57 protein-coding genes (2 of these 57 running past the window's edge) are annotated in these 55,209 nt (G+C 61.1%); 36 read left to right on the forward strand and 21 right to left on the reverse strand.

The features are described 5' to 3' along the window. The 9 genes from rpmD to NE851_RS18810 form a co-directional block, all read left to right on the forward strand. Positions 1 to 180, forward strand: the 3' portion of a protein-coding gene (gene rpmD / locus NE851_RS18770; protein ID WP_003547566.1) for a 50S ribosomal protein L30. The gene continues 30 nt to the left of window position 1, outside the view; only the last 180 of its 210 coding nucleotides appear in the window; its start codon lies off the left edge, out of view; its stop codon occupies positions 178 to 180. A gap of 16 nt (positions 181 to 196) precedes the next feature. Beyond that, positions 197 to 673 (forward strand): 50S ribosomal protein L15, encoded by a 477-nt coding sequence (gene rplO, locus NE851_RS18775; protein WP_029868127.1) that lies wholly within the window; start codon positions 197 to 199, stop codon positions 671 to 673. 233 nt (positions 674 to 906) lie between these two features. After that, positions 907 to 2,247: a preprotein translocase subunit SecY gene (secY, locus tag NE851_RS18780; RefSeq protein ID WP_254962154.1), complete on the forward strand. Its 1,341-nt coding sequence runs from the start codon at positions 907 to 909 to the stop codon at positions 2,245 to 2,247. After that, positions 2,244 to 2,894, forward strand: a complete 651-nt coding sequence (locus NE851_RS18785; RefSeq protein WP_029868130.1) for an adenylate kinase — start codon at positions 2,244 to 2,246, stop codon at positions 2,892 to 2,894. The genes secY and NE851_RS18785 overlap by 4 nt, the downstream gene beginning before the upstream one ends. A gap of 221 nt (positions 2,895 to 3,115) precedes the next feature. Continuing rightward, positions 3,116 to 3,484 (forward strand): 30S ribosomal protein S13, encoded by a 369-nt coding sequence (gene rpsM / locus NE851_RS18790; RefSeq protein ID WP_003573772.1) that lies wholly within the window; start codon positions 3,116 to 3,118, stop codon positions 3,482 to 3,484. A 133-nt stretch (positions 3,485 to 3,617) separates the two neighbouring features. Then, positions 3,618 to 4,007 (forward strand): 30S ribosomal protein S11, encoded by a 390-nt coding sequence (rpsK, locus tag NE851_RS18795; RefSeq protein ID WP_003547577.1) that lies wholly within the window; start codon positions 3,618 to 3,620, stop codon positions 4,005 to 4,007. 97 nt (positions 4,008 to 4,104) lie between these two features. Further along, positions 4,105 to 5,115 carry a DNA-directed RNA polymerase subunit alpha gene (locus NE851_RS18800; RefSeq protein WP_003547579.1) on the forward strand — a complete coding sequence of 337 codons (1,011 nt, stop codon included), beginning with the start codon at positions 4,105 to 4,107 and terminating at the stop codon, positions 5,113 to 5,115. Between the two features lie 123 nt (positions 5,116 to 5,238). Beyond that, positions 5,239 to 5,661: a 50S ribosomal protein L17 gene (gene rplQ / locus NE851_RS18805; protein WP_003573769.1), complete on the forward strand. Its 423-nt coding sequence runs from the start codon at positions 5,239 to 5,241 to the stop codon at positions 5,659 to 5,661. 142 nt (positions 5,662 to 5,803) lie between these two features. After that, a complete protein-coding gene (locus tag NE851_RS18810; RefSeq protein ID WP_097623609.1) occupies positions 5,804 to 6,205 on the forward strand; it encodes a ribosomal maturation YjgA family protein in 402 nt (133 codons plus the stop codon). A gap of 24 nt (positions 6,206 to 6,229) precedes the next feature. Here NE851_RS18810 and msrQ read toward each other — a convergent pair whose 3' ends face one another. After that, positions 6,230 to 6,886 carry a protein-methionine-sulfoxide reductase heme-binding subunit MsrQ gene (msrQ, locus tag NE851_RS18815; RefSeq protein ID WP_097623608.1) on the reverse strand — a complete coding sequence of 219 codons (657 nt, stop codon included), beginning with the start codon at positions 6,884 to 6,886 and terminating at the stop codon, positions 6,230 to 6,232. Then, positions 6,886 to 7,833, reverse strand: coding sequence for a protein-methionine-sulfoxide reductase catalytic subunit MsrP (msrP, locus tag NE851_RS18820; RefSeq protein WP_029868132.1), 948 nt, complete (start codon positions 7,831 to 7,833; stop codon positions 6,886 to 6,888). Before msrP ends, msrQ begins: the two co-directional genes overlap by 1 nt. A 333-nt stretch (positions 7,834 to 8,166) precedes the next feature. Between msrP and ilvD the strand changes: the two genes are divergently transcribed. Continuing rightward, on the forward strand, positions 8,167 to 10,005 hold the full coding sequence (gene ilvD / locus NE851_RS18825) for a dihydroxy-acid dehydratase (RefSeq protein ID WP_029868134.1): 1,839 nt from the start codon (positions 8,167 to 8,169) through the stop codon (positions 10,003 to 10,005). A gap of 58 nt (positions 10,006 to 10,063) precedes the next feature. On the opposite strand, the gene NE851_RS18830 is transcribed toward ilvD, so the two are convergent. After that, positions 10,064 to 10,417: a lysozyme inhibitor LprI family protein gene (locus tag NE851_RS18830; protein ID WP_029868135.1), complete on the reverse strand. Its 354-nt coding sequence runs from the start codon at positions 10,415 to 10,417 to the stop codon at positions 10,064 to 10,066. Positions 10,418 to 10,440: 23 nt separating this feature from the next. Further along, entirely contained in the window at positions 10,441 to 10,821 is a 381-nt protein-coding gene (locus NE851_RS18835) for a YkvA family protein (protein WP_029868136.1), read from the reverse strand. A 256-nt stretch (positions 10,822 to 11,077) separates the two neighbouring features. Here NE851_RS18835 and NE851_RS18840 point away from each other — a divergent pair, with 256 nt between their 5' ends. Together NE851_RS18840 and NE851_RS18845 are read left to right on the forward strand one after the other, a co-directional pair. Then, positions 11,078 to 12,481: a DegQ family serine endoprotease gene (locus NE851_RS18840; protein WP_029868484.1), complete on the forward strand. Its 1,404-nt coding sequence runs from the start codon at positions 11,078 to 11,080 to the stop codon at positions 12,479 to 12,481. After that, positions 12,478 to 13,794, forward strand: coding sequence for a replication-associated recombination protein A (locus tag NE851_RS18845; RefSeq protein WP_063473384.1), 1,317 nt, complete (start codon positions 12,478 to 12,480; stop codon positions 13,792 to 13,794). Before NE851_RS18840 ends, NE851_RS18845 begins: the two co-directional genes overlap by 4 nt. 32 nt (positions 13,795 to 13,826) lie before the next feature. Here NE851_RS18845 and NE851_RS18850 read toward each other — a convergent pair whose 3' ends face one another. The 3 genes from NE851_RS18850 to NE851_RS18860 form a co-directional block, all read right to left on the reverse strand. Then, complete coding sequence (locus tag NE851_RS18850) at positions 13,827 to 14,501, reverse strand: VIT1/CCC1 transporter family protein (RefSeq protein ID WP_097545251.1); 675 nt, start codon at positions 14,499 to 14,501, stop codon at positions 13,827 to 13,829. Between the two features lie 254 nt (positions 14,502 to 14,755). Continuing rightward, entirely contained in the window at positions 14,756 to 15,067 is a 312-nt protein-coding gene (locus tag NE851_RS18855) for a DUF1883 domain-containing protein (protein WP_097545249.1), read from the reverse strand. Positions 15,068 to 15,168: 101 nt separating this feature from the next. Further along, on the reverse strand, positions 15,169 to 15,327 hold the full coding sequence (locus tag NE851_RS18860; RefSeq protein WP_155295777.1) for a hypothetical protein: 159 nt from the start codon (positions 15,325 to 15,327) through the stop codon (positions 15,169 to 15,171). Between the two features lie 185 nt (positions 15,328 to 15,512). On the opposite strand from NE851_RS18860, the gene NE851_RS18865 reads away from it, so the two are divergent. Continuing rightward, complete coding sequence (locus NE851_RS18865; RefSeq protein WP_097623607.1) at positions 15,513 to 16,460, forward strand: alpha/beta fold hydrolase; 948 nt, start codon at positions 15,513 to 15,515, stop codon at positions 16,458 to 16,460. Between the two features lie 44 nt (positions 16,461 to 16,504). On the opposite strand, the gene NE851_RS18870 is transcribed toward NE851_RS18865, so the two are convergent. Continuing rightward, positions 16,505 to 17,509, reverse strand: a complete 1,005-nt coding sequence (locus NE851_RS18870; protein WP_097545248.1) for a ketopantoate reductase family protein — start codon at positions 17,507 to 17,509, stop codon at positions 16,505 to 16,507. Between the two features lie 155 nt (positions 17,510 to 17,664). Next, positions 17,665 to 18,516, reverse strand: coding sequence for an oxidoreductase (locus NE851_RS18875; RefSeq protein WP_097545247.1), 852 nt, complete (start codon positions 18,514 to 18,516; stop codon positions 17,665 to 17,667). A 125-nt stretch (positions 18,517 to 18,641) separates the two neighbouring features. Between NE851_RS18875 and NE851_RS18880 the strand changes: the two genes are divergently transcribed. Together NE851_RS18880 and NE851_RS18885 are read left to right on the forward strand one after the other, a co-directional pair. Continuing rightward, positions 18,642 to 19,529, forward strand: a complete 888-nt coding sequence (locus tag NE851_RS18880; RefSeq protein ID WP_047619884.1) for a LysR family transcriptional regulator — start codon at positions 18,642 to 18,644, stop codon at positions 19,527 to 19,529. Positions 19,530 to 19,621: 92 nt separating this feature from the next. Next, positions 19,622 to 20,665 carry an alpha/beta hydrolase gene (locus NE851_RS18885; protein ID WP_047619886.1) on the forward strand — a complete coding sequence of 348 codons (1,044 nt, stop codon included), beginning with the start codon at positions 19,622 to 19,624 and terminating at the stop codon, positions 20,663 to 20,665. A 50-nt stretch (positions 20,666 to 20,715) separates the two neighbouring features. Here the strand turns inward: NE851_RS18885 and NE851_RS18890 are convergent, their stop codons facing one another. The 3 genes from NE851_RS18890 to NE851_RS18900 form a co-directional block, all read right to left on the reverse strand. Further along, complete coding sequence (locus tag NE851_RS18890; RefSeq protein ID WP_047619888.1) at positions 20,716 to 21,339, reverse strand: carboxymuconolactone decarboxylase family protein; 624 nt, start codon at positions 21,337 to 21,339, stop codon at positions 20,716 to 20,718. Positions 21,340 to 21,402: 63 nt separating this feature from the next. Next, positions 21,403 to 22,935 carry a sensor histidine kinase gene (locus NE851_RS18895; RefSeq protein WP_047619890.1) on the reverse strand — a complete coding sequence of 511 codons (1,533 nt, stop codon included), beginning with the start codon at positions 22,933 to 22,935 and terminating at the stop codon, positions 21,403 to 21,405. 160 nt (positions 22,936 to 23,095) lie between these two features. Next, positions 23,096 to 25,108, reverse strand: a complete 2,013-nt coding sequence (locus NE851_RS18900) for a helix-turn-helix domain-containing protein (protein ID WP_097545246.1) — start codon at positions 25,106 to 25,108, stop codon at positions 23,096 to 23,098. Positions 25,109 to 25,228: 120 nt separating this feature from the next. Here NE851_RS18900 and NE851_RS18905 point away from each other — a divergent pair, with 120 nt between their 5' ends. Together NE851_RS18905 and NE851_RS18910 are read left to right on the forward strand one after the other, a co-directional pair. Then, positions 25,229 to 26,473, forward strand: a complete 1,245-nt coding sequence (locus tag NE851_RS18905) for an MFS transporter (RefSeq protein ID WP_047619894.1) — start codon at positions 25,229 to 25,231, stop codon at positions 26,471 to 26,473. Further along, positions 26,470 to 27,861 (forward strand): amidohydrolase, encoded by a 1,392-nt coding sequence (locus NE851_RS18910; RefSeq protein WP_097545244.1) that lies wholly within the window; start codon positions 26,470 to 26,472, stop codon positions 27,859 to 27,861. Before NE851_RS18905 ends, NE851_RS18910 begins: the two co-directional genes overlap by 4 nt. 64 nt (positions 27,862 to 27,925) lie before the next feature. Here the strand turns inward: NE851_RS18910 and NE851_RS18915 are convergent, their stop codons facing one another. Further along, the gene (locus tag NE851_RS18915; RefSeq protein ID WP_097545243.1) at positions 27,926 to 28,330 is read right to left on the reverse strand and encodes an Imm6 family immunity protein; all 405 of its coding nucleotides are present in this window, start codon (positions 28,328 to 28,330) and stop codon (positions 27,926 to 27,928) included. Between the two features lie 311 nt (positions 28,331 to 28,641). On the opposite strand from NE851_RS18915, the gene NE851_RS18920 reads away from it, so the two are divergent. The 12 genes from NE851_RS18920 to NE851_RS18975 all read left to right on the forward strand — a co-directional run bounded on the left by NE851_RS18920 (position 28,642) and on the right by NE851_RS18975 (position 44,623). Beyond that, the gene (locus NE851_RS18920; protein WP_097545242.1) at positions 28,642 to 29,691 is read left to right on the forward strand and encodes a LacI family DNA-binding transcriptional regulator; all 1,050 of its coding nucleotides are present in this window, start codon (positions 28,642 to 28,644) and stop codon (positions 29,689 to 29,691) included. A 5-nt stretch (positions 29,692 to 29,696) separates the two neighbouring features. Then, on the forward strand, positions 29,697 to 31,310 hold the full coding sequence (locus NE851_RS18925) for an acyl CoA:acetate/3-ketoacid CoA transferase (protein ID WP_254962437.1): 1,614 nt from the start codon (positions 29,697 to 29,699) through the stop codon (positions 31,308 to 31,310). After that, entirely contained in the window at positions 31,303 to 32,082 is a 780-nt protein-coding gene (locus NE851_RS18930) for an enoyl-CoA hydratase/isomerase family protein (protein WP_047619901.1), read from the forward strand. Before NE851_RS18925 ends, NE851_RS18930 begins: the two co-directional genes overlap by 8 nt. Then, a complete protein-coding gene (locus NE851_RS18935) occupies positions 32,082 to 33,602 on the forward strand; it encodes an aldehyde dehydrogenase family protein (protein ID WP_097545240.1) in 1,521 nt (506 codons plus the stop codon). Before NE851_RS18930 ends, NE851_RS18935 begins: the two co-directional genes overlap by 1 nt. A gap of 88 nt (positions 33,603 to 33,690) precedes the next feature. Further along, positions 33,691 to 34,953 carry an ABC transporter substrate-binding protein gene (locus NE851_RS18940; RefSeq protein ID WP_132576205.1) on the forward strand — a complete coding sequence of 421 codons (1,263 nt, stop codon included), beginning with the start codon at positions 33,691 to 33,693 and terminating at the stop codon, positions 34,951 to 34,953. A 128-nt stretch (positions 34,954 to 35,081) separates the two neighbouring features. Then, the gene (locus NE851_RS18945; protein ID WP_028755623.1) at positions 35,082 to 36,035 is read left to right on the forward strand and encodes a carbohydrate ABC transporter permease; all 954 of its coding nucleotides are present in this window, start codon (positions 35,082 to 35,084) and stop codon (positions 36,033 to 36,035) included. After that, positions 36,032 to 37,012, forward strand: a complete 981-nt coding sequence (locus tag NE851_RS18950) for a carbohydrate ABC transporter permease (RefSeq protein ID WP_254962183.1) — start codon at positions 36,032 to 36,034, stop codon at positions 37,010 to 37,012. The genes NE851_RS18945 and NE851_RS18950 overlap by 4 nt, the downstream gene beginning before the upstream one ends. A gap of 3 nt (positions 37,013 to 37,015) precedes the next feature. Next, complete coding sequence (locus NE851_RS18955; protein WP_184389595.1) at positions 37,016 to 38,131, forward strand: ABC transporter ATP-binding protein; 1,116 nt, start codon at positions 37,016 to 37,018, stop codon at positions 38,129 to 38,131. A 15-nt stretch (positions 38,132 to 38,146) separates the two neighbouring features. Continuing rightward, positions 38,147 to 39,697: a GMC oxidoreductase gene (locus NE851_RS18960; protein WP_047614523.1), complete on the forward strand. Its 1,551-nt coding sequence runs from the start codon at positions 38,147 to 38,149 to the stop codon at positions 39,695 to 39,697. A gap of 1 nt (position 39,698) precedes the next feature. Beyond that, positions 39,699 to 41,354, forward strand: coding sequence for a GMC family oxidoreductase (locus tag NE851_RS18965; protein WP_097545171.1), 1,656 nt, complete (start codon positions 39,699 to 39,701; stop codon positions 41,352 to 41,354). Positions 41,355 to 41,378: 24 nt separating this feature from the next. Further along, on the forward strand, positions 41,379 to 42,557 hold the full coding sequence (locus tag NE851_RS18970; protein ID WP_097545172.1) for a Gfo/Idh/MocA family protein: 1,179 nt from the start codon (positions 41,379 to 41,381) through the stop codon (positions 42,555 to 42,557). After that, positions 42,554 to 44,623, forward strand: coding sequence for an FAD-dependent oxidoreductase (locus NE851_RS18975; protein WP_097545173.1), 2,070 nt, complete (start codon positions 42,554 to 42,556; stop codon positions 44,621 to 44,623). The genes NE851_RS18970 and NE851_RS18975 overlap by 4 nt, the downstream gene beginning before the upstream one ends. Positions 44,624 to 44,657: 34 nt before the next feature. Here the strand turns inward: NE851_RS18975 and NE851_RS18980 are convergent, their stop codons facing one another. The 3 genes from NE851_RS18980 to NE851_RS18990 all read right to left on the reverse strand — a co-directional run bounded on the left by NE851_RS18980 (position 44,658) and on the right by NE851_RS18990 (position 46,347). Then, positions 44,658 to 44,840, reverse strand: a complete 183-nt coding sequence (locus NE851_RS18980; RefSeq protein ID WP_097545174.1) for a hypothetical protein — start codon at positions 44,838 to 44,840, stop codon at positions 44,658 to 44,660. A 122-nt stretch (positions 44,841 to 44,962) separates the two neighbouring features. Beyond that, positions 44,963 to 45,757 (reverse strand): exodeoxyribonuclease III, encoded by a 795-nt coding sequence (xth, locus tag NE851_RS18985; RefSeq protein ID WP_097545175.1) that lies wholly within the window; start codon positions 45,755 to 45,757, stop codon positions 44,963 to 44,965. Between the two features lie 92 nt (positions 45,758 to 45,849). Further along, positions 45,850 to 46,347, reverse strand: a complete 498-nt coding sequence (locus NE851_RS18990; RefSeq protein ID WP_097545176.1) for a hypothetical protein — start codon at positions 46,345 to 46,347, stop codon at positions 45,850 to 45,852. 298 nt (positions 46,348 to 46,645) lie between these two features. On the opposite strand from NE851_RS18990, the gene NE851_RS18995 reads away from it, so the two are divergent. Further along, a complete protein-coding gene (locus NE851_RS18995; RefSeq protein WP_097545177.1) occupies positions 46,646 to 47,161 on the forward strand; it encodes a hypothetical protein in 516 nt (171 codons plus the stop codon). A gap of 15 nt (positions 47,162 to 47,176) precedes the next feature. Here NE851_RS18995 and NE851_RS19000 read toward each other — a convergent pair whose 3' ends face one another. Then, complete coding sequence (locus NE851_RS19000) at positions 47,177 to 47,800, reverse strand: response regulator (protein WP_047614536.1); 624 nt, start codon at positions 47,798 to 47,800, stop codon at positions 47,177 to 47,179. 2 nt (positions 47,801 to 47,802) lie between these two features. Beyond that, positions 47,803 to 49,191: a sensor histidine kinase gene (locus NE851_RS19005; RefSeq protein ID WP_097545178.1), complete on the reverse strand. Its 1,389-nt coding sequence runs from the start codon at positions 49,189 to 49,191 to the stop codon at positions 47,803 to 47,805. Between the two features lie 401 nt (positions 49,192 to 49,592). Here NE851_RS19005 and NE851_RS19010 point away from each other — a divergent pair, with 401 nt between their 5' ends. After that, entirely contained in the window at positions 49,593 to 50,435 is an 843-nt protein-coding gene (locus NE851_RS19010) for a class I SAM-dependent methyltransferase (protein WP_097545179.1), read from the forward strand. A 58-nt stretch (positions 50,436 to 50,493) separates the two neighbouring features. Here the strand turns inward: NE851_RS19010 and NE851_RS19015 are convergent, their stop codons facing one another. Continuing rightward, positions 50,494 to 50,787 (reverse strand): hypothetical protein, encoded by a 294-nt coding sequence (locus NE851_RS19015; RefSeq protein WP_047614542.1) that lies wholly within the window; start codon positions 50,785 to 50,787, stop codon positions 50,494 to 50,496. Between the two features lie 197 nt (positions 50,788 to 50,984). Between NE851_RS19015 and NE851_RS19020 the strand changes: the two genes are divergently transcribed. The 4 genes from NE851_RS19020 to NE851_RS19035 all read left to right on the forward strand — a co-directional run bounded on the left by NE851_RS19020 (position 50,985) and on the right by NE851_RS19035 (position 52,710). Next, a complete protein-coding gene (locus tag NE851_RS19020) occupies positions 50,985 to 51,383 on the forward strand; it encodes a DUF1236 domain-containing protein (protein WP_047614544.1) in 399 nt (132 codons plus the stop codon). Between the two features lie 149 nt (positions 51,384 to 51,532). After that, a complete protein-coding gene (locus NE851_RS19025) occupies positions 51,533 to 51,700 on the forward strand; it encodes a hypothetical protein (RefSeq protein ID WP_164735955.1) in 168 nt (55 codons plus the stop codon). After that, the gene (locus NE851_RS19030; protein WP_047614545.1) at positions 51,697 to 52,278 is read left to right on the forward strand and encodes a BA14K family protein; all 582 of its coding nucleotides are present in this window, start codon (positions 51,697 to 51,699) and stop codon (positions 52,276 to 52,278) included. The genes NE851_RS19025 and NE851_RS19030 overlap by 4 nt, the downstream gene beginning before the upstream one ends. A 117-nt stretch (positions 52,279 to 52,395) precedes the next feature. Continuing rightward, entirely contained in the window at positions 52,396 to 52,710 is a 315-nt protein-coding gene (locus NE851_RS19035) for a hypothetical protein (protein ID WP_047614547.1), read from the forward strand. A gap of 26 nt (positions 52,711 to 52,736) precedes the next feature. Here NE851_RS19035 and NE851_RS19040 read toward each other — a convergent pair whose 3' ends face one another. Then, on the reverse strand, positions 52,737 to 53,630 hold the full coding sequence (locus NE851_RS19040) for a LysR family transcriptional regulator (protein ID WP_047614549.1): 894 nt from the start codon (positions 53,628 to 53,630) through the stop codon (positions 52,737 to 52,739). Between the two features lie 149 nt (positions 53,631 to 53,779). Between NE851_RS19040 and NE851_RS19045 the strand changes: the two genes are divergently transcribed. Further along, complete coding sequence (locus tag NE851_RS19045) at positions 53,780 to 54,793, forward strand: L,D-transpeptidase family protein (protein WP_097623493.1); 1,014 nt, start codon at positions 53,780 to 53,782, stop codon at positions 54,791 to 54,793. A gap of 31 nt (positions 54,794 to 54,824) precedes the next feature. Here NE851_RS19045 and NE851_RS19050 read toward each other — a convergent pair whose 3' ends face one another. Then, positions 54,825 to 55,209, reverse strand: partial view of a phenylalanine 4-monooxygenase gene (locus NE851_RS19050; RefSeq protein ID WP_047614550.1) — the end only. The gene runs 407 nt beyond the window's last position; the window shows 385 of its 792 coding nt (coding positions 408–792); the start codon falls outside the window, past its right edge; its stop codon occupies positions 54,825 to 54,827.

Below are 55,209 nucleotides of genomic sequence, written 5' to 3' on the forward strand. Positions count from 1 at the left end.
AAGACTGTCACGATCGAACAGATCGGCAGCCCGATTCGCCGTCCGGATGTTCAGCAGCGCACGCTGATCGGTCTCGGACTGAACAAGATGCACCGTCGCCGCACGCTGGAGGATACTCCTTCGGTTCGTGGCATGATCCGTGCTGTCCAGCATCTCGTTCGCGTCGTCGACGAGAAGTGAGACGGAGGAAACGCTCATGAAACTGAATGAAATCAAGGACAACGAAGGCTCGACCCACAGCCGCAAGCGTCTCGGCCGCGGTATCGGCTCGGGCTCGGGTAAGACCGGTGGTCGCGGCGTGAAGGGTCAGAAGTCCCGCTCGGGCGTCGCCATCAACGGCTTCGAAGGTGGCCAGATGCCGATCTATCGTCGCCTGCCGAAGCGCGGCTTCAACAACATTTTCGCTTCCGATTTTGTTGTCGTGTCGCTCGGCCGTATCCAGGCGGCAATCGACGCCGGCAAGCTCGACGCCAAGGCGACCGTTGATGCCGCTGCCCTCAAGGCCGCTGGCGTCATCCGTCGCCCCAAGGACGGCGTTCGCGTTCTCGCCGATGGCGAGCTCAAGGCCAAGGTGACGATCGTCGTTGCAGGCGCCTCCAAGCCTGCCGTCGAGAAGATCGAAAAGGCCGGCGGCACCGTGACGCTGCTTTCGGCTCCGGCTGCTGCCGAATAATAATCTGATGATATATCGCCCGGGGTGCTTCACACCGGGCGATTTTGCTCCCATATGTGGGCCTCACAAAAACTTGGCTGGCGCGCCCGCGTCATGCCGGTAAGACTAAAACGAGGGTGAGGCATGGGGTTGCATTGCAATCCGTTCTGAACCCGGTTTTGAATAATTTTCATACTGATTCCGGGGCCGGCCTATCCCCCAGAGACGCCGGAATTGGTAGCGCGGAGAAACGCATGGCTTCTGCAGCGGAACAATTGGCATCCAACCTCAATTTTTCGACCTTTGCCAAAGCCGAGGATTTGAAGAGGCGCTTGTGGTTCACACTGGCAGCTCTCCTCGTCTACAGGCTCGGCACCCATATTCCGCTTCCGGGCCTCAATCCCGAAGCCTATGCCCAGGCTTTCCGCGGCCAGGCAGGCGGCATTCTCGGCCTTTTCAACATGTTCTCGGGCGGCGCCGTTCAGCGCATGGCGATCTTCGCGCTCGGCATCATGCCCTATATCTCTGCTTCGATCATCGTGCAGCTCATGACCTCGGTCGTGCCGGCGCTCGAAAACCTCAAGAAGGAGGGCGAGCAGGGCCGCAAGATCATCAACCAGTATACCCGCTACGGCACCGTCATCCTCGGCGCGCTGCAGGCCTACGGCATTGCCGCCGGTCTTGAGAGCGGCCAGGGCCTCGTCGTCGATCCGGGCTGGTTCTTCCGTGTTTCCACCGTTCTGACGCTGCTCGGCGGCACGATGTTCCTGATGTGGCTCGGCGAGCAGATCACCTCGCGCGGCATCGGCAACGGCATCTCGCTGATCATCTTCGCCGGCATCGCCGCCGGTCTCCCGACGGCCCTTGCCGGCACGCTCGAGCTCGGCCGCACCGGCGCGCTGTCGACCTTCCTCATCCTGCTCGTCATCATTGTGGCGATCGGCGTCATCGGCGTGATCGTTTTCGTCGAGCGTGCGCAGCGCCGGCTGCTGATTCAGTATCCGAAGCGCCAGGTCGGCAACCGCATGTTCCAGGGCGATACCTCGCACCTGCCGCTGAAGCTCAACACCTCGGGCGTCATCCCGGCGATCTTCGCCTCCTCGCTGCTGCTGCTGCCGGCAACGCTTGCGGGCTTTGCCAACACCACGGCTATGCCCTCCTGGGCGACGTCGATCGTCGCGGCGCTGGGCCACGGCCAGCCGCTCTACATGGTGCTCTACGCGGCGCTGATCGCCTTCTTCGCCTTCTTCTACACGGCCATCGTCTTCAATCCGAAGGACACGGCCGACAATCTGAAGAAGCATGGCGGCTTCATTCCCGGCATCCGTCCGGGCGAGCGCACTGCCGAATATATCGACTACGTGCTGACCCGCATCACGGTGATCGGCGCGATCTATCTCGTCTTCGTCTGCATCCTTCCGGAGATCTTGGTGTCGCAAACCGGCATCCCATTATCCCTTGGTGGGACTTCGCTTTTGATCGTGGTTAGCGTAACTCTTGATACGGTTGCACAGATCCAGGGTCACCTGATCGCGCAGCAATACGAAGGCCTGATCAAGAAATCGAAGTTGCGTGGAGGAAAGAGGGGGCGATGAGACTTATCCTTTTGGGGCCGCCGGGCGCGGGTAAGGGAACCCAGGCCCAGCGGATCGTGGAAAAGCACGGCATTCCGCAGCTTTCCACGGGAGACATGCTGCGTGCAGCGGTCAACGCCGGTACGGATGTCGGCAAGCGCGCCAAGGCGGTCATGGACGCCGGCAAACTCGTCTCGGATGAGATCGTCATCGCCATCGTTTCCGAGCGAATCGATCAACCCGATTGCGCCAATGGCTTCATTCTTGACGGTTTCCCGCGGACGCTCGTCCAGGCGGATGCCACCGAGGCGATGCTGAGGGCAAAGGGTCTCGGCCTGTCCGTCGTCATCGAATTCCGTGTCGATGATGCCGAACTGATCCGCCGTGTCGCCGGTCGTTATTCCTGCGCGCAGTGCGGCAGCGTCTATCACGATAGCGATAAGGTTCCGGCTGCCGAAGGCGTGTGCGACAAGTGCGGTTCGACGCACTTCAAGCGCCGTCCCGATGACAATCCGGAGACCATGACGGCTCGGCTGCAGGTCTACTACAAGGAAACCTCGCCGCTGATCGGTTATTACCATGCCAAGGGCAAACTCAAGTCCGTGGACGGCATGGCGGACATCGATCAGGTGACTGCCGAGGTCGAAAGCATTCTTTCCAAGCTTTAAGGCTTTGAAAATAAACTTGGCGGAACGGTTGCTTTTCAGCAGTGATTCCGCTAAACACCGCGCCAACTCGCGACATTCCATGCGATCGGCGCGGATTTCCCAGGGAAGTCCGGGTGCGGTCGTTTTGACATGTTACGGACGTAAATCTGAACGGGCGGTTCTAAAGACCGCATAACGAAGCCCACTTGCCGGATGGCAACTGGAATGCAAGGAGAACAGGCGTGGCACGTATCGCTGGCGTCAACATCCCGACTGCGAAGCGCGTTGTTATTGCGCTGACCTACATTCACGGGATCGGTCCGAAATTCGCACAGGAAATCGTCGAGAAGGTCGGTATCCCGGCTGAACGTCGTGTGCATCAGCTGACGGACGCAGAAGTCCTTCAGATCCGCGAAGCCATTGACCGCGACTATCAGGTCGAAGGCGATCTTCGTCGCGATACCGCGATGAACATCAAGCGCCTGATGGACCTCGGCTGCTACCGCGGCCTGCGTCATCGCCGCGGCCTTCCGGTCCGCGGCCAGCGCACGCACACCAATGCCCGCACCCGCAAGGGCCCGGCAAAGGCAATCGCTGGTAAGAAGAAGTAATTTCCGGGAAACCGGGGTAGGGAGGCTGGCGGTCTGCGCCGGCCTCTTTTGAGTTTGGAGCGGGACCATATAGGCGCCGTTCCGGTGTAGCCGCTGGCATTACGGCGGTGAAGAGATCAACGAAAGGAATACCATGGCTAAGGAAGCCGTCCGCGTTCGCCGTCGCGAGCGCAAGAATATCTCGTCGGGTGTCGCTCACGTCAACTCGACCTTCAACAACACGATGATCACCATCACCGACGCGCAGGGCAATGCGATCGCATGGTCGTCGGCTGGCGCAAAGGGCTTCAAGGGCTCGCGCAAGTCGACCCCGTTCGCCGCCCAGATCGCTGCCGAAGACTGCGCCAAGAAGGCCCAGGAACACGGCATGAAGTCGCTGGAAGTCGAAGTCTGCGGTCCGGGTTCGGGTCGTGAATCGGCTCTGCGCGCGCTCCAGGCTGCAGGTTTCATGATCACGTCCATCCGCGACGTGACCCCGATCCCGCACAATGGCTGCCGTCCGCGCAAGAAGCGCCGCGTCTGATCATCGCTCTCGTCACCGGTGAGCGCCTGCGCGCTCCCGGTGGTTTTCAAGCTCGGTTGCCACGATTGGATGGTGGCAACGAACGGAAGGCAAACTCATGATTCAGAAGAACTGGCAGGAACTGATCAAGCCGAACAAGGTGGAGTTCTCCTCGAGCTCGCGCACCAGGGCGACGCTCGTTGCCGAACCGCTGGAGCGCGGCTTCGGCCTCACCCTCGGCAACGCGCTGCGTCGCGTTCTGCTCTCCTCGCTGCGCGGTGCTGCCGTCACGGCGGTGCAGATCGACGGCGTGCTGCATGAATTCTCCTCGATTCCAGGCGTCCGCGAAGACGTGACGGACATCGTGCTCAACATCAAGGAAATCGCCATCAAGATGGATGGCGACGACGCAAAGCGCATGGTCGTGCGCAAGCAGGGCCCGGGCGTTGTTACGGCTGGCGACATTCAGACGGTCGGCGATATCGAAATCCTCAACCCCGAGCATGTCATCTGCACGCTCGACGAGGGCGCCGAAATCCGCATGGAGTTCACCGTCAACAACGGCAAGGGCTACGTTCCGGCCGAGCGCAATCGTGCGGAAGATGCTCCGATCGGTCTCATCCCGGTCGACAGCCTCTACTCGCCGGTCAAGAAGGTGTCCTACAAGGTTGAAAATACCCGCGAAGGACAGGTTCTCGACTACGACAAGCTGAACATGACCATCGAAACCGATGGCTCGATCACCGGCGAAGACGCCGTCGCTTTTGCGGCGCGCATTCTCCAGGATCAGCTTGGCGTCTTCGTCAACTTCGACGAGCCGCAGAAGGAAACCGAAGAGGAAGCAGTCACCGAACTCGCTTTCAACCCGGCTCTCCTCAAGAAGGTAGACGAACTCGAACTGTCGGTCCGTTCGGCAAACTGCCTGAAGAACGACAACATCGTCTACATCGGCGACCTCATTCAGAAGACCGAAGCAGAAATGCTCCGCACGCCGAATTTTGGTCGCAAGTCGCTGAACGAAATCAAGGAAGTTCTCGCTTCCATGGGCCTGCACCTCGGCATGGAAGTGCCGGCATGGCCGCCCGAGAACATCGAAGATCTCGCCAAGCGTTACGAAGACCAATACTGAGAAAACAAAAGGCAGGCTCTTTCGGCTGCCTTTCCCCGTCAAACAGCAGGCCGATCGCCTGCATGTGCCAGGAAACGGCAGGCCCATTTAGCGTAAGGGCACCTGCATTAAAGGAGAATAGCAATGCGCCATGGTAAAGCCGGCCGCAAGCTGAATAGAACTGCAAGCCACCGCAAGGCGATGTTCGCCAACATGGCGGCTTCGCTGATTACCCACGAGCAGATCGTCACGACCCTGCCGAAGGCCAAGGAAATCCGTCCGATCGTCGAGAAGCTCGTCACGCTCGGCAAGCGCGGCGACCTGCATGCTCGCCGCCAGGCGATCTCGCAGATCCGCGATGCTGCCGTCGTTTCGAAGCTCTTCGACACGATCGCAACGCGTTACGCCACCCGCAACGGCGGCTACCTGCGCATCATGAAGGCCGGCTTCCGCCAGGGCGACAATGCCGCCATGGCCGTTGTCGAATTCGTTGATCGCGACACCTTCGCCAAGGGCGCAGCCGACAAGGCCCGCGTCGCTGCCGAAGAACAGGCCGTCGCCGCTTAATCTTCCGTTTCGGCGGAAACAAAACAGCCGGGCTGCAAAGCCCGGCTGTTTTTGTTTGTGCGCCGGCGGACAGCCTTTGCTTGATCATTCGATATCTGCACCTCGGCCGTCCAACCGGCGGAAATTGAGATAGGACAGGTCATTGCGCGCAATTATTCAAACTCGCTCTCGAGCGCAGTTCCTGCGTCTCGCAGCCCTGCTTCTTGTCATCGCTCTCGGGCTGGCGCTCCGGCGCTTTGGCTATGCGGCCGATCTGCCCTTCGTCGTCGTCAAATATGGCGGATCGGCGCTCTGGGGCGCGATGGTCTATCTGCTGGTGTCGCTCATAGCCGCAAGGTCCCGGCGGGCAGTCATCGCCGTCATAGCGTTGCTCATCGCGATCTCCGTGGAACTGTTCCGGCTCTATCACACGCCCTGGCTCGACGCCTTTCGGCTGACCACGGCAGGCACCCTGCTGCTGGGCCGGATATTCTCGCTTTGGAATATGCTGGCCTATGCCATCGGCATTGCTACGGCCTGCACCCTCGATCCCGCACGTCGGTGAAGCTTCTCGCCGGTCGTTTGCGCCTCACGAAGCCGAGGCCATTGCGCGATTGCGCGTCCGTCCCTGGCCCTTTTTCCTGTTGCGCGCGATCGGCCGGTAGGAGCGGTAGAGGATGAGCGCGATGATCAGCCCGACATAGATATATTGCTCGAGGTCGAGGATCTTGGTCGAGAGCGCGAAATGCAGCGCTCCGCTGGCGGCGATGATGTAGATCAGGCGATGCAGCCAGATCCAGTTCTTGCCGAGGCGGCGGATCGAGAAATTATTGGATGTCAGCGCCAGCGGAATGAGCATGGCAAGGGCTGCCATGCCGAACATGATGAAGGGGCGCTTCAGCACGTCGTTGATGACGGCAGAGATATCCATGGCCTGGTCGAGCACCATGTAGACGGTGAAATGCATTAGCGCGTAGTAGAAGGTCAGCAGGCCCAGCGCGCGGCGATAGCGCAGATAATTCCAGCCGAAGAGCTCGCGGGCCGGGGACACGGCAAGTGTTGCGATCAGGAAGCGGATCGTCCAGATGCCGAGGAAGAGCTCGAAGGTCTTGACTGGATCGGCGCCGAGCTGATCGGTCGCGCCGAGATAGAAAGTCCAGGCCGCAGGCACCAGCCCGACGACGTAGAGCAGCCAGACGGAGGCGGGTTGCCAGCGCTTGGGGATGGCGAGCGACAGTTCCGCCATCAGAAATTCGCCTTCAGATCCATGCCGGCATAAAGACCCGCCACCTCGTCGGCATAGCCGTTGAAGGGCAGGGTGGGATGGCGGCTCGCACCGAAGAAGCCGCTTTCGCCGATGCGCCGCTCGCTCGCCTGGCTCCAGCGCGGATGATCGACATCAGGGTTGACGTTGGCGTAGAAGCCGTATTCCTGCGGATTGGTCACCTGCCAGGTATTCTTAGGCTGCTGGTCGGTGAGCGTGATCTTGACGATCGATTTGATGCCCTTGAAACCGTATTTCCACGGCACGACGAGGCGGATCGGCGCGCCGTTCTGGTTCGGCAGCGTTTCGCCATAGAGCCCGACGGCAAGCAGCGTCAGCGGATGGCGCGCTTCGTCGAGGCGCAAACCTTCGACATAGGGCCAGTCGAGCGACTGGAAGAAGCCCTTCTGCCCCGGCATTTCTTCCGGCCGCACGACGGTTTCGAAGGCGACGTATTTGGCGCTGCCGAGCGGTTCCACCTTGTCGAGCAGCGATGCCAGCGGAAAACCGTCCCACGGGATGACCATTGACCAGGCCTCGACGCAGCGCATCCGGTAGGTTCGTTCCTCGATCGGGAATTCCTTCATCAGCGCCTCGATGTCGAAGGTGCCGGGCTTGTTGACCATGCCGTCGACCTTGACCGTCCAGGGCAGCGGCTTGAAATCGCCGGAAAGAGCTGCGGGATCGCCCTTGTCGAGGCCGAACTCATAGAAGTTGTTGTAGGTCGTGACATCCTTGATCGGCGTCGGCTTCTCGTCGACCTTATACTTGCTCTGGACGGCGGAAAGCGCCGCAGCACTCGCCTTGCCGGCGCTGTAGAGCGCCACGGCGCCAAGCGCTGCCGCGCCGAGGAATTCACGACGCCGCACATAGATCTGGCGCGGTGTTATCTCCGATGACGCGATCTTCGGTGGGCGATAGCTTGGCATGGCGAAACCTCCTGGGCGGATCTGTGAAATATAGTCTTAAACGAACCACCCGCACACTCGGATGAGTGTCTAAGCCTTGAATATTACCGACGGGAAGCCAATTTTTTGTGTTCGGCGGTGATGGAATAGGCTGTAACGAAACATCGCGCCGAACCGTATATGATCGATGGGCTTGTGGCGCTTGGCCGATGGCGTACCGGATTTGAGCTTCCAGGTAGTGACAGCCCCCGTCGATTGGATTAGGACAATTCCAAAAAGCAGCGTTTGCCCGGCCTGCAGGCTCCATGCCGCCCCGCTTTGCCTGATAATTCCGCCACGTTGAGGAAGACACCGATGCCAGCTTACCGTTCCAGAACCACGACCCATGGCCGCAACATGGCGGGCGCCCGCGGCCTTTGGCGCGCCACGGGCATGAAGGATTCGGATTTCGGCAAGCCGATCATCGCGGTGGTGAATTCCTTCACCCAGTTCGTGCCCGGCCACGTGCACCTGAAGGACCTCGGCCAGCTGGTCGCCCGCGAGATCGAAGCGGCCGGTGGTGTCGCCAAGGAATTCAACACGATCGCCGTCGATGACGGTATCGCCATGGGCCATGACGGCATGCTCTATTCGCTGCCCTCGCGTGAGCTCATCGCCGACAGCGTCGAATATATGGTCAATGCCCATTGCGCCGACGCCATGGTCTGCATCTCCAACTGCGACAAGATCACTCCCGGCATGCTGATGGCGTCGCTGCGCCTCAACATTCCCACAGTCTTCGTCTCCGGCGGTCCGATGGAAGCCGGCAAGGTCGTGCTGCACGGCAAGACGCATGCGCTCGACCTCGTTGATGCCATGGTCGCCGCGGCCGACGACAAGATCAGCGACGAAGACGTCCAGACCATCGAACGCTCGGCCTGTCCGACTTGCGGCTCTTGCTCCGGCATGTTCACCGCCAATTCGATGAACTGCCTGACGGAAGCGCTCGGCCTGTCGTTGCCCGGCAACGGCTCGACGCTCGCCACCCACGCCGACCGCAAGCGGCTCTTCGTCGAGGCCGGCCATCTGATCGTCGATCTCGCCCGCCGCTATTACGAGCAGGACGACGTCAAGGCGCTGCCGCGCACCATCGCTTCCAAGCAGGCTTTCGAGAATGCCATGGCGCTCGACATCGCCATGGGCGGCTCGACCAATACGGTCCTGCACATCCTTGCCGCCGCCCATGAAGGCGAGGTCGATTTCACCATGACCGATATCGACGCGCTGTCGCGCCGCGTGCCGTGCCTGTCGAAGGTCGCGCCCGCCAAGAGCGATGTGCATATGGAAGACGTCCACCGCGCCGGCGGCATCATGTCGATCCTCGGCGAGCTCGACAAGGGCGGTCTCTTGAACCGCGATTGCCCGACCGTCCATGCCGAGACGCTGGGCGATGCGATCGATCGCTGGGATATCACCCGCACCAACAGCGAAACTGTCCGCAAATTCTATCGCGCCGCTCCGGGCGGCATCCCGACCCAGGTCGCCTTCAGCCAGGAGGCCCGCTGGGACGAGCTCGACACCGATCGCCAGAACGGCGTCATCCGTTCGGTCGAACATCCCTTCTCGAAAGATGGTGGCCTCGCCGTGCTCAAGGGCAACCTTGCGATCGACGGCTGCATCGTCAAGACGGCCGGCGTCGATGAATCGATCCTGAAATTCTCCGGCCCCGCCCGCGTCTTCGAAAGCCAGGATGCCTCCGTCAAGGCGATCCTTTCCAACGAGGTCAAATCAGGCGACGTCGTCGTCATCCGCTATGAAGGCCCGAAGGGCGGCCCCGGCATGCAGGAAATGCTCTATCCAACGAGCTATCTGAAGTCGAGGGGCCTCGGCAAGGCCTGCGCCCTCATCACCGACGGCCGCTTCTCCGGCGGCACCTCCGGCCTGTCGATCGGCCATGTCTCACCGGAAGCGGCCAATGGCGGCATCATCGGCCTGGTGCGTGAAGGCGACATGATCGACATCGACATCCCCAACCGTACGATCAGCCTGCGCGTCAGCGAAACCGAACTTGCCGCCCGCCGCGCCGATCAGGACGCCAAGGGTTGGTACCCGGTCGAAGTCCGCAAGCGCAACGTCACGACCGCGTTGAAGGCCTACGCCGCCTTCGCAACGAGCGCCGATCGCGGCGCCGTGCGCGATCTGAACGCCCGTTGAGGCATCTCAACCGATTACCTGCTGATTAAAAGTCAGCGGCTCTACCAACCGGTCGCTTTCACAGCGGCCGGTTGATGTTTTTATAGGTCTCGCCGAGTTGCTTCAGCCGCTCGTCATAAGCAGCCTTGATGCAGGTCGCATCTGCCCCGCATTCCTGCCGTTTCTTCAGCCAGGCCGTCTGTTCGTCCTGCAGCGTGCCGCGCGAGCCCATCGCCAGCAGGCCGGAGAGCAGATCGAAGGTCGTCACCATCTGCACGTCGGCATCGTTGAGCGCGCGGTTGTCGCAGATCGCCTTTTCATCCGGCTTCAATTCTTTCGCGTCGCAATCGAAACTGGCCGCCTGTGCCACGGGCGATGCGAGGAGCAGGGTCGCAAAGCCGAAGGCTGCCGTCATCATTCTTGTCATCATCATGCATATGTTCCCGTTGGTGCCGTTCAGGCGAGCCTGCTGAGTGCCAGAGCCAGGAAGATGATGCAGGCGAGCCAGACGGCAAGGATGAAGATCATTCCGAGACGACTGGAGGGGCGCTCGATGCGCTTGGCCGCCTCCGTGCGGAGCTCGATCATCACCTCCACCGGCACGAGCCGGATAGCCAGCATGATGCCGAGCGGCACGATCAGGAGATCGTCGAGATAGCCGAGCACGGGAATGAAATCGGGGATGAGATCGATCGGCGACAGCGCGTAGGCGGCAACAGTGCCGGCCACCGTTTTGGCATGCCAGGGCACGCGTGGATCGCGAGCGGCAAACCAAAGGGCCACGATGTCACGCTTCAGTGACTTCGCCCAGAGTTTGGCTTTCGATATCAGTTGCATGGCCAATCTTCCTGAATCAAATTCACAATGACTTCAACCGGTTTCCGAGGCGTCCTCTTGCCTTATTCTTCCATGCTTCCGCCCTCTTTCCTTTCTAGCGTCGGGCCGCAGAACGGGACGATTTTAGGCCGGCCGGCCTAAAATCTGAATCCTGTTCGCAATTAAATAGTTAGAGCATGATGTCGTCCGAAAACCGCTCACATTTTTCGGCATCATGCTCTAAAACGTTCCTCAAGAGGATTCAAAAGGGATACCCATGCAAGGCCTGTTCAAGCGCGCGTCCGTCTCGCTCTTCGCTCTCATGCTCATTCTGCCGGCCGCGGCCGATGCGCAGACTGCAAAGACCGTCCCCGAGAGCCAGATGCAGATGCAGCTCTCCTTCGCGCCGCTCGTCAAACAAACGTCAGGCGCCGTCGTCAATGTCTATGCGGAAAAGATCGTCCAGCGGCAGTCGCCCTTTGCCGGCGATCCTTTCTTCGAGCAGTTTTTCGGCCAGCAGATGCCGAACCGTTCGGAAAAGCAGTCCTCGCTTGGTTCCGGCGTCATCGTTGAGGCGAACGGCACTGTCGTCACCAACAATCACGTCGTCGAAGGCGCCGACGACATCAAGATCGCGCTGTCGGATGGCCGCGAATTCCCTTGCAAGGTGGTGCTGCGCGACGACCGCGTCGATCTTGCCGTCCTGAGGATCGATACCAAGGAAAGCTTCCCGACATTGCCGATCGGCAATTCCGATTCGGTCGAGGTCGGCGATCTCGTGCTGGCGATCGGCAACCCCTTCGGCGTCGGCCAGACGGTGACGAGCGGTATCGTCTCGGCACTGGCCCGCAACCAGGTGGTCAGGAACGAGTTCGGCTTCTTCATCCAGACCGATGCCTCGATCAATCCCGGCAATTCCGGCGGCGCCTTGATGAACATGAAGGGCGAGCTGATCGGCATCAATACGGCGATCTTCTCCCGCGGCGGCGGCTCGAACGGTATCGGCTTCGCCATCCCCGCCAATCTCGTCAAGGTCTTCCTCGCCTCGGCCGATGCCGGCGTCAAATCCTTCGAGCGGCCCTATGTCGGCGCCAGTTTCGATGCCGTGACCTCTGAGGTGGCTGAAGCGCTCGGGCTGAACAAGGCGCGCGGCGCGCTCGTCGTCAAGGTCTCGGAAGGCGGGCCGGCGGCCAAGGCCGGGCTGAAGGCCGGGGAAATCGTCACCGCCGTCGACGGCATTTCTGTCGAACATCCCGATGCACTGCTCTACCGGCTGACGACGGCCGGTCTCGGCAAATCGGTCAAGCTCACCGTCGTCGAGAACGGCCGCGAGGAGCAATTGCCGCTGACGCTCGACCGCGCCCCGGAGACCTCGCCGCGCGACCAGCGCACGATCGGCGGCCACACGCCGTTTACCGGCGCCGTCGTCGAGAACCTGTCGCCGCGGGTTGCCGACGAGTTGCGCATGCCGCCGGAATCGGCAGGCGTCGTCGTCTCCGAGGTGAAAGAGGATTCGCCTGCCGCCCGTTTGGGCTTCGAGCCGAAGGATATCATCGTCTCGATCAACGGCACGGATGTGAAGTCGACCAGCGAACTGTCCGAGATCGCCGATAGCGACCCCGGCCTCTGGCGAGTGGAAATCGAGCGCGACGGCCAGCGCATCCGGCAGTTTTTCCGATGAGCAACGATCTCTTCGCGCCGCGTGTTCCGGAGGAGGTCGCCGCCAGGCGGCCGCTTGCCGACCGGCTGCGGCCGAAGACGCTTGCCGATGTCACCGGTCAGGAACACCTGACCGGTGAGGATGGCGTGCTGAAAAGGATGATCGAAAGCGGCTCGCTCGGCTCGATGATCTTTTGGGGGCCGCCAGGCACCGGCAAGACGACGGTGGCGCGGCTGCTTTCGGGCGAGGCCGGGCTGGCCTTCGAGCAGATATCGGCGATCTTTTCCGGCGTCGCCGATCTGAAGAAGGTGTTCGAGACAGCCCGCCTGCGGCGCATGGACGGCCGTCAGACGCTGCTCTTCGTCGATGAGATCCATCGTTTCAATCGTGCCCAGCAGGACAGTTTCCTGCCGGTCATGGAGGACGGCACCGTCATCCTCGTCGGCGCCACCACCGAGAACCCGTCCTTCGAGCTCAACGCCGCTCTCTTGTCGCGGGCCCGTGTCCTCACCTTCAAGTCGCATGACGAGGAGAGCCTGGAGGAACTGCTGAAGCGCGCCGAGGCGATCGAGCAGAAGCCGCTGCCGCTGACCGAGGAGGCGCGCGCCAGCCTGATCCGCATGGCCGACGGTGATGGCCGGGCGGTGCTGACGCTCGCCGAAGAGGTCTGGCGCGCCGCGCGCGAGGGCGAGAGCTTCGATACCGAGGGCCTGACGCGCATCGTCCAGCGCCGTGCCCCAGTCTACGACAAGGCGCAGGACGGGCACTACAATCTGATCTCGGCGCTGCATAAATCCGTGCGCGGCTCGGATCCCGATGCCGCGCTCTATTATCTCGCCCGCATGTTCGATGCCGGCGAAGACCCGCTCTATCTCGGCCGGCGGCTGGTGCGCATGGCGGTGGAGGATATCGGTCTTGCCGATCCGCAGGCGCTGGTGATCTGCAATGCCGCCAAGGATGCCTACGATTATCTCGGCTCGCCGGAAGGCGAACTGGCGCTGGCGCAAGCCTGCATCTATCTCGCCACCGCGCCGAAGTCGAATGCCGTCTACACCGCCTTCAAGGCGGCCAGCCAGGCGGCAAAACAGAACGGTTCGCTGCTGCCGCCGAAACATATCCTCAATGCGCCGACCAAGCTGATGAAGGGCGAAGGTTACGGCGAGGGCTATCGTTACGATCACGACGAGCCGGATGCCTTTTCCGGTCAAGATTATTTCCCGGAGAAGATGGGCCGCCAGACCTTCTACGATCCGCCGGAGCGCGGATTCGAGCGCGACATCCGCAAGCGGCTGGAATGGTGGGCGAAACTTCGCAAGGAGCGCAATCCGCGCTGACGGGTTTATGCCTGTTGGGTTGGCGAAGGGGCTCACCCGCCAAGAGCGATCGCTATTGCAACCAGAAGCAACCCGAGAGAAGTCATCGTCATCCCTGCGCGAAAAGGCCTGCCTCCCGAAAATCTCGCCCACGCATAGCCCGTCACAAACAGCAGCATGATGAGAAACAGGTTGCTGACTCTCAGAGCTAGGTGCGCGCTGTCGATGAGAAGGAAAGGGGTCACTGCCGGAATGGAGGTGATGGAGACCAGAAAGAAGACCGCGATGGCGGCACAGAGATCACCTTTCGATAGGGACACCGTCACAGGATCGGCCCGAGATGCAAGCGTCAGGAGTGATCGATAGAGCGTGTCCGCGTCCCCGGCCTTTGCAGAAAACGGTGCTTCTTCGATCGGGAATTCTTTCGCGAGCATCTCAAGCGCCGCAGCTTCGCTTCTGGCGGCTTTAATTTGCCGAAAAAGGCGCAGCCGTCTGCTCTTGTAAAACGTCGTACCCAGAATGAACAACACGGCATCAATGATCCCCCAAGCGACGTTGCATCCGATTGTTGCGACGATCAACTCGTGGACATCTAACCCTTCATCCTCAAAAACGAGCCTTGAACCTACCGTAAATGTTAGCGCCATGATCAATCCGAAAAGGACCTCACCGAGCGCATCGCCGGGATCGATGATATTGGTGATACGACCGATCGGGCTCGAAGTCATGGACTGCCCCCAGGTGATGAAGATCATGGCCCGCTGTTCCTCACTCTCTAGCAGAGCATGAATGAGGAGCCGACTTGCAACTGGCGGCGCGGGGTAAGCCTCGCGACCACAGAACTGTGACCGACGTCGCGGTCTGATTCATTGATCGCAATCAACGATCGGCAGGATTGGGCGTCTCGTGATCACGGTTTTTCGACAGAGCAGCTTCAGCGCTTGCTTTTGCGCGTCCGAAAGATGCGTGGGTGCTGTAAAATTCAGGAGGGCCGCGGCATCTTCTGATTTGCGGGCGCCGCGATCACCTTGACGGCGGATTCCGCAAGCCCGTGATGGCCCTCCATGTCGACGACGACATGCCAGTGGCCGCTTTCCGGCACGGCGATCCTGATCGGCGATTTGCGCGCTACGCCGCCGATATATTTGAAATCGAGAACCTCGGTGAACCGCTGAAAATTCGGTGACGTCATCAGCCGGACATTGTTCACCGCATTCAACGACACCTCGATGATCGATCCGGCGCGTTGTTCCTTGAGATCGTAATGGGTGAAGCGGAAATTCGGTTTCGGCATCGGTCTCGCGGCGTCTGAAGTCTCTGCGCCAGGATTTTACCAGCATGCCGGTTAAGGAAAAGTTGGAATTGGCCTTTCAGCTCACGTCTTCGCGCTCCGCCTCAGAGCCAGCCGAAAATGACGTAGAGCTCGACACAGGCGAGCACCACGCCGAAGACGATGAACGCCTGGGCGGTGCGCCTCTCGCGCATCTGCCGGCTGCCGCGCGTGATCCTGTAGGGGCGAAGAGGCCGGAAACCGGAGGACATGAGATTTCGCATGGCTTTTTGACCTTTGCAGTGATGGCGAAAGGCTACTGCCGCTTGCGATAGGAAATCCATTCGGAGAGAGGGGCGAAAATGTAGAAATGGCATAAAGGCCGATGGCAGAAATTTCGAAGCGCGGTGTCGGAAACGCATGATCGCCGCCGTCCTTGCGATATCGAAGCAAACATGGGAGCAAGGACATGTCGAAGATGACGCTGATTTCGATGATCGCAACGGCTGCCGCATTCCTGGCCGCACCCGATATGTCAGGTGCTGAAAGTGGAAGGCCTGTCATCGAGGACAATAAGGCCGTAGCGCCGATGGTCAGGAAGGGAAGCGTGCCGGTCAACGGCATCGATTATTACTACGAGATCCGCGGGGAGGGCGAACCGTTGCTGCTCCTTCACGGCGGCCTCGGGCAGATCGAGATGTTCGCGCCGGTCATGCCCATCTTCACCGACCACCGCCAGGTGATCGCCGTCGACCTGCAGGGCCATGGCCGCACGCCGCTCGGCAAGCGGCCGATCGAGCTTCCGGCGATCGGCGCCGATCTCGCGATCCTGGTGAAGCAGCTCGGTTACGACAAACTCGACGTCTTCGGTTATTCCTTTGGCGGCGGGGTGGCGCTGAACATGGCGGCGAACGCGCCCGACCAGGTGCGCCGGCTGGTGATACTCTCTGCACCCTATGCGCAGAACGGCTTCTTCCCGGAGATGCTGCCGCAGCAGGCGGCCGTCGGCGCCGGCATGGCCGAGATGATGAAGGACACGCCGATGTTCCTCTCCTACAAGGCGGTGGCGCCTGATGTTTCTGAATTTCCGAAGCTGCTCGACGCCATGGGCGCGCTGATGCGTGAACCCGCCGACTACAGCGATGCGGTCGCGAAGCTCACCATGCCGGTCATGCTGATCTATGGCGATGCCGACATGATCCGCCCCGAGCATATGGTCGACTTCTATCACAAGCTCGGCGGCGGTCTGCGCGATGCGGGCTGGATGCGGGAAAACATGTCGAAGAACCGGCTGGCGATCCTGCCCGATCTCACCCATTACGAGACCTTCGCCTCTCCCCTCATGGCGAATATGGCAATGACCTTCCTCGATGGCGGCGGCAAGGCGCCGAATTGGGCCGAGCAGGTCGGAAAGTAAGTCAAGGCGGCCGGGTTTCTCCCGGCCTTTCTTTTTCTCCGCAGTCAGCGGTCGCGCTGGTTTTCCCGATCCAATTGTGTCACCAGCGCCAGGATCGTTTCCGAGACTGGGGTCGGAACGGCACTCAGGCGTCCGAGCGCCACCACCATGCCGACCAGCGGCGTGATTTCGAGCGCCTTGCCGCCGATCAGATCCTGCAGCATCGATGTGCGCACGGCGCCGATATGGCGCGATTGCTCGAGCCGCTGCTCGACGGTCATGCTGAAACGCGCGCCCAAGGCCTCGCCGACGGCGCGGACCTCGTTCATCACCTTGCCGACTGTGGTCGAAAGTGCCGGATCCGCCATGATGTCGGTCATCAGCGCCCTGGTCAGCGCGCTGATCGGGTTGAAGGCGGTATTGCCCATCAACTTGCTCCAGATCTCGTCACGGATAACAGCCGTCGTCGTGATGTTGAGGCCGGCGTCGGTCAGCACCGCGGCGATCGCCTTGAGATCGGCCGACATCTCGCCTGAGGGCTCGCCGAGCACGAAGCGGCCGTTGTTGGCAAGCTGGATCTCGCCGGGATAGATGACCTCTGCCCCTTGATAAGCGACGCAGCCGATCACCCGTTCCGGCCCGATCAGTCGCCAAAGCCTGCCGCCGGGATCGAGCTCGTCGAACTGCAGCTCGGCATGCCGGCTCTGGATATCGCGGTGAAAATACCACCACGGAATGCCGTTGAGGATCATGACGACGCGGGTGCCTTCCTTGAGGAGGCCTGCAATACCTTCGGCAGCGGGTGCCAGCTGATGCCCCTTGAGGCCGGTGATGACGAGATCCTGCGGCGGCAATGTCCTGGGATCGTCGGTTGCGGTGAGGCGGACATTGAGCGGCCTTTCCGCACCGGCTTCGCGCAGGCTGAGACCATTGTCGCGGATGGCGTCGAGATGGGCTCCACGCACGACGACGGAGATGATGGCGTCGTTTTCGGCGTGGCTTGCAAGCTTGACGGCGATAGCGCCGCCGAGCGCCCCGGCGCCATAGATGCAGATGGACTTGATGGACATGCTCGCCTCTTCATGGTGGTGATCGAACCTAGATCTAGGCCATTCCATACGCGAGGCGAACGCTAATTTGCCGCATGCTGCACTTTCCTGCACTCACGGCGCGCAGCCGCCGCATCCCGGAGATTCGGGAGGCAACGGCTGCCCCACCTTGGTCTTCAGGCCGAGCCCGTTGCCTCGCTTGGAAAATCCGTGGACAAAGCGAGCTGGCGCCAGGCGGCAAGTTCCTTTTCGACGCTGGCGTGCTGATCCTCGATGACGGCCACCGTATCGCTGCCGAACGGCATGCGCAGCGGCGGATTGGGCGAATTGGCGAGCGTCATGATGCCGGCGGCAAGCTTGGCGGGATCGCCGGGCTGGGTATGGTTGGCATCAACAGCGAAGCTGCGCATGTTGCCGGCCGGCGTGCCTTCGTAATCGGCGATGGAGGCCGGGCTGACCGCCAGCGACGTGTCGGCGAGGAAGTCGGTGCGGAAGAAGCCAGGCTCGACGATCGTCACCTTGATGCCTAAAGGTTCGAGTTCGGCGGCCATCGATTCGGACAAGCCTTCGACGGCGAACTTCGTCGAGCCGTAGACGCCCCAGCCGGGATAGCCGAAATAACCGCCAATTGAGGAAAAGTTCAGGATGTGGCCGGAGCGCTGGCGGCGCATATGGGGCAGCACTGCGCGCGTCACCTTCAGCAGACCGAAGACGTTGGTGGCATAGAGCCTCTCGATCTCTTCGGCCGTGGCTTCCTCGACAGCGCCAAGCAGGCCGTAGCCGGCATTGTTGGCGAGAATATCGATGCGGCCGAAGCGGGCGATGCCGGCAGCCGCAGCCTCTTTCGCCTGCGCCTCGTTGGTGACGTCGAGGGCGACGGCAAGCAGGTTCGGGTGGTCGCCCAACTGCTCGGTCACGGTCTTCGGGTTGCGGGCGGTGGCGATGACGGCATCGCCTGATGCGAGGGCTTCTTTGGTCATCAGCGCGCCGAAGCCGCGAGATGCACCAGTGATGAACCAGACTTTCATGACGAATTCCTTTCGAACTATTCGGTTGGCGGTGGCATCTCTGTGCCGACGAGGTGAATTTGACTGAAAATTCGTTGCTGTATAAGATTTGTTATTCTTGAAACTATGATGAGCTTATTTCAGCAATGCGCGCCACCGAACTGTCCGAACTCGCGGCTTTCGCCGCCGTCGCGCGGCACAAGAGCTTTCGCAAGGCAGGCGAGGAGCGGGGCGTCACTGCTTCCGCGGTCAGCCATGCCGTGCTCAATCTCGAAGACCGGATCGGCATCCGCCTGCTCAACCGCACGACGCGCAGCGTCTCGCTGACGGAGGCCGGCGAACTGTTGATCTCGCATCTTGACCCGGCCTTCGGCGAGATGGCGGCAGCGCTCGATGCGCTGAACCGCTACCGAGACACGCCCTTCGGCAAGGTGCGGATCAACGTGCCGAATTCGATCGGCCCCTTCGTCATCGGCCGCATCATCGGTCCGCTGTTGACAAAGAACCCCAATTTGCAGCTGGAGATCAACGCGACAGACAGGCTGGTCGATATCGTCGAGGAGGGGTTTGATGCCGGCATCCGCTTCGGCGAGCGCGTCACCGAGGGCATGATCGCGCTGCGCATCAAGCCGCGCATCCGCCTGGTCGTCGTCGGTTCGCCCGCCTATTTCGAGACCCGGCCGAAACCGGCGACACCGCATGAGCTCAAGCGCCATCTCTGCATCCAGAACATGTTTCCATCAGGTGCGCGCTATGCCTGGGAGTTCGAGAAGGATGGCCAGACCGTGAGCTTTCAGCCGACCGGGCCGCTGTCGCTCGACGATCACGAGCTGATGATGCAGGCAGCACTTAGCGGCGTTGGCCTTGCCTATATCTGGGAGCCGCGCGTGGAGAAGGCGGTCGCCGGCGGCGAACTGATCCAGGTGCTGGACGACTGGTGTCAGCCGGAGGAACCGCTCTATCTCTACTATCCGAGCCGCCGCCATATGTCGGCGGGTTTCAGGGCTGTTATCGACGCGATAAGAGCGGAGTAAAAAAGGTCGGGATTGGCATCCGTCACCCTTTTGACTCCCATGGGCGAACTGGCCAATGATGCTGCCGTGACCCGCATCATCGGGAGAGGTTGATGAACAATCGGATTTTGTCTGCCGGTAATCGAAGGCTCGCAAGGCGGCTCGGATGTCTGTTGCCTGCGCTTACTGCGATGGCGTTGCTGGCATCCGGCGTGTCTGCGCAGGACATTGGGCCGCAAAGCCAGGCCTCGCGTGAGCAGGTCGAAAAACTCGTCAGCCTTTGGAAGAAACACTTTGCCGGCGCCGACAGCCTGCAGCAGCGGCGGACGGCCTTCAGAACGCTGATGGAGACGACGCCGGGACCGACGCGCATCCAGGTCCGGCAGGTCGATGCCGACGGCGTCGATGCCGAACTGATGTGGCCCGCCCGACTTCATCACCCGATCGGCCAAAGGGTGATCCTCTATATCCATGGCGGCGGCTTTTCCAGCGGCTCCATCCGCACGCACAGCCTGATTGCCGGCTCGCTCGCCAAGGCCGCATCGAGCGACGTTCTTCTCGTCGATTATCGGCTGATGCCTGAATATGGCTATCCCGCGCAGATCAACGACGCGCTGACCGCCTATCGCTGGCTTCTCGACAACGGCTATCGGAGCGAGAACATCATCGTCGCCGGAGACGGCGCCGGCGGCAATATCGCGATCGAGACGGTGCTGCGGCAGATGCAGGTCGCAAAGCCGTTGCCGGCGGCTGTGATTGCGCTCAGCCCCATTACCGATCTTGCCGCGACGGGCGGATCGATGACATCGAATGCCGAAAGCGATCCGCTGGTCGGCAAGGACTGGATCGAGACCTTGCGCAAGACCTATCTCCGCACCCGGTCTCCGACCGATCCTCAGGCCTCGCCGCTCTATGCCGACATGACCGGCTTTCCGCCGCTGCTGCTGCAGGTCGGTTCCGGCGAAGTCCTGCTGGACGATACGCTGCGGCTCGCCGACAAGGCGCGCCAAGCGGGAGTGGACGTCACCACCGAGGTCTGGCCGGGAATGCCGCATCAATGGCAGCTGTTTCCCTCGCTGCTCGACGATGCCGACCGATCGAGCCAGAACATCGCCGAATTTGCGATCCGGCATTTTGCGGACAAACCACAGGAGTAGGGCCGCAGGGGAACAGGGGGCCGCAGGAGCAGGCGCCCTCGGTCATCGCATCATTGCGATGTGCCACGAGACGGTGAGGGCGCCAGAGGCCGCTCCACCTCCCGGCCGACGCTGAGTGTCTTTCGCACATTCGGCTCCAGCCGCTCGATATAGGCGTGGTCGGGTGCAGCGCCCAGCGCATCCAGCATTTTCGAGAAGAAACACCGGGCCGCGGCCGCAGCCGTGACGTCGAAGACATCGGCATCGCTCAGTCCGTGTTTTTTCAGCCCGTCTATATCCTGCTGGGTGACCGACGTCGCATCGCGCGCCACTTTGGCGGCAAAGGCCATGATCGCGCGTTCGCCGGCATCGATCGGCGCCTTCTCCGTCTCGTTGACAACTGCCGTGAGCCCGTCGCTGGTGAAACCCTCGCGCAGCAGCACCGAGCCGTGCGCCAGCATGCAATAGGAGGATTTCAGCTCCTTGGCTGCCGCCAGCGTCACCAGTTCATAGCGCCTGAGGCTCATATGGCTGCGAATGCTCGAAAGCAGCGCCGCCCAGCTCTCCATCACCTCCGGCCGGTGGCCGAAGGCCCGGTACATGTTCGGCAGATATCCATAATTCGCCTCGGCCGACGCATACATCGACGTCGTCTTCTCGCTGGCGGATGCATTGGGGGTGTGAATGAAAGCCATGGCGTGATCCTCCTCTATTGCGAGAAGGATAGGGTAGATATGGCGGACAGCAATCCTGAAACGTCAGGCCGCGTCATTGGTCGCGGAAGCGTTACCGCTTCTCTTGATGGGAAGGGTTACGGTGAATGTCGACCCGCATCCTTTTGCGCTTCGAACCTCTATCGAGCCGTTATGCAGCTCGACGATCTGCTTCACCAGATTGAGGCCGATACCCGTTCCGGCAATCCCGATCGACGTCCGGGCACGAAAATAGCGCTGGAACAGCCGGGGCACGTCTTCCGGATCGATCCCCACACCGTCATCGCTGACCGAAACTTTGACGTTTCCTGTCTCTGCCCATGCCGTGACGCGAATTTCGGAGGTTCCAGGCGCGTATTTGACGGCATTGGAAAGCAGGTTGGTAAAGACCTGTGCCAAAGTGCGGGGATCGCCATCGATGAACTCGGGAAGCCCATCTATGTCCAAAACAAAGCTGTGCGTCTTTGCGATCGTCGACTGCCGCTCGCAGCAGGTTCTTATCAATGATCTTAATGCGCAAGCGGTGTAGCTGATATCGATCTTGCCGGTATCGAGGCGTCCGGCCGACAGGATGCTCTCCATGAGATCGACAATCCGGTTCACCGATGCGCGGATCTGATCGACCTTGTCGCTGAGAAATTCGGGTTCGACCGCCCCTCGTTTACGCAGCAGCCGCTGGGCAGCGGCGTCGATGATGGCAAGCGGGGTCCTGAATTCATGCGATGCCATCGCCACGAACTGCCGCTGCAATTCGTTGATGTTCCGCTCCTGCGTGAGCATGCGTTCTAGTTCCCGCGCTTGCCGCTCGACTTCCGCCGTACGACTCTTCACCGTCGCTTCGAGCTGATCGTGATGCCGGCGCAGCTCTTCGGCAAGGCGCACGGTCTTGGTGACGTCTTCATGGGTGGCGACGTATCCACCGTTTTGCATCGGATTGTGGGTGATCTTGATAACCCGCCCATCGGTGAGCACGATGTTCTGGCTGGCTACCGCACCGCGGGCCGTCGCTTCGAAAACGACATCAAAATAGGTAGCGGTATCGGCCGGGCCATTTCCCTCCCGGCTGCGATAGGCCAGGATATCCACGAGTGGCGTCCCCGGTTGCGTCAGCAGGTCCGGCAGATTGTACATCCGCGCATAGGAGGGGTTGCACAATATCAGGTTCTTGACGGAATCGAACATGCACAGCCCATGCGGCATGTTGCTGAGGGCTGCGTCGAACCGGCGATGTTGTTCGGCCAGGCTGTCTTCGACGCGAATGAGCGTCGAGATGTCTTCATAGCTGAGGATCCAGCCTCCATCCTTCGATGGCGCGCAGGTCAATGAGATCATCCGTCCGTCGGAAAGTACGAACTGAGACGTATGCGGTTTGCCGATCGCCGATCGCCGGGATGCCACCGCACGGCAGTCGGCGCCCAACAATCCGTCGATAGCCATTCCCTTGCGGATGGCGCCTTCCGGAAGGCCGAGAATATCAAGCGTGCGGGAATTGAACGCCGTTACCGCACTGGCAGGATCGAGCAGGACAATGCCCTGAGGCAGGCTCTCCAGAATGGATTCAAACGAGTGTGGCATCATCCGGTCCTGCTTCAGATCTGGTGCGTTGCACGTCTGCGTAGCATTGGTCAGAAACGATAAAGTTTCGCTAATGTCTGTCGGTGGGAACTGCTCGACGGAAAGCTGGGGGAATACGGCTCTCCGGCATTCTTCTATCTTTCTCAGATAGGCGAACCAGCGTTCAGGGGGAAGTTGCTTTGCGTCTGCCTGCAGGCCGCGGCGAACCGTAGGTCGACTTCAGGTGGAACGCCAGGCTGAGCAACAGATAGTCATCCTTGTTGTCGATGTCCTTGCCCATCAACAACTGCGCCCGCTGCAGCCTTTGATAGAGGGTGTTGGTGTGTATGCCGAGGCAGGCCGCTGCCTTGGACGCTGATTTTCCGCTCTCGATGTAGGTTTCCAGGGTCCTGAGAAGGGCGTCGCCGTTTGCTTCCTTCTCGAAGGGAGCGAGTATCTGATCGGCGAATTCGAGGATATCAGCCGCGGATTGTTTGCGCAGCAGTCTGTCGATGCCGGTCTCGCTGTGCATGAGGATGCCCGCCCGATGCCGCATGCTCATGAGATGCGCGGCCTCGACAGCCTGTGCGGCGCCTTCCGGATAAGGATGGGGTGCGCTTTGAATGAGGCTCGCCCCGCAGCACCATCCCTCAGCTACCGCCTGGTCTCCGATGGATGCCAGATTCGTCCGCAGGGCCTCCTCGGTGGCAGCGCAAAACAGCAGGAAGACGCCTTCATCGGTATAGAATGACAGCTGGTTGCGGATCGTCGCCGCCTTCAACGCCTGCTGCAGCGTTCTCTGCAGGAACAGGCTCTGGTTCTGGGCGCTCCCTTGCTCATGCCTGATAAAGATGATCTGGCAGTACTTCCTGATCTGGAAGCCGAACCGGACGGCGCCACCCGATGTGGCCTGATCATCCTTTCCTAAAACCTCGAAGTGCTTCCGTTTCCTGCTGTTGAGGATATCGTCGTGTGAGGCGCTGCGGACAATTTCGAGCGCGACGAAAGCGGAAACCACGCCGAGGATCGCCGCGCAATAGCCTGCATTGTCGCCGCGCTCGGAACGAAAGGTTCCGACGACGTCGTCGGCGACACGGACGGGATGCACGAATATGCTTTCTCGCTGGCGCAGGCCACCGTCGAGGAGTGCGGCCGGCACGTCCTTCGTCGTCTTCGGCTCCTTCCATCCCTTGGAGCCGAACGTCGTTCCAAAAATATCGGCATAGTGGAAATCGATGCCGTAATGGGTCGCGATCTCGTCCAGATGTTCGCCGAGCGGCCGATGGTGCGTGAAGATGGACAGGATGTCGTCATGGGCCGAGAGCGAGCGCGCCAGCTCTGCGTTGCGCCTTTCGATCTCCAGCCGCATCCGGTTGATGCTTTCATTCGACCGAACGGCCTGCTCGTAGGCCTGCGACTTCTTGTAGGCGATGGCAAGCTGCGTCGCCACGGCCGCAAGCAGGCCTACGCTGAATGCGCCATAGGCGGAGCCCTGCCGAAACGACATGACGGTCAGCGTTCCCAGCGTCGTCGTGTCGGTCCTGATGGGAACGCAGATGAGGCTGTGAGAGAGACGCTGTTCGGATAGGAAGCGAACGTTTGGCGCACGCAGATTCGCATGGGCATCTCTGATATCGGCGGCCGAGTTCAGCAGGACGGGTGTTCCGGTCGAGAAGACGCTGCCGGAGATCGATTCCTGAGGCTTGATGCGATAATTGTAATAATCGTCGTCGAAGCCGACTTGTGACACCGGAATGAGGAGACCTGAGGCCTCGTCGTAAAGTCTCAGGACGCCCGCGTCGCTCTCGGCTATCACGCTCAGCGTCTGCTCGAGCGCGTTTACGTTGATCTCGTTCGGATCGAGGGAGTCGAGGACATTGCGATTGATGGCGTTCATGGCCTGGACGGCGCGGTTCTGAAAGCGGATGACTGTGCTGAGTACGATCTCCTGCAGGTGCGCAAGGGCGATTTCAGCGTGGGCACCGGGTATTCGCACCTCGCAGATGGCCCCGGCAAAATAGGAAATATCGGCGATCAATATGGCGTCGTCGCCGTCGCGGTGATGGCTGAATCCGATCGCAGGTTCCGGCGCGTCGGTCTCCGAAACCATGGGCCGGCCCGTAACCCGCCGCCAGCTGATGCGAGGTCGATCCGGCAGGCGCAAAAGCGAAGCCTCGATTTCGTCCATGATCGTCATGTTGGCAACCTTGTGTCTTTTCACATAAATAAACCGAGCATGATGTGTGTTTCAACATCCAAAAGCGACTGCTCACATATTAAGCATGTTTTATAAACGCTCAAAAAAGGGGAGCATTCCATGCTTAGTCAAATCAAGCGAAGGCACGTCATTGTTGCGATGCTGTTTGTCTGCTGGGTCGTCGGTTTCCTCGACAAGACCGCGATCAACATCGCCATCATTCCGATCGTCGACGAGTTCCACCTGACTTCCGAACAGTCCGGGATGATCATCAGCGCATTCTTTCTCGCCTATTCTCTGACGCAGCTCGTCGGAGGATACCTTGTCGATCGGCTGGGAACCCGATCGGTCTTGACCTCCGCAGTCGGTATCTGGTCGCTCGGCACGGTCGCATGCGGCGCTGTCAGCTCCGCCATGGGGCTCGCCGTGTCGCGCGTCCTGGTCGGAATGGGCGAGGCTGTCTTTCCGGCGGGAAGCTCGGTCGCCATAACCGAGAACTTCAAAAAGGAGAGCATGGCCAGGCCGAAATCGGTCATTCAGTCGGGAGCCTCTGTCGGCTTTGCCGTAGGCTCGCTGGTAACCACGGCCTTGATTGCCTACTTCAACTGGCGCGTCATGTTCGTCACCCTCGGCTTGGTCGGACTGGTTCTTGCGATCGCGCTCTATCTGGTCATGAAGCCAGTCGCCGGCGCGGCTTCGATCTCCGCCGGCCCGAAAACGGCAAAGTCGGAAAAAGCTCGGATCACGGCGTTGCTCAAGAATGCACTGACCTGGAAGATCGCCCTCTGCTACTTCTTCACCAACATCGTCTTTTGGGGTCTCCAGTCCTGGCTCCCGTCCTATTGGGTGAAGGTCAAGGGCATGAGCATGATGTCGATGGGCGCCTATTCGGCAATCCCGCCGACGCTCGGCTTCCTGTCCTTCCTGTTCTGCGGCTGGCTGCTCGACCGCTATTTCCACAAGAAGGAAAAGTATCTCATCTGCATCGGCGCCCTGGTGTCGGCGGCGTTCATCTATCTGATGGCCAACGCTTCCTCCATCCCGCTGGCCTTCTTCTATCTCACGGTTTCAAACGTCTTCCTGAACGCGATCTCGATCAGCGTGTTCGTGACGATCATGAAACATTACCCCAGCCACTCGGTGGGGACAGCGACGGGCCTGATCAACTCCCTGGCCCAGATCGGATCCTTCGTCTCGCCGACAGCGATCGGGGCCATCCTGCACGCCACAGACCAGAATTATCAGACAGCCTTCCTGGCGATCATCGGCTGCGCTGTCGTGACCTTCGCCGTGGCGGCGACGCTTCCGACCGGAAGCAAGGACGAACTGGTCGCCGATCAAGCAATTCCAGGACTGGTGAAATGACATATATCGACATCATCGAGCGCGTGCTCACCGACAAGGCGGAAGGGCTGCAGTCGGCAGCCAATGAAATCTGGTCTTTCGCCGAAATCCGCTATGAAGAGTACAAGTCGGCCGCATTGCTCGCCGACCTTCTCGAAGCGGAGGGGTTTGCCGTCGAGCGCCGGGCCGGCGGCATCGAGACGGCTTTCGTCGCAAGCTACGGCGAGGGACAGCCGGTCGTGGCGATCCTGGGCGAGTTCGATGCGCTTCCCAATCTCAGCCAGGAGGGCGAGGTCGTCGGATATAAGCCCATCATCCCCGGCGGCAACGGCCATGGATGCGGGCATAATCTGCTGGGTGTCGGTTCGCTGGCCGCCGCCTTGGCGCTCAAGGCCTGCAAGGAAGAACTCGGGCTTGCCGGTACGGTCCGCTTCTACGGCTGCCCTGCCGAAGAGGGCGGTGGCGGCAAGGCCTTCATGGCCCGTGAGGGACTGTTCGATGGCGTCGACGTTGCCTTCACCTGGCACCCGTGGGATGAAAACCTCGCCTATCATGCAAGAATGCTGGCGACGAACCAGGTCTATTTCACCTTCCGTGGCGTCAGCGCGCATGCCGGCTTCGAACCTCATCTCGGACGAAGCGCGCTCGATGCCGTCGAGCTGATGAATGTCGGGGCGAACTTCCTGCGCGAGCACATCGTTCAGGACGGCAGGATTCACTATGCGATAACCGATACCGGCGGAAAGGCGCCTAATGTCGTGCAGTCGCAAGCCGAAGTGCTCTACAAGGTCCGCGCGCCGCTGATGGATCAGGTGCGCGACATTACCGAACGGGTCAAGGACGTGGCGCGCGGAGCGGCGCTGATGACCGGAACGGAGGTCGAGATCACCTTCGATGCAGCCTCTGCCGACCTGATCCCGAACGCCACGCTGGCAGGCGTCATTCACCAGGAACTCGGCAAGATCGGCGGAGCGTCCTTCTCCAACAGCGAGAAGGCGTTCGCGGCGGAGATCCAGAAGACTTTTCCCAAGGACGTTCAAGCGCGCATCGAGAAGCGCGGAACGATCCTCTCCGCGCATATCAACGAGTTTCAGGAAAAGCCGACGTTCCTGCACGGTTCGACCGATGTCGGCGACGTCAGCTGGATCGTTCCCACCGGACAGGTCTACATGGCGACATCAGCCTACGGAACGCCTCCGCATAGCTGGCAGATGGTTGCGCAAGGCAAGGCCTCCTACGCGCATAAGGGAATGCTTCAGGCCGGCAAGGTCATGGCCGCCGCCGCCGCCAGATGTCTCCAGAACAGCGAGTTGATCGTCCAGGCGAAGCAGGAACACGTCAGGGAACTCGGAGGCGCTTCCTACAAGCCTCTCATCCCGCCCGAGACGAAGCCGATGAAGGTCCGCTAGACAAATGCGGACGGTTATGCGAGCCATGGAATAGTTACGAGCAACAGCGAGCGGCGAGGGGACTTCAGCCGAGTTTGGCTAGTTGCTCCTCCAGCAGATCAAGGCTGTCCTCTCCGACCTCGTTGACATCATTCGGCATGGGATCGCCGGTCTCCTGGTAAACAAGCCAGGCGACGTACATGGCCGCCGTCGTCAGCGCGTTCCAGCCGTCTTCGCTGGGCTTTCCCACGGCCTCGGAGAGCCGACGGAGTGTCCCGCGCTCATCGTCGCTGTAAATGAGGTCGGAGAAATATCGGCCGGTCAGGCGTCCATCGCCACTCCCAATACGGATTGCCGCCAGGGCGGCCCTGGCTTCGGACGCGTCGGGTTCGATGCGCTCGATGTGTGCGACCAAAGCCGCGGCAACGGTTGCCAAGCGCCGTGCTTGTTCGCGTTGCGGCAGGCCGGTCAACTCGGCGCGCAGTTTCATGTCTCCATGCTCTCCACTGAGTTTGTCGCAAAGTTTTTAACACAGATAGAAGCCCTTCCGGCTTGTCCCAGAAGGTCTGCCGATTGCGGCGCATTGCTCGTGTTTAGATCGGTCGAAAAAATCGAACGATGGCGCGTAACGGGTCGTCCTTTTAGAACGTTCCAATTCTAAAATGAAGGGTTCTGCGACAATTAGAAAATCATTACGCCGAAAATAGCCAATAAATGGCATCAGATTAAGATTTCTCTTGACAGAATTGGAACGTTCCAAATATTTAACGATCAATCAACGTTTGGTGTTCGGAGGAAGAGGTGACGAAGGCGCGGGTGACCGTCATCGATATCGCAAAGGCGGCTGGCGTCTCCAAATCGACGGTTTCGCTCGTGCTTCAGGGCTCTTCCCTGGTCAATGAGGGGACGCGGTCCAAGGTCAATGCGGTGATGCGCGAGCTGGGCTATGTCTACAATCGCGGCGCAGCCAATCTTCGCCAAGCCGGCGCCAAATCGCGGATCATCGGGGTCGTCGTGAACGATCTGACGAACAGCTTCTTTGCGGAGCTGGCAGTCGGCGTCGACATGGTCGTTCAGTCGGCCGGATTCGTGCAGTTCCTGTCGAACACCAGTGAGAGCATCGACAGGCAGCGCGAGGTCGTCGCATCGATGCGGGAACATGGCATTTCCGGGCTCATCGTGTCGCCGGCGCGCGCCACCGATGCTGCAGACTTCAAGCCGCTCGTCGCGGCAGGCATACCGGTGGTGGTCGTCGTGCGAAACCTGCCCGGCGCCAAAGTCTCGTCGATCGTCTCCGACAACCGGGCCGGCATGATGTCGGCGGTCAAGCACCTGGCGGGGCTCGGCCACAAGCGCATCGCTTTCCTCGGCGGTTTTCCCGACACCGCCGTTTTCGACGACCGCCTTGCCGGTTACCGAAGCGGCATGGAAGCAGCCGGGCTCGACTACCACCAAGAACTTGTCGTCTCGTCGGCGCCGTCGCGCGCCGGCGGGGTCGAGGCGATCGGAAAAGCGCTCGTTCTTACCGACAGACCGACGGCGGCCGTCTGCTTCAACGATGCCGTCGCCTTCGGTGTTTGCGACGGGTTGCGCGCGCGCCGTCTGGAGCCCGGCTCCGACTTCGCGGTCGTGGGTTTCGATGACGTCATCGAGGCTCAGGCGGCGGTTCCGGCGCTGACAACGGTCTCGGTCGATCCGCAAGGCATTGGGCGCCGCGGCGCGCAGATGCTTCTCAAGCAAATCAGTGCGGGTAAGGCCGAGGCGGAGACGGTGACAACAGCCGTCCGGCTGGTCGTTCGCGAGAGCTGTGGAGCCGGCATGAGCGTCAAGATCAAACAGGACTCTGTCTAATGCCAATGAAGAAGCACCTCACCCCGGCCGAAGCGGCCGCGCTGATCCCGGATGGCGCTGTTGTCACGGTGTCGTCTTCGAGCGGTCTCGGCTGCCCGAACCTGATGCTGAAGGCGATCGGCGAACGTTTCGATGCGACCGGTCATCCCAAGGACATTACCACCCTTCACCCGATCGCTGCCGGCGACATGAGCGGCATCAAGGGCGTCGACTATATCGCCAAGAAGGGACTGCTCAAACGCATCATCGGCGGCTCCTATCCCTCCGGTCCGTCGTCATCAGAGCCGCCACTGATCTGGCAGATGATCACCAGCAACGAGATCCCGGCCTACAACATTCCCTCCGGCATTCTTTTCGACATTCATCGTGAAGCCGCCGCCAAGCGACCAGGCGTCCTGACCAAGATCGGCATCGATACATTCGTCGATCCAGAGCGGCAGGGTTGCGCGATGAACGGCCTGGCGTCGGAACATCCGGTGGTCAAGCGTGTCAGCTTCGAAGGCGACGACTGGCTGTTTTTTCCCGCGATCGTCCCCAAGGTCGCCATAATCCGCGCCACCACGGCCGACGAGCGCGGCAACCTCACCTACGAACATGAAGGCGCCTATCTCGGCGGACTTGATCAGGCCCTGGCCGCCCGCAACAATGGCGGCATCGTCATCGCCCAGGTCAAGCGGATCACCAAGGAAGGCTCGCTGAAGCCGCATGACGTCCGTGTGCCCGGAATGCTGGTCGATTATGTGGTCGTCGATCCGGAGCAGAAGCAGACGACGCAGACGCAGTACGATCCGGCGATTTCGGGGGAGATCTTCCGCCCGCTCGATAGTTTCAGCGTCCCGGAGTTCAATGTTCAGAAAGTCATCGCGCGCCGTGTCGCGCAGGAACTTCAGACGGGAAGCTGCGTCAATCTCGGCTTCGGCATCTCGGCCAACGTGCCGCGCATTCTGCTGGAGGAGGGGCTCCACGGCGCAGTCACCTGGGTGATCGAGCAGGGTGCCGTCGGCGGCGTGCCGCTGCTCGACTTCGCCTTTGGCTGCGCCTCCAACGCCGACGCCTACATGCCGTCTCCCTATCAGTTCACCTATTTCCAGGGCGCAGGCTTCGATGCCTCGCTGCTGTCCTTCCTTGAGATCGGCAAAGACGGTTCGGTCAATGTCTCCAAGCTCTCCTTCCGGCCGCATGTGACGGCTGGCGCCGGAGGCTTCGTCGACATCACCGCGCGGGCGAAGAAGATCGTCTTCTCCGGCATGTTCAACGCCGGAGCGAAGCTTTCGATCGCCGATGGCGCGCTACTAATCGAGAAGGAAGGCAAGTTGAAGAAACTCGTCAACGAGGTCGAACATGTCACCTTCAGCGGTAGGCGCGCGATCGAGCAAGGGCAGGATATCACCTATGTCACCGAGCGGTGCGTGATGAAGCTGACGCGCGATGGCATCGTCCTCACCGAGATTGCCCCTGGCGTCGATCTCCAGTCCCACATCCTCGATCAATCGGAGTTTCCATTGATCGTCGCGCCTGATCTGAAGGTCATGGACGCGGCGCTCTTCGCGGAGGCAGCGATCGGCCTGTCGCTTCCAGAAAAAAAGGCACGCACGATGGAGGGCAGCTTCCATGGCTAGCGGATCCGTCAGAATTGACGTCGATGGACATGTTGCGACGCTGACGATTTCTCGTCCGGAGAAGCTGAACGCGCTCGACCTGGACATGCTGAAAGCGCTGGCGGATGCGGCTGACGAGGTGGAGGCGAACGCCAATGTGCGCGCTGCCATTCTCACGGGCGAAGGAAAGGGCTTTTCCGCCGGTGGCGATATCAAGGCCTGGGGCGGAATGTTGCCTCAGGAGTTCGGTCATCTCTGGGTTCGCCACGGCCACCGTATTTTCGAAAGACTGGCGACACTCAGGGTGCCGTTGGTCGCGGCTCTGAACGGCCACGCTCTCGGAGGAGGGCTTGAGCTTGCGGGCGTCGCGGACATTCGCCTCGCCGAGCAGCACATCAAGATCGGCCTGCCGGAGACCGGCCTTGGCATGGTGCCGGGCTGGTCCGGGACTCAGCGTCTTGTGCGCCGGTTCGGGGCGCAGGCCGTCCGGCGTATGGCCCTGGGTGGCGAGATATTCACCGCCGAGGAGGCACGCCTTCTCGGGATCGTGGACGCGGTTGTTCCCACAGGAAACGCGCTGGCCGCTGCCAAGGAATATGCGCAGCGGATTGCTGCAAGGGGGCCGGCTGCGACCGAGATCGCGAAGTTGATGATCGCATCGGCGAACGGCGAAGACAACGGAACCGCGGTCGAAGCCCTGGGCTCGATCCTCGCTGCGAAGACCGGCGATCTGAAGGAGGGCGTCGCATCATTCAGCGAGAAGCGCCCGGCAACGTTCAAGGGAGAATGGTAATGACGGTCCTCGTCAACCCCACGGCACTGAGCAACCACAGAGCGCGTGATTTCAAGATGCTCATCGACGGCAAATGGGAGGCAGGCTCCTCCGGTCCGATCGAGCGTGTCGCGCCAAGCCATGGTGTCGTGGTCAGCCGCTTCCCGACGGGCAGCAGCACGGACGCCGAGCGGGCGATCGCCGCGGCACGCAGGGCCTTCGACCTTGGGCCGTGGCCGCGGATGACCGCTTCCGAACGTTCCGCCATCCTGCTCAAGGCCGCCGATCTGATTGCGACGCGTGCGGAGGAGCTGGCATTTCTCGATGCGATCGAGGCGGGAAAGCCGATCACGCAGGTGCGGGGAGAAATTGCCGGATCCGTTGACATATGGCGCTACGCGGCAGCGCTCGCACGTGACCTCCACGGCGAAAGCTACAACACGCTCGGCGATGGCACATTGGGGGTCGTGCTGCGCGAAGCGATCGGCGTGGTGTCGATCATCACGCCCTGGAACTTCCCGTTCCTGATCGTCGGCCAGAAGCTGCCGTTTGCCTTGGCCGCCGGCTGCACCACCGTCGTCAAGCCCTCGGAACTGACCTCGGGATCGACGCTCGTGCTGGGAGAAATCCTGCAGCAGGCCGGCATTCCCGATGGTGTCGTCAATATTGTCACCGGCCGGGGACCTGAGGTCGGCGCGGTCATGACGTCGCATCCTGACGTCGATATGGTGTCCTTCACCGGCTCGACCGGCGTCGGCAAGCTGACCATGGCGAATGCCGCCCAGACGCTGAAGAAGGTTTCGCTGGAGCTGGGTGGGAAGAACCCGCAGATCGTATTCCCGGATGCCGATCTTGATGCATTCATCGATGCCGCGGTCTTCGGCGCATATTTCAATGCCGGCGAGTGCTGCAATGCCGGCTCACGGCTGGTCCTTCATAAATCAATCGCTGCCGATGTCGTCAGGCGGATTGCCGAATTGTCGAAGGCGGTGAAGGTCGGCGATCCCCTCGACCCTTCGACGCAGGTCGGCGCCATCATCACGCCGCAGCATCTGGAGAAGATATCGGGATATGTCGCCGGCGCCAGAAGCAGCGGCGCCCGCGTCGCTTATGGCGGCGAGACGCTCGATCTCGGCATGGGGCAGTTCATGTCGCCGACGATCCTCGAAGAGGTCACCCCTGATATGGCCGTGGCGCGTGAGGAAGTCTTCGGGCCGGTCCTGTCGGTCCTGACATTCGAGACATCAGCCGAAGCCATCAGGATCGCCAATTCCATCGACTACGGCCTGTCGGCCGGTGTCTGGAGCCGCGATTTCGACACCTGCCTGACGATCGGGCGGTCGGTGCGGGCGGGCACGATCTGGATGAACACCTTCATGGACGGCGCCTCGGAGCTTCCCTTTGGCGGTTACAAGCAAAGCGGCCTCGGCCGCGAGCTCGGCCGTGATGCGGTCGAAGACTACACGGAGACCAAGACGCTGAACATGCATATCGGCAAACGCACCAATTGGTGGATGCCGCAGACGGAAAAGCCGGCTTAGCCGGCGGCCGAACTACGCTCGAGGAGGGCGGGTGATTGGTGCGGGAATGGGTCCCGCATCTTCCAAACTGGAACTGGGAGGTTCTTCGATGAACAGGTTTTTGACCACGACCGCAATGATCGCATTGGCTCTGGCCAGCGGTAGCGTGTCCGTACGCGCAGCCGACGTGAAGGAAGTGCAGATGCTGCACTGGTGGACGTCTGGCGGCGAGGCAGCGGCGCTGAACGTTCTGAAGCAGGACCTGTCGAAGGAAGGTTTTGCCTGGAAGGATGTTCCGGTGGCCGGCGGTGGCGGTGACGCGGCGATGACGGCGCTGAAGGCGATGGTGGCGGCCGGCACCTATCCGACAGCCTCGCAGATGCTGGGGTATACCGTGCTCGATTATGCCCAGGCCGGCGTCATGGGCGACCTGACGGAGACGGCGAAGAAGGAAGGCTGGGACAAGTCGGTGCCGGCGGCGCTGCAGAAGTTCTCGGTCTATGACGGCAAGTGGGTCGCAGCCCCCGTTAACGTCCACTCGGTCAACTGGCTGTGGATCAACAAGGCGGTGATGGACAAGATCGGCGGCACCCAGCCGAAGACCTTTGACGATCTGATCGCCCTGCTTGACAAGGCCAAGGCCGCCGGCGTCATCCCGCTCGCCCTTGGCGGCCAGAACTGGCAGGAAGCGACGATGTTCGATTCCATCGTGCTGTCGACCGGCGGTCCGGAGTTCTACAAGAAGGCCTTCAACGACCTCGATGAAGAGTCGCTGAAGTCCGACACGATGAAGAAGTCCTTCGACAATCTGGCGACGATCGTCAAATATGTCGATCCGAACTTCTCCGGCCGCGACTGGAACCTCGCCACCGCCATGGTCATCAAGGGTGACGCGCTGGTGCAGGTGATGGGCGACTGGGCCAAGGGCGAATTCGTCGCCGCCAAGAAGACGCCGGATACCGACTTCCTGTGCTACCGCTTCCCCGGCACCGACGGCAGCGTGATCTACAACTCCGACATGTTCGGCATGTTCAACGTCCCCGACGACCGCAAGGCGGCGCAGGTGGCGCTGGCAACCGCAACGCTGTCGAAGAGCTTCCAGTCGGCCTTCAACGTCGTCAAGGGTTCGGTGCCGGCTCGTACCGACGTTCCCGATACCGACTTCGACGCCTGCGGCAAGAAGGGTATCGCCGACCTGAAGGCTGCCAATGAAGGCGGCACGCTGTTCGGCTCGCTGGCGCAAGGCTATGGCGCACCGCCGGCGATTGCCAATGCCTACAAGGACGTCGTCTCGAAGTTCGTCCACGGCCAGATCAAGACCTCCGACGAGGCCGTGACCCAGCTGGTCCAGGCGATCGACGACGCCCGCTGAGATCACTTGTGATGACAATGCTTCCCCGCGTGACCCGCGGGGAAGCTTCAGGCTCCGCGCCGATCACGCAGGATGATCATGCCCGGACGATATCGAGGAGCCATCATGCGGGGAGGAGATGACATTCCATGAGCACAGTTGCGACTACCGATCCGGTTCTGACGCCGCGGCAATCGACGGGTATCTCGTTGCGCGGCCGGCTGCAGGATGCGCTGCCGAAGATCGTGCTGGCGCCGAGCTTCGTCATCACCATCATCTTCGTCTACGGCTTCATCATCTGGACGGCCTATCTGTCCTTCACCAATTCCAAGACCTTTCCCTCCTATGCGCTGACCGGCGCACGCGCCTATCAGCGGCTGTGGCGCTGGACCTTCGAGAGCGATCCGCCGTCCTCCTGGTATACCTCGATCACCAACATGGCGATCTTCGGCTTCCTCTATGTCGGCATCTGCCTGGCGCTCGGTCTCTTCCTCGCCATCCTGCTCGACCAGAAGATCCGCGGCGAGGGGCTGCTCCGGCCGATCTTCCTCTATCCGATGGCGCTCTCCTTCATCGTCACCGGCGTTGCCTGGAAATGGTTCCTCGACCCCGGCCTCGGCCTGGAACAGACGCTGCACCACTTCGGCTGGACGAGCTTCCACTTCGACTGGATCAAGAACAAGGACTTCGTCATCTACACCGTCGTCATCGCCGGTGTGTGGCAGGCGTCGGGCTTCGTCATGGCGATGTTCCTGGCGGGCCTGCGCGGCATCGACGGCGAGATCATGAAGGCGGCCCAGATCGACGGCGCCTCGCCCTTCCAGCTCTACCGCCGCATCGTCATTCCATTGCTGCGGCCGATCTTTCTGTCGGCCTTCATCGTGCTCGCCCATATGGCGATCAAGTCTTATGACTTGGTGGTGGCGCTGACCTCGGGCGGGCCGGGCGGCTCGGCCTGGCTGCCGTCCAACTTCATGTATGAATACACCTTCAAGCGCAACGAGATGGCCGTCGGCTCGGCCAGCGCCATCATCATGCTGATGACCATCTCGGCAATCATCGTGCCCTATCTCTATTCCGAACTGAAGGAGAAGGCGCGATGAGCAGCCTGACCTCTTCACCGGTAACCTCGGCAGCAACGTTCTCGCAGGCCGGCGACAACAGGAGCGACAACAGCAGCAACAGCCGCTGGATCGGCCGCACCGTCATCTACGGCCTGCTCGTGATCTTCGCCATCCTCTATCTGATGCCGCTCTTCGTCATGCTGACCACCTCGTTCAAGACCATGGACGAGATCCAGAACGGCAACATGCTGGCGCTGCCGCAAGCCCCGACCTTCGATCCCTGGATCAAGGCCTGGGGCGAGACCTGCGTCGGGCTCACCTGCGCCGGCATCAAGGGCTACTTCTGGAACTCGATCAAGATGGTGGTGCCGGCCGTCGCCATCTCCACCATCATGGGGGCGCTGAACGGTTATATCCTGACCAAATGGCGCTTTCCCGGCCACACGCTGGTGTTCGGGCTGATGCTGTTTGCCTGCTTCATTCCGTTCCAGTCGGTGCTGTTGCCGATGGCGACGATCCTCGGTTCGCTCGGCCGCTTCGGCATGACGCTGCAGAACGCCACCGGCTTTGCCTTCGGCTTCGGCAATCCGACCGTCAATCTGGTCTTCGTCCATGTCGTCTATGGCCTGGGCTTCACGACGCTGTTCTTCCGCAATTTCTACGAGGCCTTTCCGACCGAGCTGGTGCGGGCCGCCCAGGTCGATGGCGCCAGCTTCTTCCAGATCTTCCGGCGCATCATGCTGCCGAACTCGCTGCCGATCATCGTCGTCACCGTCATCTACCAGTTCACCAATATCTGGAACGACTTCCTGTTTGCCTCGGCCTATGCCGGCACCGGCGATTCCATGCCGATGACGGTGGCGCTCAACAATGTCGTCAACACCTCGACCGGGGTGGTCGAATACAATGTCAACATGGCGGCGGCGATGATCGCCGCCGTGCCGACGCTCATCGTCTATATCCTCGCCGGCCGCTACTTCGTGCGCGGTCTGATGGCGGGCGCTGTCAAAGGGTAATCCATGGCCTTCCTCGAAATCTCCGGTCTTAAAAAGCGCTTCGGCGCCGTCGACATTCTCAAGGGCATCGACCTCGAACTCGACAAGGGCGGCTTTCTCGTGCTGGTCGGCCCGTCCGGCTGCGGCAAGTCCACCCTGCTCAACACCATTGCCGGGCTGGAGACGATCACCTCGGGCGATATCAGGATCGACGGGCGCGACATCAGCGGCCTGCATCCCTCCAAGCGCGACATCGCCATGGTGTTCCAGTCCTATGCGCTCTATCCGAACATGACGGTGGCGGGCAACATCGCCTTCGGCATGGAGATCCGCGGCGTGCCGAAGGACGAACGTGCCAAGGCGATCAAGCAGGTCTCCGACATGCTGCAGATCGGCCATCTGCTCGACCGCAAGCCGAGCCAGCTGTCGGGCGGCCAGCGCCAGCGCGTCGCCATGGGGAGAGCCTTGGTGCGCAATCCGCAGGTCTTCCTGTTCGATGAACCGCTCTCCAATCTCGATGCCAAGCTGCGGGTCGACATGCGCACCGAGATCAAGCGGCTGCATCAGCGCATGGGCACCACCTTCGTCTATGTCACCCATGATCAGATCGAGGCGATGACGCTGGCGACCAAGATCGCCGTGCTGAAGGACGGCGTGCTGCAGCAGTTCGGCACGCCGGCCGAGATCTATAACAGCCCCTCCAATATCTTCGTCGCCGACTTCATGGGATCGCCGGCGATGAACCTCTTGACCGCCACCGTCGAAAACGGCGCCGGCGGGCTCGAAGTCTCGCTGGAGCGGCCGAATGCCGCCCCGCTCAAGCTCCCCGTCATGGCTGGCAACAATGGCCTGACCACCTATACCGGCAGACAGGTGATCTTCGGCATCCGCCCCGAGGCCTTGACCGATCCGGATGGCGCCGACCGCAAGGCGCGCATGCTGAGCGAGGGCGACTGCCTGATCGAAGTCGTCGAACCGGCCGGCTCCGACACCTTCGCCGTCACCAAGCTCGGCGGCAAATCCGTCGTCGCCCGGCTGCGCGCCGATGCCGGTATCGCGCCAGGCCAGACAACCCGACTGGCCTTCAATCTCGATAAGGCCGTCTTCTTCGATCCACAAAGCCAGGCGAGGATCGGGTGATGGCCAGGTGCTGATATGAGCGGTTCACCAGATATCGTCATCATCGGTTCAGGCGTCGGCGGCTCCACGGTCGCCGCCGGCCTGGCGGTGACCGGCGCCCGGATATTGATCCTCGAGGCCGGCGATCACATCGCCGATCTTCCGGTCAATCGCGACCAGCGCGCCATCTTCCAGCGCGGGCATTTTCGGCCGAAGGAAACCTGGTACGAGGCGAACGGCAAGGGATTCAACCCCGGCAACTACTACAATGTCGGCGGGAATTCGAAGTTTTACGGCGCGGTCTTGTCGCGCTATCGCGAGCAGGATTTCGACGTCATCGAGCACCGGGAAGGTGTGTCGCCGGCCTGGCCGTTTCCCTATGAAACCCTGGAGCCGTGGTATTGCCGGGCGGAACTGATGTATCAGGTTCGCGGCAGTCTGGGCGAGGATCCCACGGAACCGTATCATTCGGCTGCCTACGACTATCCGCCGGTCCCTGACGAGGCGCCGATCGCTGATGTCAGGGCGCGTCTCAAGAAGAAAGGCCTGCATCCGTTTTCCCTGCCGCTCGGCCTGGATCTCGATGCCTGGCTCTCCAAGGCACGCACGCCTTGGGATGCGCATCCCAATTCACGGGACGGCAAGATGGACGCCGAGACTGCAGCCCTTGCCGTGGCGCTGAAGCACGAGAACGTCCGGCTCGAAACCAATGCGCGCGTGACGAGGCTCGACATGGGCGCGGGGAACCGGATCGACCGGGTGACCTATGTCAAGAACGGTGAGACGCTGACCGTTTCGGCGAAGATCGTCATCCTCGCCGCCGGGGCGGTCCAGTCCTCCGTGCTTTTGCTGCGCTCGAAAAACGACCGCTTCGCAAGCGGCCTGGCGAATTCTTCCGATCAGGTGGGCCGCAACTTCATGAACCACAATGCGTCGGCCGTTATCGGCGTCTCGCCAAAATTCAGGAACACGGCTGTCTACCAGAAGACGTTTGCCTTTAACGACTTCTATCTCTCGGACGGTGAGGGAGGACCACCGCTCGGCAATGTGCAGCTCCTGGGCCGCATTTCCGAGAAAGTCCTCAAGGGCTCTCTGCCGCAGGCTCCGGAATGGTTTCTGCGCTTCATCACAACTCATGCCATCGACTTCTATGCCATGAGCGAGGACGTGCCCAATCCCGAAAGCCGGGTCATGGTCGATGGAGACCGGATCATTCTTCAATGGCAGCGAAGCAACTGGGACGCCCATCTTGCCCTTGTCGCCAAGCTGAAGGTCATCCTGAAATCGATCGGATTTCCGGTCGTGCTGTCGCGGCCCTTCGACAAACGCACGCCCTCCCATCAATGCGGAACGATACGCATCGGCAACGATCCCGCGACAGCGCCGTTGGATCCGTACTGCCGTTCCTACGATCACCAGAACCTCTTCGTCGTCGACGCCGGTTTCCTCCCCACCTCGGCGGCGGTCAATCCTGCGCTCACCGTCGCCGCCCAGGCGCTGAGAGTGGCGGATCACATTGCGGCGAAGGACTTTGCGGGCATGACAGAGGCGCTGGCGGTCGCCAGGCCGGATGCAACAGGACAGTAAAATGGGATTCGATTACATCATCACCGGCGCCGGTCCGGCAGGATGCGTGCTGGCAAGCCGGCTGAGCGAAGATCCTGATGTCAGTGTCCTCCTGCTCGAAGCGGGTGGAGGCGACTGGAATCCGCTGTTTCACATGCCGGCCGGCTTCGCCAAGATGACCAAAGGCGTCGCCAGCTGGGGATGGGAAACCGTTCCCCAGAAGCACATGAAAGGCAGGGTGCTGCGTTATACGCAGGCGAAAGTCATCGGTGGCGGCTCGTCGATCAACGCACAGCTCTATACCCGCGGCAACGCTGCGGATTATGACCTCTGGGCGCGGGAGGACGGCTGCGAGGGCTGGGATTACCGCTCGATCCTTCCCTATTTCAAACGCGCGGAGGACAACCAGCGCTTCGCCGACGACTACCACGCCTATGGCGGTCCGCTGGGGGTCTCGATGCCGGCTGCGCCGCTGCCGATCTGCGACGCCTATATCCGTGCGGGGCAGGAACTCGGCATTCCCTACAACCACGATTTCAACGGCCGCCAGCAGGCGGGCGTGGGATTTTACCAACTGACGCAGCGCAATCGCCGCCGGTCGTCGGCTTCGCTCGCCTATCTCTCGCCGATCAAGGACCGCAAGAACCTGACGGTCCGGACCGGCGCTCGCGTCGCGCGCATCATCGTCGAGGGAGGCCGTGCGACAGGCGTCGAGATCGTGACCGCGCGCGGCCAGGAGATCATCCGCGCCGAACGCGAAGTGCTGATTTCTTCCGGCGCTATCGGATCGCCGAAGCTGCTTCTGCAGTCCGGCATCGGACCGGCCGACCATCTGCGCTCGGTTGGCGTCAAGGTGCTTCACGATCTGCCGGGTGTCGGCGGCAACCTCCAGGATCACCTGGATCTTTTCGTCATATCCGAATGCACCGGCGATCACACCTATGACGGCGTCGCAAAGATCCACCGCACGCTTTGGGCAGGGCTTCAGTATGTCCTGTTCCGCACCGGTCCGGTCGCCTCGTCGCTCTTCGAGACCGGCGGTTTCTGGTACGCCGATCCGCAAGCGCGTTCCCCTGATATCCAGTTCCACCTCGGTTTGGGATCGGGCATCGAAGCGGGCGTCGAGCGGCTCAAGAATGCAGGTGTGACGCTCAACTCTGCCTATCTGCATCCGCGCTCGCGCGGGACGGTCCGTCTGTCATCCGCCGACCCGGCTGCCGCGCCCTTGATCGACCCCAATTACTGGTCGGATCCTCACGACAGGAAGATGTCTTTGGAGGGGCTCAAGCTCGCGCGCGAGATCATGCAGCAGGCGGCGCTGAAGCCCTATGTCATGGCCGAAAGGCTTCCGGGACCGAATGTCATGACCGACGAAGAGCTCTTCGATTATGGCTGCGCCAACGCAAAGACCGATCATCATCCGGTCGGTACCTGCAAGATGGGGACGGGGCCTGACGCGGTTGTCGGGCTCGATCTCAAGGTCCATGGCCTCGAAGGCCTGAGGGTATGCGATTCATCCGTCATGCCGCGCGTGCCGTCGTGCAACACCAACGCCCCGACGATCATGGTCGGTGAAAAAGGGTCGGACCTCATTCGGGGCTTGCCGGCACTTGCCCCCACCATTTTCGCCTACGAACGCAACGATGCGCGGCCTCGGGCTCGCGCCGAAATCCGGTGAGCCGCGTCGAGAGGAGAGACGACAATGTCTGAAGTCAAAGTGGCCGTGCTTGGCGCCTCGGGCTGGATGGGGAAGGTCCACACGATGGCCTACCAGACCTTTCCGCATTTCTTCGGAGTGTCGGACGGAACGGCGCGGGTCGTCGCTCTCGTCGAAGGCCCCTCGACGGCAGCCGAGGATATTGACCACCGAGCGCCGGGCGCAAAAATTCTTGGGGATTGGAAACTGGCGGTCGCGGATCCCGATGTCGATCTGATCGATATCTGCCTGCCTGACCATCTTCACTACGAGGTGGCCAAGGCGGCTTTGCTGGCCGGCAAACATGTCTACTGCGAGAAGCCATTGGCAAACACCGCCGCTGAAGCGCGGGAGCTGGCCGACATCGCCAGGGAAAAGGGCGTCATTACCCGCGTCGGGCACGCCTTCCCCCGAAACCCGGTCCATGATCTTGCGAAAGACATCATTCAATCCGGCGAAATCGGCGAGATCAAGCTGTTCCGCGGCTGCCAGCACGTCGACATGTATGGTGATCCCTATGCGCCGTTCATGTGGCGCGCCGATGGAAAGCTTGCGCCGACCGGGATCGTCGGTGATACCGGCTCGCACATTTTCAGTTTCATGGATTTCCTGGTTGGCCGCGTCAGTTCCTTGATCGCCGACAATCTGATCGTGACGCCGCGCAGGCCTGTCGTCGAGGGTCTTGCCTATGGTGAGCAGGTGAAACTGACAGGCAACGAGTCCTGGGCTGATATCACCAACCCCGATGCAACGAACCTGCTCTGCCGGTTCGAAAACGGCGCCGGCGGAATCGTCGATTTCAGCCGTGTCGCGACCGGCCGCAAGTTCATGCAGACCTATGAAATCTACGGAACGAAAGGCAGCATCGCCTTTAACTATGACGAGATAAACCGGCTGCGCTTCTACTCCAACGACGACCGGACGGGGCGGCGCGGCTTCCGGGAGATCGACGTGGGACCTGAAAATTCGACCTTCCGGGCTTTTCTCCCGCTGCCGAATTTCGGATTAGGCTATAATGAAAGCAAGATCATCGAAGTGGCCGAGGTGATCCGCTCGATCGTTGCCAACAGGCCGATGTGGCCGACATTCGAGACCGGTCACCACATCTGCCAGATCGTCGACGCATGCATGGAGTCTTCCCGGCAGAGGCGCTGGGTCGACATCCCGCTGGCTGAACGCCAATGACCATGGACGTTCCGCAGGAAATTCTCGACGCGCTGACCGATGTCGACATGCCGCGGCTGCCACCCGAGGCCGCTCCTTCGGAAACGGTCCGGCTCGCCGGCGTTGAGGTGCCGGTCTATCGGGCCGGCTGCATCGTCGTCGGATCCGGCGCGGCAGGTCTGCGGGCGGCGGTGGAATTGAAGCGGCGCGGCGATGACGTCGTTATCGTCAGCCAAAGCGCGTGGGGTGGAACCTCGGCCTGTTCGGGATCGGACAAGCAGACCCTGCACACTGCGAATACGGCGGATCAGGGCGACAATTACAAGGCGATGGCCCGATCCATCCGCAGCGGCGGCGCGATGGACGAGGACACGGCCTACGTCGAGGCGGTGGGCTCGTCGCGGATGATGGCGTCGCTCCAGTTCTTGGGCCTGCCGCTGCCCCAGGATCCGCTTGGGGGAACGCTGAGATATCAGACCGATCATGATGAGGTCGGGCGCGCCACCAGCTGCGGCCCGCGCACCTCGCGCCTGATGGTCAAGGTGCTGGCCGAGGAGGCGATCCGACTGGGCGTGCCGTTTTACAACCAGACCACGGCGGTCAAGATCCTCACTGGGGGCGAGGGGGCTGACCGTCATGTCGTCGGCATGCTTGTCATGCGCGCCAGCGACCGTACAGAGCAGAATCCGCTGGGTATCGCGCTGTTCGTCAGCAGCGTGATCGTGCTCGCCGCCGGCGGGCCGGGCGAACTCTATCGCGACAGCGTTTATCCCAATGGCTGCTTCGGCTCTCTTGGATTGGCGCTGGAAGCCGGCGTCGAACTCGTCAACCTGACCGAAAGCCAGTTCGGCATCGGAACGCGCAGGGAAGGATTTCCATGGAACCTGTCGGGCACCTATGTCCAGGCGATCCCGCATATCTATTCGATCGATAGCGAAGGCGTCGAACACCACTTCCTGGCAGACTATTACCGCAGCACGCAAGAACTGGCGTCGAACGTCTTCCGCAAGGGCTATCAGTGGCCCTTTCATGCGACGCGCATGCTCGATTTCGGCTCCAGCCTGGTCGATCTCGCCATCTCTAGCGAAACTGCCGCTGGCCGGCGCGTTTTCATGGACTTCAACCGCAATCCGCTGTCCGTACCGGGCGATCTGCCGTTCAGCCTGGAAAGACTGGACGAAGATGTCCGCGACTATCTCGGCAAGGCCGGCGCCGACCAGGACATGCCGATCGATCGATTGAAGCATATGAACCCGCTCGCGATCGAGCTCTACCGCCGCTATAAGATCGATATTGCCGAAGAGCCGCTCGAATTTGCGGTCAACAACCAGCATATGAACGGCGGCATCATGATCGACACCTGGGGCCGCAGCAATCTCGGCGGCTGTTACGCGGTCGGGGAGGCCGCGGGCACCCATGGGGTGACGAGGCCGGGGGGAGCGGCGCTCAATGCCGGGCAGGTCTTCGGCACCCGCGCGGCCGAGCACATCAGCGCGAGCGGCAGGGCGAAGCGGACAGCTTCAGGGGATATAACCGGTACGGCAGAGACAGGCATCTCCGATCTCCTTGCCGCCCTTCGCACCGAGAGCCCACTCACCGTCAAATCGATCCGCTCGGAGGTGCAGGCGCGAATGAGCGAGAAGGCTGGCATCCTCTGCGATCAGCAGAATGTGGCCCGAGCCTTGATCGAAGCGCGCAAACTGAATGTGGACATCCGCGCCAACGGCGTCGCCTATGGTCGCGCAGCGGAGGCGGTCCGAGGCGTGCAATGGCGGCATATGGCGCTCGCCTCGGAAGCCGTGCTCAGCGCGCTTGATTTCTTCATTCGCGGTGGCGGCGGCAGCCGTGGGGCGCGAGCGATATGCGATATAGCGGGCGAATCCACGCCGCTCGCGCGCTCAGGTCCATTGCCGGATTATCGCTTCCGGAAAGAACGCGAATCGCATCGCAAGGAGCAGATCGTCGTTCGTCTCGATGGTGATGAGATAAGGCTTTCAACGCAGGCGAACCGTAGTTTCGATGAAAGCGCCAAGTCCTTCTTCGAGCGGGACTGGCCATCCTGGTTGACGGGCCGCATCTACGACTGAGGTCGGACGAATGAGGGGACGCCAGATCGGCTGATCAATCAGGATTCGCAACCGCGGGCGGAACACGAACTCGCTCGGTGTCGTCAGAGCCTTCGGCAATGGCTTCCTCGCTTCTGCGCATTCGCCTTGGCGGATTCTTGCCTTCGATAGGCTTCGGCGACATTTGGTCGTCGGCCTGGATCTCATCGGTGTTGAGGTAGTTCTTGCTTTCGTCCATAGCGGTCACCTCAGGTTGGGGAATTGCGATGCAGGAAAACGATTCTCCGCATCGGCGCTTTGCACGCTAACGCTCGGCGACATGACGGGTTCCCTCGCTGGTCGGCCAGCGGTGGCCGAGGCTCATAGGTCGGCTCCGGCTTCGGAAACGTCGAGCTCGATTATGACGGGCGCGTGGTCGCTCGTATGTTCCCAGCCGCGCGGTTTTCTCCGGACCGTCGCCGATCGAAGCCATGGCGCGACGGCCGGACTGAGCAGGAAGTGGTCGATCCGAAGCCCCGCGTCACGTTCGAAGCTGTTTCGCCAATATTTCCAGAAGGTGTAGATGCGCTCGCCCGGATGCAGATGCCTGATGGCGTCGGTCCAGCCCTGGCCGACGAGTTGCGCATAGGCCTTGCGCACTTCCGGTCTGAAGAGGGCATCGTCCAGCCAGCGTTCCGGCTTATAGACGTCGATCTCCGTCGGCATGACGTTGAAGTCGCCGGCCAGGATCGAAGGCACCTCGAGCTCGAGGAGTTCGGCGGCGTATTCGTGCAGGCGACGGAACCACCGGAGTTTGTACTCGAACTTGACGCCCGGGAACGGATTTCCGTTCGGAAGATACAGGCACCCGATCACGATGCCGTCGACGACAGCTTCGATATAGCGGCTGTGGCTATCATCGGGATCGCCGGGAAGTCCGCGCCGCGTCAGGATCGGTGTCTTGCCCTTGGCCAGGATGGCTACCCCGTTCCAGGATCGCTGTCCGTGCCAGACGGCGCCGTAGCCGGCCCTTTCGATCTCCCTTCGCGGAAACCCCGCGTCGTCTGTCTTCAGTTCCTGGAGGCACACCACATCAGGGGCGTCCTCCTTGAGCCAGCGCAGCAGGATGTCCAGCCGTCCATTGATCCCATTGACGTTGTAGGTTGCGATTTTCATCATACTCCCGGAAGCCGGGCCCCCGCCGGACATGCTCTAGAAACGCTCTTAAATTTCCTCCTCGGAATGTCTTGCCGGCCATGGCTGGCGCCTCAACGCGTCGCACCGAAGACGAAGGCGATGCCGGCGACGATCGCAACTGCTGTCAGCGGCTGCCGGCGTATCCGATCCTCGAGGTCGTGGACGAAGCTGCTTGCTTCCGCCTTTGCCAGGCGGGCTGTCCCGGAAGCCAGCTCCGAAGCCGACTCCGCTATCCGACCGGCTTCTTTCTGAAGCGCGCGCATCTTCTCGTGATCGGCATCAAATCCTTCGGAGGAACGGGCGAATTCGCCGGTCGAGCGCAGAGCTTGATCCGCGAGCGGAAACGCCTCGTCGAGTTTGGTGGGATCGGGCTCTCGCTTCACGCGCTCGGCGGCCTCGACGTCGCTGCGCCCGGCAGGAATTGAGGTGTGGGTGGCTGACACCGGGTCGGAGGCCGGAAAAGTGTCCTCGATTGCGCTGTCGAGTTCGCCCTTTCGGGACTGCTTCCGCTGCTCTGCCTGTTCTTTTCGCATGGATTGGACTGCGGGGGATTCGTTCGGGTTTGCCATCGGGGTTTCCTCTGTTGCACTTCGACAAACAAAGCGACGACGAGCGGAGAAGTTCCATAGAAATGCTTCCGCGCCTCACAGAGCAACAGCGACGCGCGAAACGAGCAATGCCGGCGCGCGCAATCGCTCGGACTTTTCTGGACGACGAGGGTCACAATCAATCAGTCGGACCAAAGTCTTGCCAGTGCCTACTACCTAGGTCGGTTGCATTCTGCATTGGGAAAAGCGAGAAATCTCATGCGCCATATGGCATATATTGTATGGAAAACGGCGAAGAACCGCCGAACGAGGCTATTGCATGAATATCCGGAAACGCGATTTTCTGAGATTGGGCGGCAGCGCGGCCATCGCCCTGGTCGCTGCCGCATCGCCAGCCACTTTGAATCTCGACGGTTTCCTTCCTGGTCTGGCGGTGGAACGCGCACAGGCAAAAGACGGCAACAACGGCAATGGCGGCGGTAACGGCAATGGGGGAGGGAACGGCAACAGCGGCAATGGCAACGGGGGAGGGAATGGGAATAGTGGCGGCAGCGGCAATGGCTCGGGAAATGGCAATAGCGGTGGCAACTCCGGTAGCGGTTCTGGATCCTCTTCCAGTTCCTCTTCAAATACCTCTTCTACAGGGGCGTCGGGAGGATCGGGAACGAAAGCGACCGAAGCGTCCGATGGCTCGATCAATGTCCGTCACGCGAATGGCATCACGGAAAGCCTGCGCAGTGGCCGCTACATCATGAAGGACTCGAAAGGGCGGACGATCGTAAGCCGGCAGGCGACGGCCAACGATGCCCTCCGATTGAGCCGTTTCTTTCGCTAAAAGCTGAATCTTGTTTTAATGCAGTTCGCGCCATTGCAGAGCCGCTTCCGTCCTGTTCGAGGCGCCGAGCTTGCTCAGAATCTGGGTCATATGGTGTTTCACGGTCTTTTCCTGCAGGCCGAGACGCAAGCCGATATGCTTGTTTGACAAGCCTTGAGCGACAAGATCCATCACCTCGCGTTCCCGTGGCGTCAGACTGCTTTTATCCGACGTTCCGCCATTCAGTGAATTCTCCATGACCTTTGCCGACATGGTTGGCGAGATATATCGCGTTCCACCGAGGACGGTTTGGATTGCTTCGGCGAGACCGCGGGAGCCGACACCCTTCAGAACATAACCCATCGCGCCCCGTTGCAGAGCGTCAAGCAAGGTGTCCACCTCCTCGGATACCGTCAACATCAGCACTTTCGTCGTCGGGCTCCGCTCCAGGACGTTGCTGATCGCAGACAGCCCGCCGCCGGGCATCGAGACATCGAGGAGCATAATGTCGGGGCGGTTGTCCGAAGCGATCATCGCCGCGTCATCGCTGCTGGCGCCTTCGCCAATGACGACAAAGCTGCTGATCTCCGACAAGCTGCGCGTGACGCCCTCGCGAAAAAGCGGGTGGTCGTCCACGACGCCGATGGTGATTGATGTCATCTCTAATCTCCCACTTCCATAGGCTCGAAGGTCATGGTCACGGTCGTCCCACCTTCCCCTGTCTTGATGTCGAAGGATCCTCCGAGGCTGTCGATGCGTTCCCGAAGTCCGACAAGACCGAGGCTCGCTGGCCTCACCTCGGTCGGATCGAAGCCATTGCCGCGATCGCTGACCTCGACACGGACATGGCCTTTGTGCGAGACGGCGCTGACAGCCTGCTGAACGCCGCCGCCGTGGCGATAGGCGTTGTTCAAGGCTTCCTGGACGAAGCGATAGATACAGATCTTCACGGCAGGAGCAAGTTCAGGTCCATCCTCGTCGATGACGGTTTCGACATTGGTTTCTGTCTTATGCTGATGCGCTTCGACGACCCGCATGACGATCTCGGTGATCGATGACTTCTCGATCTGCGGCAGCACCAGCCCGCTACAGATATTGCGGATCTCCGTCATCGCCTCGGCAAGGCTCGAGCGTATCCAGGAAAGCTCTTTCTCGCGTGCTTCGGGCTCTGTGGAAGCGTTGATCAACAAATCGCTGTCCAGCCGCAATGAGGCATAGGCGATGTGCTGGGCCGGACCGTCGTGCAGATCGGCGCCGATGCTGCGCAGATATGTTTCGTTGAGCGCCGCCGCCCGCTGGGAGGCGCGCTGCAGCCGCCGCTGAAGCCCGCGATTTTCCGAAAGCAGCGCAGACAGTTCATTGACCCGTTCCTTGAGATCCTTGCGTTGCGCCTCGATCGTGCGACTGCCCCGAAATACCAGAGCGGAGAGAATAAGGAAAAAGATTGCCGTGAGAGCGGCGACGGCGCCCCAGCTCCGGAGCCTGGCATGCGCCAGACTGTCGCTCAGTCCTTCTGCCGTCTCGTAGAACTCAAGGACGGCGACCGCCTGTCCGGACCAAGGCTGGAGGACAGGATTGTAGATTTCCATGAGCGGCTTGCCGAGTGCGCGCTCCTCGCTGCTTTCCGGATCGCTGGCGATCTCGTAGCGCGCAACCAGAGACCCTGCGAATGCGCTGCGGAGTTTGTCGTTGACCGGGAATCTCTTTCCCACCAGTTCCTTCTCGTTCGAATAAAGGATGGTGCCGTCGCCTCGCCACAGCTTGAACGAAACAAGACGCCTGCCGAGCGCACCCTGGCCGAGCGTCTCGTCGAGAGCCTGGGCACTGCCTTCGTCCAGCAGCGATTCCTTTTGCATGTCGGGAAGCAGCGGCGCGACGACGCTGTCCACATATAGTGCCGTTGCAGCACCGGAATTGTGGATGACTGCCTCCTCTATGAGGTGGGTGACGAGAATGCCCACCAAGAACATGGTGGCGATCGATATGAGCCCACCCGCGACGAAGAACTGGGAGGCGAGGGTGCGGGCATTCCAGCGGCGAAGCCAATTCATTTTGATACCGGCGAGAGACTTGCAGAATAACCTACCGCTTCTTTAGAGTTTTTCCAAACGGTGTCAGGGTGCATTCCTCGTATCGAAGATCTCGGCGCCCGCTATGCTCTGGGTCAACCGGAGGCTATCGCCCGACATGGCTGCGCCGAAAACGTAGAGAAGGGCGGCCAGAACGATAACAAGAGCGAAAACGGACGCGCTGCAGGCGCCATTGATTCGGGATCTATTAGTCCGGGACATGTTCGGATCTCCTTCGGTATCGTTCGAAACGGAGCGGAACCGGTGCCCGTTCCACATTGGGGCTTCGGTCGGAGAAGGGTGGGACCAAGGTCTGATCCCGTGGACATTCGCAGATTCAGGCATATTTCAGGCTCGATGGGCTCGGGTCTGGAGGTTTGCGAGTGACAGCTTCTATCGATATCGAAGGCGGCGCCGGCGCCGGATCTCTGGCGCTTTTTCCGGAAAGCGTTGCCGACCTATACGAGACCTTTCTCGTGCCGATCCTCTTCGAACCCTATGCATCGGAAATGGCAATCATCGCCGAACGGTCGCAACCAGGCAGTGTTCTCGAGGTCGCTGCGGGGACGGGCGCTTTGACACGCGCTCTGCGGGCGAGGCTTGATCCAGCAACCGAGATCGTTGCTACCGACCTCAGCCAGGCGATGATTGACGTCGGCGCATCTTCGCTGACGCTGTCGCGGACCCACTGGATGCACGCCGATGCGCAAGATCTGCCGTTTGCGCCCTCGATGTTCGATCTCGTCGTCTGCCAGTTCGGCGTGATGTTCTTTCCTGATAAGCCGAAGGCCTATGGCGAGGCTAAAAGAGTGTTGCGCAGCGGCGGTCATTTTCTGTTCTCGACGTGGGATTCACTCGAGGCCAACGATTTCGCAAGATGTGTGGATGAATGCCTGGGAAGGTTCTTCCCGTCAGATCCGCCGGATTTTTTCAGGCGCTTGCCATATTCCTACTTCGACCCCGATCTGATCAAGGCGCAACTGACTGCGGCGGGGTTTGATGCGGTGTCCTGCGATCGGGTCGAATTGACATCCGTCGCAGCCACCGCGCGCGACGTGGCTGCGGCGTTCTGCCAAGGCACTCCGCTCAGGGGAGAAATCGAACAGCGGGCGCCGGAACGTATGTCGGAAATCGTCGATCAAGTGGCCGAGCGCGTGGAATCGCGCTACGGAGCCCGTCCTAGCGGCGGCATGAGCGCGCTCATCGCCGCCGGCCGCGCACCATAATGCTGCGTGGCGCGGGGTGTCGTCTCGATCAGGCGCTTCCTCAGGCGGTCCAAGAGATCTATCCGCCCGGATATGACGGCTCATCGGACTTTAGCGGGTCTGCGTAGGAGGCGTCCTCTATCGCGCGGATGACGTGCCGCTCGATCACCAAACAGGTCTCGTCGTACTCTTGCACCAGGTTCGGATTGAACCGTCGCTTTCGAACGGAGTCGCGGGCTTCGACTGCCATCTGATAGGCTTCGAAGAGCTCGAGCAGCCACGGGTCGCGCGCTTCCATGATCAGCTTCCGCATCTGCGGCAGGCGCATCGCCAGGCGCCTGCGTCCGGCTTCCCGACGGTTGGATCGCGCCATCTCCTTCGATCTCCTGCTTATGCCCGCGATTACGCGGCTTCTGGATTCTGAAATAGCGTCGGCAACGGACGTTGGAATGGGTTTAGGACCAAAGGCCGGGATCGCTCAGACTGAGGTCCGGGGCGTGGAACGACCCCGCCTCCAGCCAGTTGGTTTGGCAGCGGTCACGAAGGCCGCTCCAACACAAGGAGGAAACAATGCTCTCCAAACTTATCGTCGGCGCAGCAACTGCCGCGACCCTCATGTCGGGCGTCGCATTCGCCCAATCCTCGACCGTCAATGGTGCGGCCGGCGGTGCAATCACCGGAGCGATCGTCGGTGGTCCCGTTGGCGCTGCTGTCGGCGGCGTTGCCGGCGCAGTCGTGGGCACGGCGATCGATCCGCCGCCGGCAAAGGTCGTCACCTATGTCCGCGAGGCCCCGGCGCCCTCGGCACGCGTGGTCGTGAAGGAAAAGGTCGTTATCGGTCAACCCCTGCCGGAGACGGTCGTCGTCACGCCCATTCCGGACGACCCCACCTATGCTTACGCGGTGGTCAATGATGAACGCGTCATCGTCGAACCGTCGTCCCGCAAGGTGATCCAGGTTATCAAGTGACCTGATCCTCTGCGCGGCCTCTGCCGCACCTTCCTTCCGGAAATCAACTTTTAAGGACCCGAGAACCGCCGCACGACGGACGCCAGCGTCGTCGTGCGGCCAAAGCAACGAGCCGGCGGCCCTGCGCCGCCGGGCCTGAGGAGAGGAACATGATCTATTCCGAAGAGAAATCCGGTGGTCTGGCCGTGCCGCTGATCGCCATCATGCTGGCTATTGCCGGCATTCTCGCCGTGCTTGTCGCTACCGGCGGCCGAGAGAGCGCGGCTGTCGGCCGCGTCTGGGTTCCCCAGGCGCAACAGCAAGGTTCGGGACAATGAACGCCATCGCATCCCTTGCCTTTGGCATTGTCAGCTCTGTCGGAGCCTGCATCGCTGCCGCATCTGTCGCGTCCCACGTCGTGGCGGAGTCCGAACCACACACCTTCAACGACCTCGCAGCACGCGATCTATGGACGACGACGCCAGTGAAAATCGACCCGCGGCAGCAGCGCTATGAGCGAATTCCGCCGCTCTATTCCAGCTATGTCACCGAGGCGCCGGCGATCATGATGTCAGCGGCAAGATCGGATGCCGCTCGCCCGTCAACCGAACTTCCGCCGCCTCAGCCAAAACTTTCGGCCGAACACCTTGCCTGGTGTGGGGAACGCTACCGCTCCTTCAATCCCGAAACGAACACTTATCGATCCTATAGCGGCGAGACCCGCGAGTGCTCGCCGCCGTTCCGGCAGATCACCGCGGAATCCGATGAACGCGTCGGCATGAAAGCGAATGCACAGGCGGCAGCCCGGTGCGCTGCTCGCTACAAGTCGTATCGACCGGAAGACAACACATATCAACCATGGGATGGACCGAGACGCTCCTGCGACATGTCGGATCTCCTTGCGACGCGCAATTGATCATCGGGGGTGGGCGCGGTCTATGCCAAGCTGCACTGACCGGGATGTCGGACCAAAGTCCGTGTTACAAACGCTGCGGTTGTGATAACCGGTTGTATTAGAGGTTGGAGATCGGGGATGGCAACGACGCTGATAACGGAAATCCAGCAGGCGCAGACAAGGCTCCCGTTCTTGAGCAGGGCGGATAGAGGAGCCCTCATCGTTCGCATCCTCCACGAACTGAAGGCGCATCGGCGGGAGGCGCTCGGAAACGTGCCGGCCGAGCGCTGCGTTTGGATCGACACCCTCATCGCCTCCGTGTCTTCGACGATCTCGGAAATCGTCAGCATGCAGGACGCCGAGTTCAATCGTGTCCTGAACGAGTTCGAAAAGCTAATGGCGACGCTCGATGACATTTCGCATACGAAGAAGCGGCCGAAGACAATTCATTGAGGAATACATTGGCAGGCACTTACCCATCAGCTTCGATGGCGTAGCGCATCCACCAGAGCGACGAAGGCTGGAGAGGACTGCCTTCTGCTGGGATAGTAGAGATGGTAGCCATCCCAGTGTGGTGAAAAGGATTGCAGCACGCGTCTCAGATGGCCCTTTGCGATATGGGCAAGAGCGACATCTTCCGGCACGTATGCCAGGCCAAGTCCGTGCAGAGCCGCTTCCACACTCTGATAGGAGTTGTTGAAGGCAAGCTGTCCCTCCACTCTGATCCTGATTTCTTTCCCATTGTCTTCGAACTCCCATGCCCAGAAGCCCCCGTAGGTCGGCAGGCGCTCGTTGATGCAGTTGTGGCGGACGAGGTCCTGCGGATGCTCCGGAATCCCCATGCTGTCGAAATAGGAGGGCGCGCCAACGACGGCAAAAGGGAAATCAGGCCCAATGCGCGTCGAGATCATGTCTTTCGCCACCTGCTCTCCCATCCGGACGCCCGCGTCGAAGCGCTCCGTCACGATGTCGGACAGTCCGTTCTCGCGTATCAGTTCGACTTTGATGTCAGGGTTGTCCGGCAGGAAGCGCTGAAGCTTCGGCCAGATGATGCAGTTGATAGCGTGATCGGATGCCGTGATGCGAATGTTCCCGGCGGGTCTTTCCCGGAGCGCCGTGAGAGCGTCGAGCTGAGCATCGATCTCGTCGAAATGTGGCCCCACGCCTTGAAATAATCGTTCTCCCGCTTCGGTGAGCGAAACGGCTCGGGTGGTCCGGGTCAGAAGGCGGATGCCCAGGCGCGCCTCGAGCTGGCGGACGATATGGCTGAGTGCCGACTGGGACACGCCCAGCTTCGCAGCGGCGCGCGTAAAGCTCTTCTCTCGGGCGACCGCCAGAAAAACCATCAGGTCATTGACGTTCTCGCGCGGCATTGATGGGCTCCTTCGGATCAAATGGCGGTTGTACCGAATTTGCAGGGGCCGGACATTGAAATCATCGTGAACATATGGCCGATACGTGCGCTGTCGGCGGAATTCTCCAACCGTCTCGTCGCAATGGAACAAGTTGCAGCGCTGGCCATTTGTCGTCCATGAAAACAGCCCTGCCGATGTCGCTGCTCGCTCTCACCATCTCCGTTGGCGGTGCGAGCGCGCGGGAACTCCAACCCGAAGCCATCAATACCGCGTCGATTGCTTCCATTGAGGCAGGCAAGCCCAAGCCCGCAGATCCAGACCCGGCGATCGCCCGCCTTCAGGTTCTGCTCGACCGGGCGGGTTCGTCTCCAGGCGAGATCGATGGCCTCTACGGGGAAAACGTCAGCAAGGCCGTGGCCGGCTTCGAGGCGATGAACAAGCTTCCTGTCGATGGCAGGCTGGATCCGGAAGTCATCTCCCACCTGGAAGGCAATGGCCCGATCGTCGCCCCGATCGTTGAAAGCTACGTCGTTTCGGCGGAGGATGCTGCCGGCCTCGTCGACAAGATCCCCGAGGACTATGGCGAGAAGGCGAAGATGCAGAGCTTGGGATATGTGAACGTTGCCGAGAAGCTGTCCGAGCGCTTCCACATGGGTATCGATCTTCTCAATGCCCTCAACCCGGGTTCGCAGTTCGCTCCCGGCGATACGGTGTGGGTCGTGAACTCAGGTCCGCCGAGGGAAGGAAAGGTCAAGAGGATCGAAGCCGACAAGAAGACGGGGCAGGTGCTCGCCTATGCCGAGGACGGATCACTGCTTGCCGTCTATCCCGCGACGATCGGCAGCGAAGACAATCCGGCGCCGTCGGGCAAGCATAAGGTCAAGGGCGTGGCGAAGATGCCGGTCTACCGATATGACCCGAAGCGCAACTTCAAGCAGGGAAAGAACGACAAGGTCCTGACCATCCCGAAAGGACCGAATGGCCCGGTTGGCACGGTGTGGATCGATCTGACCGAACCGACCTATGGAATCCATGGCACGCCGGAGCCGAAGCTCATCGACAAGGTTGGATCGCATGGCTGCGTGCGGCTGACGAACTGGGACGCCGAAGAGCTGGCCGGCATGGTCAAGCCAGGAGTCCTGGTGGACTTCGTCAATCGAAGTGCAGCCACGCCGAAGTGAGGCCCGCACCCGCCGCCTGATCGTCAGCGATTCACGACGCCTTGGCTTCGAAAGCGGGGGCGAAATCACCGAGCGATTTCGCCTTGAGGATCATGCCCTCGATATCCTGCTCCACGATCGCTTCGAGATCGGCGAAGCTGTCGATAACGTAATAGATCGGCTGGAGGATATCGATCCGGTAGGGCGTTCTCAGCACGCTCATGAGATCGAACGGCCGGAACTCGCAGGCCTTGCCTTCCATTGCCGCTTTCGCTTCGCTTGGCGATGAGACGATGCCCGCGCCGAAGCAGCGCCGGCCCTGCGGCGTGTTGATCAGGCCGAATTCGACGGTGAACCAGAAGATGCGGAACAGATGCCAGGAATAACCCTTGCCGAGACCGACGGCGGTTTCGCCGAAATGCCGGACGAAATTGGCA

Origin of the sequence: Rhizobium anhuiense bv. trifolii (assembly GCF_024346605.1) — a bacterium.
Taxonomy (GTDB): domain Bacteria; phylum Pseudomonadota; class Alphaproteobacteria; order Rhizobiales; family Rhizobiaceae; genus Rhizobium; species Rhizobium anhuiense.

Excerpts from the sequence above, each read along its gene's own strand:
- NE851_RS19005 (WP_097545178.1), bottom strand. The coding sequence starts at position 49,191 with ATGAATTGGCTTCGCCGCTGGAATGCCCGCACCCTCGCCTCCCAGTTC.
- NE851_RS18960 (WP_047614523.1), top strand. The coding sequence starts at position 38,147 with ATGAGCGGTTCACCAGATATCGTCATCATCGGTTCAGGCGTCGGCGGC.
- NE851_RS18840 (WP_029868484.1), top strand. The coding sequence starts at position 11,078 with ATGCAAGGCCTGTTCAAGCGCGCGTCCGTCTCGCTCTTCGCTCTCATG.
- NE851_RS19025 (WP_164735955.1), top strand. The coding sequence starts at position 51,533 with ATGATCTATTCCGAAGAGAAATCCGGTGGTCTGGCCGTGCCGCTGATC.
- ilvD (WP_029868134.1), top strand. The coding sequence starts at position 8,167 with ATGCCAGCTTACCGTTCCAGAACCACGACCCATGGCCGCAACATGGCG.
- NE851_RS18800 (WP_003547579.1), top strand. The coding sequence starts at position 4,105 with ATGATTCAGAAGAACTGGCAGGAACTGATCAAGCCGAACAAGGTGGAG.
- msrP (WP_029868132.1), bottom strand. The coding sequence starts at position 7,833 with ATGCCAAGCTATCGCCCACCGAAGATCGCGTCATCGGAGATAACACCG.
- NE851_RS18995 (WP_097545177.1), top strand. The coding sequence starts at position 46,646 with ATGAATATCCGGAAACGCGATTTTCTGAGATTGGGCGGCAGCGCGGCC.
- NE851_RS18855 (WP_097545249.1), bottom strand. The coding sequence starts at position 15,067 with ATGCCGAAACCGAATTTCCGCTTCACCCATTACGATCTCAAGGAACAA.
- NE851_RS18905 (WP_047619894.1), top strand. The coding sequence starts at position 25,229 with ATGCTTAGTCAAATCAAGCGAAGGCACGTCATTGTTGCGATGCTGTTT.
- rplQ (WP_003573769.1), top strand. The coding sequence starts at position 5,239 with ATGCGCCATGGTAAAGCCGGCCGCAAGCTGAATAGAACTGCAAGCCAC.
- NE851_RS18965 (WP_097545171.1), top strand. The coding sequence starts at position 39,699 with ATGGGATTCGATTACATCATCACCGGCGCCGGTCCGGCAGGATGCGTG.
- NE851_RS19030 (WP_047614545.1), top strand. The coding sequence starts at position 51,697 with ATGAACGCCATCGCATCCCTTGCCTTTGGCATTGTCAGCTCTGTCGGA.
- NE851_RS18935 (WP_097545240.1), top strand. The coding sequence starts at position 32,082 with ATGACGGTCCTCGTCAACCCCACGGCACTGAGCAACCACAGAGCGCGT.
- NE851_RS18830 (WP_029868135.1), bottom strand. The coding sequence starts at position 10,417 with ATGATGATGACAAGAATGATGACGGCAGCCTTCGGCTTTGCGACCCTG.
- NE851_RS19040 (WP_047614549.1), bottom strand. The coding sequence starts at position 53,630 with ATGCCGCGCGAGAACGTCAATGACCTGATGGTTTTTCTGGCGGTCGCC.
- NE851_RS18955 (WP_184389595.1), top strand. The coding sequence starts at position 37,016 with ATGGCCTTCCTCGAAATCTCCGGTCTTAAAAAGCGCTTCGGCGCCGTC.
- NE851_RS18975 (WP_097545173.1), top strand. The coding sequence starts at position 42,554 with ATGACCATGGACGTTCCGCAGGAAATTCTCGACGCGCTGACCGATGTC.
- NE851_RS18870 (WP_097545248.1), bottom strand. The coding sequence starts at position 17,509 with ATGTCCATCAAGTCCATCTGCATCTATGGCGCCGGGGCGCTCGGCGGC.
- NE851_RS18835 (WP_029868136.1), bottom strand. The coding sequence starts at position 10,821 with ATGCAACTGATATCGAAAGCCAAACTCTGGGCGAAGTCACTGAAGCGT.
- NE851_RS18865 (WP_097623607.1), top strand. The coding sequence starts at position 15,513 with ATGTCGAAGATGACGCTGATTTCGATGATCGCAACGGCTGCCGCATTC.
- NE851_RS18970 (WP_097545172.1), top strand. The coding sequence starts at position 41,379 with ATGTCTGAAGTCAAAGTGGCCGTGCTTGGCGCCTCGGGCTGGATGGGG.
- NE851_RS19015 (WP_047614542.1), bottom strand. The coding sequence starts at position 50,787 with ATGGCGCGATCCAACCGTCGGGAAGCCGGACGCAGGCGCCTGGCGATG.
- NE851_RS18980 (WP_097545174.1), bottom strand. The coding sequence starts at position 44,840 with ATGGACGAAAGCAAGAACTACCTCAACACCGATGAGATCCAGGCCGAC.
- NE851_RS19000 (WP_047614536.1), bottom strand. The coding sequence starts at position 47,800 with ATGACATCAATCACCATCGGCGTCGTGGACGACCACCCGCTTTTTCGC.
- NE851_RS18860 (WP_155295777.1), bottom strand. The coding sequence starts at position 15,327 with ATGCGAAATCTCATGTCCTCCGGTTTCCGGCCTCTTCGCCCCTACAGG.
- NE851_RS18895 (WP_047619890.1), bottom strand. The coding sequence starts at position 22,935 with ATGATGCCACACTCGTTTGAATCCATTCTGGAGAGCCTGCCTCAGGGC.
- NE851_RS18875 (WP_097545247.1), bottom strand. The coding sequence starts at position 18,516 with ATGAAAGTCTGGTTCATCACTGGTGCATCTCGCGGCTTCGGCGCGCTG.
- NE851_RS18885 (WP_047619886.1), top strand. The coding sequence starts at position 19,622 with ATGAACAATCGGATTTTGTCTGCCGGTAATCGAAGGCTCGCAAGGCGG.
- NE851_RS19035 (WP_047614547.1), top strand. The coding sequence starts at position 52,396 with ATGGCAACGACGCTGATAACGGAAATCCAGCAGGCGCAGACAAGGCTC.
- NE851_RS18890 (WP_047619888.1), bottom strand. The coding sequence starts at position 21,339 with ATGGCTTTCATTCACACCCCCAATGCATCCGCCAGCGAGAAGACGACG.
- NE851_RS18930 (WP_047619901.1), top strand. The coding sequence starts at position 31,303 with ATGGCTAGCGGATCCGTCAGAATTGACGTCGATGGACATGTTGCGACG.
- NE851_RS18880 (WP_047619884.1), top strand. The coding sequence starts at position 18,642 with ATGCGCGCCACCGAACTGTCCGAACTCGCGGCTTTCGCCGCCGTCGCG.
- NE851_RS18990 (WP_097545176.1), bottom strand. The coding sequence starts at position 46,347 with ATGGCAAACCCGAACGAATCCCCCGCAGTCCAATCCATGCGAAAAGAA.
- NE851_RS18910 (WP_097545244.1), top strand. The coding sequence starts at position 26,470 with ATGACATATATCGACATCATCGAGCGCGTGCTCACCGACAAGGCGGAA.
- NE851_RS18785 (WP_029868130.1), top strand. The coding sequence starts at position 2,244 with ATGAGACTTATCCTTTTGGGGCCGCCGGGCGCGGGTAAGGGAACCCAG.
- msrQ (WP_097623608.1), bottom strand. The coding sequence starts at position 6,886 with ATGGCGGAACTGTCGCTCGCCATCCCCAAGCGCTGGCAACCCGCCTCC.
- NE851_RS18945 (WP_028755623.1), top strand. The coding sequence starts at position 35,082 with ATGAGCACAGTTGCGACTACCGATCCGGTTCTGACGCCGCGGCAATCG.
- NE851_RS18850 (WP_097545251.1), bottom strand. The coding sequence starts at position 14,501 with ATGACTTCGAGCCCGATCGGTCGTATCACCAATATCATCGATCCCGGC.
- secY (WP_254962154.1), top strand. The coding sequence starts at position 907 with ATGGCTTCTGCAGCGGAACAATTGGCATCCAACCTCAATTTTTCGACC.
- rplO (WP_029868127.1), top strand. The coding sequence starts at position 197 with ATGAAACTGAATGAAATCAAGGACAACGAAGGCTCGACCCACAGCCGC.
- NE851_RS18915 (WP_097545243.1), bottom strand. The coding sequence starts at position 28,330 with ATGAAACTGCGCGCCGAGTTGACCGGCCTGCCGCAACGCGAACAAGCA.
- NE851_RS18950 (WP_254962183.1), top strand. The coding sequence starts at position 36,032 with ATGAGCAGCCTGACCTCTTCACCGGTAACCTCGGCAGCAACGTTCTCG.
- NE851_RS18925 (WP_254962437.1), top strand. The coding sequence starts at position 29,697 with ATGAAGAAGCACCTCACCCCGGCCGAAGCGGCCGCGCTGATCCCGGAT.
- xth (WP_097545175.1), bottom strand. The coding sequence starts at position 45,757 with ATGAAAATCGCAACCTACAACGTCAATGGGATCAATGGACGGCTGGAC.
- NE851_RS18900 (WP_097545246.1), bottom strand. The coding sequence starts at position 25,108 with ATGACGATCATGGACGAAATCGAGGCTTCGCTTTTGCGCCTGCCGGAT.
- NE851_RS18940 (WP_132576205.1), top strand. The coding sequence starts at position 33,691 with ATGAACAGGTTTTTGACCACGACCGCAATGATCGCATTGGCTCTGGCC.
- NE851_RS18845 (WP_063473384.1), top strand. The coding sequence starts at position 12,478 with ATGAGCAACGATCTCTTCGCGCCGCGTGTTCCGGAGGAGGTCGCCGCC.
- rpsK (WP_003547577.1), top strand. The coding sequence starts at position 3,618 with ATGGCTAAGGAAGCCGTCCGCGTTCGCCGTCGCGAGCGCAAGAATATC.
- NE851_RS19020 (WP_047614544.1), top strand. The coding sequence starts at position 50,985 with ATGCTCTCCAAACTTATCGTCGGCGCAGCAACTGCCGCGACCCTCATG.